Origin of the sequence: Streptomyces sp. NPDC007157, from assembly GCF_040634235.1 — a bacterium.
GTDB lineage: Bacteria > Actinomycetota > Actinomycetes > Streptomycetales > Streptomycetaceae > Streptomyces.
In genome coordinates this window covers 572,417-628,183 of record NZ_JBEYFE010000001.1, presented here as the reverse complement: position 1 = coordinate 628,183, position 55,767 = coordinate 572,417, and the positions used below count along the sequence as shown (strand labels likewise).

The window sequence follows — 55,767 nt, the reverse complement described above, 5'->3', positions numbered from 1 at the left end:
GGCGGAGCCGCCTTCTCGATCCGCACGACAAGAGGCAGTACGAACTGGGGTGCTTCGTCCCGGCTGTTGGCCGAGACCTGGAAAGGAGCGCTCACCGCACCAACCTTAAGGGGTGCGGGGCACACTCGATCTGCGGCTCCGTCGCGCGGGCGCGAACGGCCCCCACGCGCCGGCACCCCGCACACCACCGTGACCCACCACCCCGATCCCGGATGAAAATACCCCCATGCACCGTGATCTTGAACTGGCCCGCGTAGGCCGCCGCTACGGCATACGCGGCTCCTGGGTGTTACGAGGCGTCGACCTCACCATCACCCCCGGCACCCTCACCCGCGTGGAAGGAGCGAACGGCACCGGCAAGTCCACCCTGCTGCGCATCGTCGCCGGCATAGACACCCCCACCGAGGGCCGTGTCACCGGCCGCCCCCGCACCGCGTACGTGCCCGAGCGCTTCCCCTCGGCCCTCCCCTTCACCCCCTCCGGCTACCTCACCCATCTCGGCACCGTCCACGGCCTCTCCCGCAGGTCGGCCGCCGCCCGCGCAGCGGACTGGCTGGAGCGGTTCGGCGCCGCGGCCTACGCGGCCACGCCCATGGCCCAGCTCTCCAAGGGCACCAGCCAGAAGGTCGCCGTCGCCCAGGCGCTGCTCGCCGACCCCCAGCTGCTCGTCCTCGACGAGGCCTGGACCGGCCTGGACGCCGAGGCCCGCGCGGAGCTGGAGCGGGCCGTCGCCGAGCGGACGGCGGCCAGGGGTGCCGTCGTGTTCGTCGATCACGATCCACGGCGCCTCGCGGGCGTGCCCGACGCGACCTACCAGGTCGTCGACGGCACCCTCAGGCCCTCGGCCGCACCGGTGACCTCACCGGTCGGCCCGCACACCGTCGTCACCGTCCGGGGCCCCGCCGGCGGCCGTCTCCCCGCCGCAGCGACCCGCACGGCTGCTTCCGCCGAGGAACCGGCCCCCGGCACCTACCGTCTTACGGTTCCCGCGTCCCACTCGGACGTGCTGCTGCGTGTCCTTCTCACGGCCCACCCGCCGTGGCACGTGGTCGCCGTCAGCCCCCCGGACGTCCCGCCGGACGAGAAAGCCCGACCATGACCGCACTCCTGCGCTACCAGACCGCACTCCTCCTGCGCTCCCAGCGCTGGCTGCCACCGGTGATCCTGTACGCCGTGTTCCTGGGCGTGGGTGTGCAGAGCGGTCAGCCGGTGCTGGACTCTCTCGGCTACACGGCCGCCGCGCTGCTGCCGGTGGCCGCCTGGCTGGTACGGATCTGTGTCACGGGCGAACCGCCGGCCGCCCGCGCCTGTGTCACGGCGGCGCGGGGCCCGGCCAGGACCCATCTGGCCGCCCTGCTCACCGCCCTCGCCGCCGCCGCGCTGCTCGGCACGGCGGCGACCCTGATCGTGACGGTGATCAGCCGGCACGCCACCGACGACCACCGGCTCGCCGTACCACCCCTACAGGCCGGGGCCGCCGGTCTGCTCGCGACCCTCGCCTGCGCGCTGCTCGGCAGTGCCGTCGGCGCACTCACCAACCGGCCGCTGCTGCGCTCGCCGGGCCGGGCGGTGCCCACGATGCTGCTCGCCGCGCTGCTCTCGGTGGTGGTCGCGGGCTCCCCGGCGCACGCCGCGGTCAGCGGTCTGGTCTCGGGCTCGGAGTCCGGCCGGGTCCCGGTGTCACCCCTGCCCCTGGCCGCGGCGGCCCTGCTCACCGCCGCGGCCTTCACCGTGGCCTGCGTCCTCAACGGCCGCCGCTCATCCTGAGCAGGCGGTCCGCTGCGCCTCCTGCCACTCGCACCGGGGGCACATCGTGATGCCCTTGTACGACTCCGGGTACTCGGTCGGCTCCCGGCACAGCACACACTCGGCGTACGGCGGACCGTCCGCCGTCGGCGGCTTCGTGGTCTCGGAGATCGTGCAGTAGCCCTCGTCGCTCATGTCTCCAGCGTAGGACGGTCAGCGATGACCGGGTGTCTCGCCGATCAGCTCGGACACCTTCACGAACCGGAAGCCCCGCTTGCGCAGCTCCGGTACCACGCTGCGGACCACCCGCTCGGTGGTCGGGGCCGCGCTGCGCGTGCAGTGCATGACGACCACGGAGCCGGGCTTCACCCCGTCCAGCACCTGCTTGGTCACGGCGTCGGCGTCGGTCGCGAACGCGTCGCCGCTGACCACGTCCCACTGCACCGCGGTGACCCCGAGCGAGCCGACCGCGCGCAGCGCCTGCTGGTCGTAACAGCCGCCGGGGAAGCGGAAGTACGGCATCGGATGCGGCACGCCCGCCCTGAGCAGCGCGGCGTAGGCGCGCTCCACGTCCGGCTTCATGTTCGCGGCGGAGACGGTCGGCAGGCCGTAGCAGTCGCTGGTGAACGCGTAGTGGCTGTAGGAGTGGTTGGCGACCTCGAACTGCGGGTCGTGGCCCAGGGAGCGGGCCTGGTCCGGGTACTCGTCGGCCCAGCGGCCGGTCATGAAGACCGTGGCCGGCACCTTCAGCCGGCGCAGGGTCGCGATCAGCGCGGGGTTGTCGAAGTGCTCGCCGGCGGCCGCGCGGGGCCCCTGGTCGGCGGTCATGTCGGCGTCGAAGGTCAGGGCGACGGTCTTGCCCAGGGTGCGCGGACCGTTGGAGAAGACGGGGGTCAGGCCGCCCGGGCCCGCGGGGAGCGTGGGCGGCTTGGCGGCGGGGGCGGGCCTGGCGGGGGCCGGGTGTCCGGCGTGGGGGGCCTGGGCGGTGCCGCAGGCGGCGAGCGCGGCGCCCAGGGCGACGCAGGCGGCGGTCATACCGGCGAGACGGCGAACTGATCGGGTCACCCTATGAACGTAGGTCGTATTGTCCGTTTTTTCTGGGTGGCGCGGCGCCGGGCCCGCCGGGGTCACCCGGGCGGCGGCTGTCCCGTCACGGTGCTCTCAGCAGCCGCTCCCGGGCCTCCGCCACGTCGAAGTCGGCCTTCGGGTACCGCGGGTCGAGCTCCTCCAGGTGCTCCAGGAGGAGACGGCCGATCGCCCAGTTGCGGTACCACTTGTGGTCGGCCGGGACCCGGTACCAGGGCGCGGCGGGGGTCGAACACCGCTCCAGGGCGATCTCGTACGCCTGCTGGAAGGCGGGCCACAGGGCCCGGTCCTCGATGTCGTCGGGGCTGAACTTCCAGTGCTTGTCGGGGTTGTCGAGGCGGGCCAGGAGGCGGCGCTTCTGCTCGCCGTAGGAGAGGTGCAGGAAGCACTTGACGACGGTCGTGCCGGCGTCGGTCAGTTCCTGCTCGAACGCGTTGATCCGGCCGTAGCGGGATTCGATCTCCGTGGACGGGGCGAGGCCGTGGACGCGGGCGACCAGGACGTCCTCGTAGTGCGAGCGGTCGAAGATGCCGACCTCGCCCTGCCGGGGGAGCACCCGGCGCACCCGCCACAGGAAGTCGTGGCGGCGTTCCTCCTCGGTCGGGGCCTTGAAGGCGTGGACCCGGCAGCCGGCCGGGTCGAGGTGGCCGATGACGTGTCTGACCGTGCCGCCCTTGCCGCTGGTGTCCATGCCCTGGAGCACCAGCAGGACCCGGCGCCGGTCGCCGGCGGTGCCCGCCGCCCACAGCCGTTCCTGGAGGTCGGCCAGGCGCTCGCTCAGCTCGGCCGTCGCGGTGCGCGCGGCCGCCTTGCCGTCGGGTCCCGCGGGGCGGGCGTCGGCCGACCGGGCGTCCAGGCCGGGGCGCTCGCCCACCGGGAGCCGGAGCAGGTCACGCAGAGCGGGGTCGCTGTCGTCCGTACGCTTCGGGTGCTTCCTCGGCACGGGCACGCCTTTCGCTGGGGTCCGGATGTCCCGGTTCGGCGGGGTCCGAGAGTTCGGCGAGCCCGGCGAGATCGGGGGGAACGTACGGTGCGCTGCCGTTCGGGATGGGCTGCTGGGCCCGCTCCAGGAAGCGCAGCAGCTCCACCGGGAAGGGCAGCACCAGGGTGGAGTTCTTCTCGGCCGCCACCGCCACGATCGTCTGGAGCAGCCGCAGTTGCAGGGCTGTCGGGGTTTTCTCCATCTGCTGGGCCGCCTCGGCCAGCTTCTTCGAGGCCTGGAACTCGGCGTCGGCGTTGATGATCCGGGCCCGGCGCTCCCGGTCGGCCTCGGCCTGACGGGCCATCGAGCGCTTCATCGTGTCCGGCAGTGACACGTCCTTGATCTCGACCCGGTCCACCTGAACGCCCCAGCCCACGGCCGGACTGTCGATCATCAGCTCCAGGCCCTGGTTGAGCTGCTCCCGGTTGGAGAGCAGGTCGTCCAGGTCGCTCTTGCCGATGATGGACCGCAGCGAGGTCTGGGCCATCTGCGAGACGGCGAACTTGTAGTCCTCGACCTTGACCAGCGCGCTCACCGCGTCGACCACCCGGAAGTAGACGACCGCGTCCACGCGCACGGTGACGTTGTCGCGGGTGATGCCCTCCTGGGCGGGGACCGGCAGCGTGACGATCTGCATGTTGACCTTGTGCAGCCGGTCCGCGAACGGGATCACCAGATTGAATCCGGGCTGTCGTACGCCACCGGTGACCCGGCCGAGCCGGAACAGCACACCCTGTTCGTACTGCTTGACGACCCGCGCTCCCGCGGCGAGATACAGCGCACCGACGCAGAGCGCCGCCACCACCGCGACCAGCAGCTCCTGAACCATCACGACCCCCAGCCAGAGAGGTCCGGTATGTCTGATGCTGCAACGATATGCCCGGCGGGCCGTTCGGGGCCACGGTCGTCGCCGGGAGCGGGTCCGGGCCGGGATGCCGAGGGGCGTCGGCATCCCGGCCCGGGAGCGGCCGTCGGTTCAGACGGCCGTGACCCGGGTGGTCCCGGCCGAGACGGCCGTGACCTTCACCGGTTCGGTGCCGGCGTCGCTGTGCCGCTCGGCCCAGCCCTCCAGCGCGGTCCGGCAGGCGTGGTCGAGATGGTGCAGCCCGGACAGGTCCACCCGGATCGGGCGGTCCTGGGGCAGCGCCTCCAGACTGTCGAGGATCCTGGGCAGCCGCAGGAAGGTCGCGTTGCCCGACAGGTGCGCGTCGATCGGGCCCGCGCCCTTGTCGATGACCTCCAGCTTGATGTGCGAGGCCTCCCACGCGGTCTTGACGATCGACAGGGCCAGTCCGATGAGCACGCCCTCGAACATGCTGACCGCGACGATCGACACCGCGGTGACGACCAGGATCAGTGCCTCGCCCCGGTGCTCGCGCCACAGGACGGCCAGCGCCCGTACGGGGATGAGCTTGGCGCCCGAGTAGACCAGGATTCCGGCGAGCGCCGGGATCGGTATGTGGCCGAGGACTCCCGGCAGCAGCGCGGCGAACAGCAGCAGCCAGACGCCGTGCAGCACCCGGGACGCCTTCGTCCGGGCGCCCGCCTGCACATTGGCCGCGCTGCGCACGATCACCGCGGTCATCGGCAGCGCGCCGAGCACCCCGCAGAGCGCGTTGCCCACACCCTGGGCGATCAGCTCCTGGTTGTACTTGGTGCGCGGACCGTTGTGCAGCCGGTCCACGGCCGCCGCGCTGAACAGCGACTCGGCGGACGCGATCAGCGTGAACGCCACGATCGTGCCGATCACGCCGAAGCCCGCCAGTTCGCCGAAGGCGCTCAGCGGCGGCGGCTGGACGGAGCCCAGCAGTCCGTGCACCTCGACGGTGGCGACCGGGAGGCTCAGCAGGAACGCGGCCAGGGTGGCCAGGCCGACGGCGGCCAGGGGGCCCGGAACCGTCCGCGCCTTCGCCGGGAGGTACTTCCACAGCACCAGGACCGCGACGGTGCCCGCGCCGAGGGCGAGCGAGGCCAGCGCCTCCCCGTCGCCGAGGGCGTCCGAGAACGCCCCGGGCAGTCCGGCTATCTTGCCGGGCCCCGACTCGGGGGCCTTGGCGGCGAGCGCCGGATACAGCTGACCGGCGATCAGGACCAGACCGATTCCGGCCAGCATGCCCTCGACCACCGAGACCGAGATGGCCCGGAAGTAGCGGCCCAGCCTCAGCGCACCCATGGCGATCTGGAGCACGCCGGTGACGAGCACGATCACGCCGAGCACCGGCAGCCCGAACTCCCGCACCGCCTCGAAGACGAGCACGGTCAGGCCGGCGGCCGGCCCCGACACCTGAAGGCTGCTGCCCCGCAGAATCCCGGTGACGAGACCGCCCACGATGCCGGTGACCAGGCCGAGTTCGGCCGGCACACCGGAGGCGACGGCCACGCCCACGCACAGCGGGAGCGCGACCAGGAAGACGACGAGAGAGGCGGTGAAGTCCTGCTTTATGTGGGGGAACTTGGTCATCGCGACGCTCACAGGGTCTCGAACGCGTCGGTGGCGGCGCGGTGTTCGCGCACGGCACCGGTATGGACCTCGTAGTACCAGCCGCGCAGGGTCAGTTCGCCCTGCGCCAGTTTCCTGTCGATGAACGGGTAGGAGCGCAGCCGCAGCAGCTGGGCGAGCACATGGCTCTGCACGCCCTCGGCGACGGCCGGATCCTCGACCGCCCCGGTCGGGCGCGGCTCGGCACGGGCCAGCCAGTCCCGTACGGCGGGTACGGCGTTCAGGTCGTCGCCGCGCACCAGCGCGCCGACGGCGCCGCAGTGCGAGTGCCCGCAGACGACGATGTCGCGGACGCCGAGCACCTCCACGGCGTATTCGATGGTGGCCGCCTCGCTGGTGGGGTGCTCCGAGGCGTACGGGGGGACGATGTTGCCCGCGGTGCGCAGCTCGAAGAGCTCGCCCGGGCGGGCGCCGGTGATCAGGGCCGGGACGACCCTGGAGTCGGAGCAGGTGATGAACAGCACCTGCGGGGACTGGCCTTCGGCGAGTTTGGCGAACTCCTCAGGGCGCTGTCCGAACGTACGGGCGTTGTCGATGAGGGGCTGCATGATGTGTGGACTCCTCCTGGCGCGCCGGAGTGGCGCGTCGGGCTTGCACGACGGTGGTGGGGGGTGACGAGCCGGGGCCGAACCCGTCGCTCAGCAGCGGAAGACCTGAAGCGCGGCCGGCGAGTGGGCTCTGGACGCTCTTGACGTGCGTTGATGGCGGGCCGCGGGGGCCGCCGAGGCGGGTATCGCCTCGGTGTGCCGGGCGGTGGGCGGACGGTCGTCGGCCCAGCCGGCGGTGGCGGTGCGATGGCGGTCGGCGCTCTGCGGCGGGCTGGGGGGCTCCCCGCAGAGGCCGTGGTCGCGGAGGGTGTGCGAGGCGTCGCGCACGAACTTCGTCGAGGGCTGCAGACCGGGCTGGGCCTTGGCCTCTACATGACTGGCTGTGTGCGCGGCTGCGAATGTCGCCGTGGGCGCGAAGAACTGGACGGCGAGCAGGGCGGCGGCCAGGAGCGAGAACACGGCCCGGGCCTTCGTACCACGGAACATGAGCCCCCCTCGCGGCAGTTCGCGTCCCTTGTGTGCACCAAGCACAAGTCAATGGTTGGTCAAGAAACACGTTAACCCTGCAAAGTCGTTTGCAGGGTTAACTCGGTGTTGCGAACCGAAGAGAGCGTGAAAAATGCCGGTGGGGTGGCTCGATCGAGCTCTTGACCCGGCGATTTTGGTCGAACAGGAGGGCCGAACAGGAGGGCCTATCCGGCGGCGATGAGCCCCTTGGCGTCCCGGGCCAGGGCGGTGAGCCGGGAAATCGCGCGGAAGTACTTCTTCCGGTAGCCGCCGTTCAGCATCTCCTCGCTGAACAGCCCGTCGAACGGCAGGCCGGAGGCCAGAACCGGGATCTCACGGTCGTAGAGCCGGTCCGCGAGGACCACCAGCCGCAGCGCGGTCGACTGGTCCGGCACCGGCCGCACATCGGTGAGGCAGACCGCCGTCACGCCGTCGGTCAGCGCGCCGTACCGGCTGGGGTGCACCTTGGCCAGGTGGTCCAGGAGCTGCGGGAAGTCGTCGAGCGAGGCGCCCTGGGTGGCGTACGCCGCCTTGGTCACCAGTTCCTCGGAGAACGGCGCCGGCGCCTCGGGCAGGCCGCGGTGGCGGTAGTCCTCGCCGTCGATGCGCAGGGCGCGGAAGTGGGCCGACAGGCCCTGGATCTCCCGCAGGAAGTCGGCGGCCGCGAACCGGCCCTCGCCGAGCTTGCCCGGCAGGGTGTTGGAGGTGGCGGCGAGCGCGACACCCGCGTCGACCAGGCGGCCCAGCAGCGTCGACACCAGGACCGTGTCGCCGGGGTCGTCCAGTTCGAACTCGTCGATGCAGAGCAGACGGTGACCGGACAGGGTCTGCACGGTCTGCTGGAAGCCGAGCGCGCCGACCAGGTTGGTCAGCTCCACGAAGGTGCCGAACGCCTTCAGCGCGGGCTCGGCCGGGGTGGCGTGCCAGAGCGAGGCGAGCAGGTGGGTCTTGCCGACGCCGTAGCCGCCGTCGAGGTAGACCCCGCGGGGTCCGGCCGGAACCTTCGGCGCCCTGGCCTTTCCGAAGCCGAAGAAGCCTCGCTTGCCGCCGGTCGCCGCGTGCGCTCCGCCGAGACCGGCCGCGAAGCCCTCGAGGACGCGTACGGCCTCGGTCTGGCTCGGCTGGTTCGGGTCCGGTATGTAGGTGGCGAAGCGGACCGAGTCGAAGCGGGGCGGCGGCACCATCTCGGCGACCAGCCGGTCCGCGGGGACGTGCGGCGAGCGGGCGCACAGCGACAGCGGGGCCGCGTCGGCTATGGGGCTGACCTCGGAAGCGGCGGGAGAAGACGACACGGTTGTCCATGGTAGTTGCCGTGCCACACTGCACGACATGCGACGCCTGTTCCCTGTGACCGAAGAGACAGCGGCCCCGGCCTCCGGCGGTCCGACCGAGGGGGAGTGGAGTCTCGCCGAGCTTGCGCTCGCCTACGGCTATCCCGCGGGGCGAGAGGTCTGGCTGCGGGCCAACATGGTGTCCACGCTCGACGGCGCCGCCCAGCACGACGGACGGTCGCAGTCCATCTCCAGCGCCGCCGACATGCGGATCTTCGGCACCCTGCGGGCGCTCGCGGACGTCGTGGTCGTCGGAGCGGAAACGGTACGGCAGGAGGGGTACCGGCCGGCCCGCGCACGGGCGGAGTTCGCCGGGGCCCGGGCGGCGGCGGGACAGGGCGCGGCCCCCGCGGTGGCCGTCGTCACCGCGAGTCTGGACCTCGACTTCTCGCTCCCGCTGTTCACCTCGCCCCTCGTCCCCACCCTGGTCCTCACCGGCGCGGCGGCCGCCCCCGACCGTGTCGCCGCCGCCGAGCAGGCCGGCGCCCGGGTGGTGGTCGCCGGTGACGGCGTCGGGGTCGACCCCGTCCGCGCGGTCGGCGCCCTCGCCGGACTCGGCCACACCCGGCTGCTCACCGAGGGCGGACCCCGGCTGCTCGGGCAGTTCATCGCCGCCGGTGTCCTCGACGAGCTGTGCCTGACGACGTCCCCGATGCTCACGGCGGGGGCGGCGCAGCGCATTTCCGGGGGCCCCGGTGTCACCGTGCCCAGACGTTTCGAACTAGTGTCCTTGCTGGAGGAGGCCGGATTCCTGTTCAGCCGCTATCAGCGGTCCTGAATTCGGCGGAATCTACCGTTCCGCTTAGCTTCCGGCGGGCACACTGAATCCGGCAGTACCCGTGCGATCACGGGGCAGGATGGTTTCCGCAGGGCTGGCTAGGCCCCAGGGAGGACAGAGGGTCCGAGCGGCCCTCTCAGGAGAAGAGGCGCCTGGTGTTCACAAGCGTTCTGATGATCGAGAAGGCCCTGACGTCCGCCGACGTGGAGTTCGTCACCACCTTGCACGGGGACGAGCAGGTCTCCTTCCATGTGCTGCTCCAGCCGCGCGGCGACCAGGCCGACCGCCTGCTGCGCGCCATCGACGACATCGCGCTCGGCGAACTGGACGAAGCCGCGCGCGAGCGGGAGACGCCGGAGGGGGACGCGGCGAAGGGACCGGCCGAACAGGCACTGGACGTGTCCCTGGTGGCCCTGCGGGCGGCGGGGAGCACGGCGGACGGGCGGATGGTCGAGGACCACCCGCTGGACGCGCTCAAGAAGGTGGTGGAAGAGGTCGGTGCGGACGAGGTGATCGTGCTGACCGATCCGCACTACGTGGAGGAGTTCTTCCACCGGGACTGGGCGTCCCGGGCGCGGCACAAGGTGGGGGTGCCGGTGCTGAAGCTGTTCTCGCACAGCAAGGCCTAGGCGCCGCGCGGGTGCGGTGCGTCGGCGGGTGCCGGTGCGTTGCGGCTGGTCGCGCCCACGCGGCGGTGGCCGCACATCGAGACGGCCCCGCGCCCCTGAAGGGGCGCTGACGCCCATGCCCGTTGCGCGGCACCCGGTGCCCGAGCGCATAGGCTAAGGCTGCTTTCGCACGTACCGTCTCTGGGGAGAAACACATGGCACCCGGCCTTCCTTCCGCCATGGAGCGACCGCACTTCATCGGGATCGGCGGCGCCGGGATGTCGGGGATCGCCAAGATCCTCGCCCAGCGTGGGGCCGAGGTGGCCGGAAGCGACGCCAAGGAGTCGGCCACCGTCGAGGCGCTGCGGGCGCTGGGCGTCACCGTGCACATCGGGCACGCGGCCGGGCACCTGGCCGACGACGCCAGCTGTGTCGTCGTGTCGTCGGCGATCCGCCAGGACAACCCCGAGCTGGCGCGCGCGGCCGAACTGGGCATCCCCGTGGTGCACCGCTCGGACGCCCTCGCCGCCCTGATGGACGGCGCGCGGCCGATCGCCGTCGCGGGCACCCACGGCAAGACCACGACCACCTCGATGCTGGCCGTCTCGCTGACCGAGCTGGGCCGTGAGCCGTCGTACGCCATCGGCGGCGACCTGGACGCCCCCGGCTCCAACGCCCTGCACGGTGAGGGTGAGATCTTCGTCGCCGAGGCGGACGAGTCGGACCGCAGCTTCCACAAGTACGCGCCCGAGGTCGCCATCGTCCTCAACGTGGAGCTCGACCACCACGCCAACTACGCCTCGATGGAAGAGATCTACGAGTCCTTCGAGACCTTCGCGGGCCGGATCGTGTCCGGTGGCACGCTGGTGGTCAACGCCGATCACGAGGGCGCGCGCGAGCTGACCCGACGGCTGGCCGGCAAGGTCCGGACGGTGACCTACGGCGACGCCGCCGATGCCGATGTGCGGGTGCTGTCCGTCGTCCCCCAGGGGCTGAAGAGCGAGGTCACCGTCGCGCTGGACGGCACCGAACTGACCTTCACGGTCTCCGTGCCCGGCCGCCACTACGCGCACAACGCCGTCGCCGCGCTCGCCGCGGGCGTGGCCCTCGGGGTCCCGGCCGCCGAGCTGGCGCCCGCGCTCGCCGCGTACACGGGCGTCAAGCGCCGCCTCCAGCTCAAGGGCGAGGCGGCCGGCGTCCAGGTGATCGACTCCTACGCCCACCACCCCACCGAGATGACCGCCGACCTGGAGGCCATGCGCGCCGCCGCCGGGGACGCCCGGATCCTGGTCGTCTTCCAGCCGCACCTGTTCTCCCGTACCCAGGAGCTGGGCAAGGAGATGGGCGACGCGCTGGCCCTCGCGGACGCTTCGGTGGTCCTGGACATCTACCCGGCCCGCGAGGACCCGATCCCCGGTGTCACCAGCGAGCTGATCATCGAGGCGGCACGGGTCGCGGGCGCCGACGTCACCGCCGTCCACGACAAGGATGAGGTCCCCGCCGTGGTCGCGGGAATGACGAAGCCCGGTGATCTGGTTCTCACCATGGGCGCGGGAGATGTGACCGACCTGGGCCCGAAGATCCTGGAACGCCTGGCGAAGTAAGGGGCTGAGAGTCATGTCGTACGACGTCGACAAGCCGGACGAGCAGTGGCGGTCGGAGCTGACGCCGGCCGAGTACGCCGTGCTGCGTCAGGCGGCGACCGAACCGGCCTTCACCGGTGAGTACACCGACACCAAGACCAAGGGCGTGTACTCCTGTCGCGCCTGCGGTGCGGAGCTGTTCACCTCCACCACGAAGTTCGAGTCCCACTGCGGGTGGCCGTCCTTCTACGACCCGAAGGACACCGACGCGGTCGAGCTGATCGAGGACCGTACGCACGGGATGGTGCGCACCGAGGTGCGCTGTGCGCGGTGCGGCTCGCACCTCGGGCACGTCTTCGAGGGCGAGGGGTATGCGACCCCGACCGACCAGCGGTACTGCATCAACTCGATCTCGCTGCGGTTGGCTCCGGACGAGACCTGAGGACTTGAGCGCAGGTCGAGTGGGGTCGGCTCTGGCCAGGGCCGACCCCGTCGCTGTTTCCGGTGCCGGCCCCGTGCGGGATGTCCTGACGTCGGGAGGATCCCTGGGCCGGTCGTGTTGTCAGTCCCCTCTGCCATCATCCCGCCATGTTGTACGACGCCTTGGTGGCCGAATCCCGTAGGAACGACTCGCTCGACGACGTGCGGGCCGCCGCGCTCGACCGGGTCCGCTGGCTCGTCGACCTCCTGGAACGTCAGCGGGCCGAGTTCCGGCGATCCATGGGGCACGAGCACCGGCGATCCAGGGCGGTGGGCGCGGCGACCCAGGCCGAGATCGACGGGCGGCTCGCGGCCTGCGCGGACGAGGAGGGCAGGGCCGCGGTCCTCTGCCTCATGCTGGCCGCCTGCTTCGACGACGTGAGCCTGTGGCAGTACGACGCCGAGATCGGGCCCCTGGTCTCGCGGGTGCGCGGTTGGCAGCCCGACGAGGTCGCGGTGCTGTTGCTCCGCGCCACCGAGCACGACATGGGCTTTCTGTTCGCCGATTCGCTGGAGCCGGCGCTGAACGCCGCCGACCAGCTCGACGCCGACGGCCGCCGTGCGGTCCTGCCCTGGTTGCGGCACGCACACACGGTGCTCATGGACATCACTGTCGAGGCGCGCCTGCGCGCGTCGCTCGCCCAACGCCTGCGCGCGCTGCTCGCGAGCGTGGACGAGGCGCACATCCCCGACGGACTGATCCCCGCCGACGCTCCCTGGGCCGCCTCGCTGAGCGACCGTGCGAAGACCTCTCCAATGCGGGAACTGGCGGGGTTCGTACGGCACTTGGCGAGCCTGTCGGGGCCGCGTCCCACGCAGAGGTGGCGGCGGACGTGCCTCGAACTCGCGGACGCGGCGTCGGCGCGGGACCTCGTGTCCGACGTCCTGCGGGCGCTGGCCGAGGGCGATCCGCTGTGCAGCAGGGGAAGCGGCGGGCACACCGCCTGGATCCCCGGCGATCACCACTACCACTACGTCGTCCACCAGAACGACGGTGACCTGGCGCGCGGCGTCGTCTGGGCGGCCGCGCTGACCGGCGGACCGGCCGCGGTGCGGCACCTCGGCGCGCTCGCTCTGCGGGCCGGCGGCCTCGAAGCCCTTGTGTTCGAGGACCTCAAGCTCGCGGGGGCGGCGATCAACGCGCTGGCCGAGACCGGCGATCCGGCCTCTGTGGAGGCCCTGTGGCGGCTGCGGTCCCGGATCAGGCACCGGGCGCTGCGCAAGCAGCTCGACACCGCGCTGGTGACGGCAGCCGGGAGGCAGGGCATCACGCCGGAGCAGCTCGTCGAGCGCGGCGTGCCGGACCACGGCCTGGCGCCGGACGGTTCGCTGGAACGGGAGTTGGGCGGACACCGGGTACGGGTGGCGATCGAGGAAGCGGCGACCGTGCGGCTCACCTTCACGCGCCCCGACGGGGGGACGTCCCGCACGGCTCCGGCGGCGGTGAAGGACGGCTTCCCGGACGAGCTGCGGGAGTTGAAGGCACTGGCCAAGGAGGTGCGGGGGACGCTGTCGGGGGAGCGGGTCCGCGTCGAGGCGTTGATGTCGGCCGGGCGCGAGTGGCCGTACGCCGAGTGGTGCCGCCACTACCGTGACCATCCGGTCACCGGGGCTCTCGTCCGTGGCCTGATCTGGGAGTTCCAGGGCGCGGACGGCACGTGGCGTGCGGTGGCACCGATGGCCGAGCCACCCGGCCGGCCCGAGCGCGTCCGGTTGTGGCATCCGATCCGGGTGCCGACGGACGACATCAGGGCGTGGCGGGAGCGGCTCGTCGCCGAACGGCTGCGGCAGCCGTTCAAACAGGCCTTCCGGGAGATCTACCTGCTCACCCCGGCGGAGGAGGAGACCGGTGTCTACTCCAACCGGTTCGCCGCCCACATCGTCCACTACCGGCAGCTTTACGCGCTGTTCAAGGAGCGCGGCTGGCAGGCCAACTTCCTCGGCCGGCACGACGGCGGCTACGACGGGAAGGCGCGGGCCGAGTTCGGCGACGGCCAGTGGCGGGCCTGCTTCCACCACGAGCCCGCCGCGGACGACGACGGCAGCGACTACGCGCCCGAGCACGCCGCGACGGACCAGGTCCGCTTCGAGCGGCGGGACGGCCGGCGCTGGCGGGAGGTTCCGCTGGCGGAGGTGCCCCCGCTGGTGTTCAGCGAGGCGATGCGGGACGTCGATCTGTTCGTGGGCGTGACCTCGATCGCCGCCGATCCCGACTGGACCGACCGGGGCGGGGACCGCTATGCCGGGTACTGGCGGACGGCCACGTTCGGAGCGCTGACGGCGAGCGCCGAGGTCCGCCGCGACGCCCTGGAGCGGATCCTGCCGCGCCTGAAGATCGCCGGCCGGTGCTCGCTCGACGGCCGCTTCCTGATCGTCCGCGGCGAGCTGCGCACGTACAGGATCCACCTGGGCTCGGGCAACATCCTGATGGAACCGGACGACAGCTACCTGTGCATCGTCCCGTCGCGAGGCAAGGGCGACGGCAAGGTCTTCCTGCCGTTCGAGGACGACCGGCTGTCGCTGATCCTCAGCAAGGCGTTGCTGCTCGCCGCCGACAGCAAGATCACCGACGCGTCCATCCTCATACAGATCGAGCGAGGTGCCTGATGGCCACCGTGACGTTCCGGGACGAGACCGCGACGGGCCGACCGCTCACCGAGTGGGAGGCCGCCGGGCTGCCCGAACGGATGACCGTACGCGAGCTGATCAGGCTCCGGGTCCGCGGGGAGGTCGCCCGGCACAACGCCCGCCCGAGCAACTGCTTCAACGGCCTCGTCCGCCCCGACGACGCCGAGACGGAGCTGAACGGCTACCGGCTCCGCGAACCCCGCCGCATCGACTGGGAGCGCCAGGCCGAGATCGCCGAGCGCGCCTTCCTCGCCAACGGGTTCTTCGTGCTGGCCGGCGATCGCCAGGTCGAGGACCTCGACGAAGTCGTGGATCTCAGCGCCGTTCCCGACCTGGTCTTCATCAAGCTCGTCGCCCTCGTCGGCGGCTGAGAGACCGGCACCTTCGGTCGCACGGGCTCGGCCGTCCGGCGTCGGCCGGTCACAGCGGCTCGGCCGTCCGGCGTCGGGAGGCGAGGACCACCAGGCCGCCGATGACGGCGAGGGCCGTCAGGACGACGGCGAACACGGTGGTGCCGTCGGTCAGCCCGACGGCGTCGCTGAGGTAGCCGGCCGAGACCGGCAGCAGGCCCGCCGGGACGTAACCGCCCACGTTGAGCGCCGCGTTGGCCTCGGCGAGCCGCTGGGCCGGGACGCTGTGGTTGAGCAGGGAGAGCCCGCCGAGCTGTCCCATGCCCTGGCCGGCGCCGGCCAGCAGCGCGGCGGCGATCAGCACGGCGACCGCCGAGGTGTGCACGGCGGTGGCGAGCGCGACCATGCTGAGCGTGGTGCTGACGGCTCCGGCGGTGAGGACGGTCCGCCGGGACAGCCTCTGCACCGCGAACTGCACCCCGGTGGCGGCCAGGAACATCGCGAACGCCATGGCCCCGGCGACGATCCGGCTGGTGGTGCCGAGCAGGCCGGACAGCAGCGAGGGGCCGAGTGAGAGCACGAAGGACGTCGCGGTGATGCCGGGCGCGAACACCGCGATGCCGAGGGCGAGTTGCAGACCGTTGCCGCGCGGGACGCCGGGTACCCGCAACCACGCGCCCTTGGGGGGAGCGGCCGGGCGGCGCACCGGCATGCGCAGCACGGCGAGGATCGCGGTGGCGAGCAGCGCCGTCTCCACCACGAAGACGGTGACGGTGGGACCGGGCAGGGTCTCGGACAGGACGCCCGCGAGGAGCGGTCCGAGGCCGGCCCCGAAGACCATCGCACAGGAGGCGAGCAGGGCCGCGAGCCGCCTGCGTTCCCGGCCGGCCACGTCCGTCACGGCCGCCATGCCCGCGGAGACCACCGCGCCGACGGCGATCCCGGTGAACAGCCGGGCCACGATCAGCGCGGCCACGCCGGACGCGGTCGCGAAGACGACACAGGCGGCCAGCGCCAGCCCGAGGGCGGGCAGCAGGACCGTCTTGCGGCCGAGCCGGTCGGAGACCACGCCGGAGACGAGCAGCGACCCGAGCAGGCCGACGATGTAGCAGGCGAAGATCACGGTCAGGGTCCCCTTGGAGAACCCGATCTCACGCTGCCACACCACGTACAGCGGCGTCGCCGCGTTGGACAGGACGAAGACCGCCGTCACCGGCCAGGCGGCCAGCCATATCCACCAGGTGGGAGCGGGGGAGGCGGCCGGCCCCGAAGGCTCCCCGGTAGCGGCCTTCCGCTCACCTCCCGCCTTCGCGGGTGCGGTTCGACTCTCCGACATGACAGGCACCCCTTGCTGCAGTACGAGTTTTCTCGAACATAGCATGCAGTACGATTGGAGTCGTACAAAGGATTCGGGTCACGAGGAGTCGCCCATGCCTTCCACGGCGCGTCCGGCGTCCGTACGGGTGCCGGAGTTCAAGGTGCTGCCACAGCCCGCGGACCTGCCCGAGCCGCTGCCCGAGCCCGCGGTGGCGGAGCTGCGCCTGGAGACGGTGCTCGGGGCGCTGAGCGACCCGCTGCGGCTGCGGATCGTGCAGAAGCTGCTGCTGGATTCGGAGCGGTACGACCACACCTGCGGGTGGTTCGGCTTCGACCGCCCCAAGTCCTCGCTGACCCACCACTTCAAGGCCCTGCGCGAGGCCGGGGTCACCCGGCAGCGCCAGTACGGCCTGGAGCGCCGCAGTCACGTCCGCGTCGACGACCTGAACGCGCGCTTCCCCGGCCTGCTGGACCTGGTCGCGGCCTGGACGCCGGCCGAGGGCTGACAGGAGGCCGTGCAGCGCGTGGTGGCTGGTGCCCCCTGGGGCGCTGTTTGAGATTCTGTGAGGGTGTCGGGTGTCGCGCGATGGTTCCAGTCCCACAGGGGACCCGCGTCCGCCGACGGCCCGAGGACAGCGGACGGGCTCGTCGCGGGCGCCGACCCTTCCGCGCCCTTCAGGGCGCTGCGGACGGTCGCGGCCGGCATCGGCACCACCCTCGACGAGTCCACGACCTGCACGGAACTGTCCCGGGCGGCGGTACGGCTGACCGGCGGCGGCGCTGCCGTGATACGGCGGGTGGGCGAGACCGTCTCCGGCTACGAGTCGATCACCGGCGACGCCGACATGCTGCCGGACGTCCGCTGGGCCACCGCGGTCGCCCGGGACGCGGGCTCCCCGGCAGCCGACCACTGGACGGACCCCTGGCTGTCCCGCCCGGCCGGCAGCCGCACCCGTCCGGCCGTGTGCGTGCCCCTGACCAGTGGCTCCGACCAGTACGGCGTCCTGGTCTGCGCCCGCGAGGGGATCGACTTCGTCCGGGAGGAGGCCGAACTGCTCGCCTTCCTGGCCGAACGCGCGGCCTCCCACATCCGGCACGCCCGCGAGTACGAGCACGTCAACCGCACCGCCGGTGACCTGCAGCGCGCCCTGCTGTCCGAGCCGGGCCGACCGCACCCCAACCTGGACGTGTCGATCCGCTACCTCCCGGCGGGCGGCCGGGTGCTGGTCGGCGGAGACTGGTGCGAGACGGTACGGCTGCACTTCGGCCGCACCCTGCTCGTCGTCGGCGACGTGATGGGCCACGGCCTGGAGGCCGCCGTCGACATGAGCGCCTACCGGTCCTCGCTCCGCTACATCGCCTCCTCCGAGCTGCCCCCGCACCGGGTGCTGCGCCAGATGGACGCCATCGCCGACCACGAAGCGGACCGAAGGCCCGCCACCTGTCTGCTGGTGCGCGTCGACCCGAGCCGCCATCAGGTCACCCTGGCCAGCGCCGGCCACCTCCCGCCCGCCCTCATCACCGGCGATGGCCGTACCTCCCTGCTGCCGGTCCCGGTGGGCCCGCCGCTCGGCACGGGCTTCGGAGGCTACGAATCGGCCACCCACCGGTTCGACCCCGACCACGCCCTCGTCCTCTTCACCGACGGCCTGGTGGAACACCGCGGCGAGGACATCGACCGCTCCCTGAACCGCCTCGTGGACCTGCACTTCAGCCCTGCCGTCGGCGTGGACGCCCTCCTGGAGTCCATCCTCACCCGCCTCGACGCCCGCAACGCCGAGGACGACGTCGCGGTCATGGCGGCCCGCCCGCATCCCCGGCAGGGCGGGTTCACCTTCGACCCCGAGGAGGAGAGGGCACCGGGCCTGTGACGGTGGGCCCGGAGACGACGCAGGACCGCTCCGCGGCAGGTGCCGCCCGGGATCCGGGATCCGGTTGTCGACGCCGGACGGGGACGCCGAGCCGGTGCGGGGGGGGGGGGGGGGGGGCCCCCCCCCCCCCCCCCCCCCCCCCCCCCCCCCGCGGCCCCCCCCCCCGGGAGCGTGTAGAACGGCTGGCCGCCGGGGGGGCGCCCCCGGGGGGGGGGGGGGGGGGGGGGGGGCCCCCCGCCCCCCCCCCCCGCACCGGGCCACCGTGGGCTACCCGGTCAGCGTCAGTGTGAACACGGTCGAGCCGTCCGGGCCGTCGCCCAGCCCGATGGTGCCGCCGTGTGCCTCCACCAGGGCCCGGGCCACCGACAGGCCGAGGCCGCTGCCGCCGCGGTCGCGGCTGCGGGCCTTGTCGACGCGGTAGAAGCGGTCGAAGACCCGGGCCCGGTCGGCGGACGGGACACCGGGGCCACGGTCGGCGACGCTCACCGTCGCCGAGCCGGGCGCCGTGGTGACCGTCACCGCGACCGGCGTGCCGGTGGGCGTGTGGACGGCCGCGTTGGTGAGGAGGTTGTCCAGCACCTGGCGGATGCGGACCGGGTCCAGGCGCAGCGGGACCGGGTCCCTACCGACGGAAACCGTCAGCGGATGGTCGTCGTGTGCCGCCCGGAACGCGTCCGCGGCCTCCCGCACCAGCTCCGCCAGGTCGGCGTCCTCCAGCCGCAGCGGGGCCTCCACCTCGGCCGCGTCCAGCCGGGCCAGGAGCAGCAGGTCGTCGAGGAGGATGCCCATCCGGGCCGCCTCGGCGCGCAGCCGGGCCAGGTGCTTGTCGCGTTCCTTGGGGGCGTTGGCGGCCGCGTACTGGAAGAGGTCGGCGTAGCCGCGCACCGACATCAGCGGGGTGCGCAGCTCGTGCGAGGCGTCCGCGACGAACCGGCGCAGCCGCTGCTCGGCCTCCGCGCGGACGGCGAGCGAGCGGTCGATGTGTTCGAGCATGGTGTTGAACGCGGTGCGCAGCTCCTCGACCTCGGGGCCACCGCCCCGCTTGGCCGCGCGCAGCGGCAGCCGGGCCGCCGACTCCGTCAGATTGTGCGAGGCGATGCCATGGGCGGTGTGCGCCATGTCGCTCAGCGGCTCGAGACCGTGCCGCAGCAGCCGGCGGCCGAACACCACAAGGGCCAGCAGCGCCAGCCCGAACGCCACCACCTGGACCGTGACCAGCTGTCGTACCGTGTCGTCGATGCTGTCCATCGGCGCGCCGCTGACCAGCACCACCCCCGGCTCCACCTCGCAGCCGCGCAGCCGGTACTCGCCCTCCCCGGTCAGGTCCCGGGTGCTCAGCACCTCGGTGCCCGCGGCGATCTGCGCCTTCGCCACCGACGTGAGGTCGCCGATGTCCGCGGGCAGATCGCCCCGCTCCTCCGGCTTGCGCAGCACCGGCGAGCCGTGCGAGATGTCGTACACGGCGTAGTACCAGCGGTAGTACTTCTTGCCCTGCAGGGTGCCGTTCTGCTCGATGCTCTTGGACTGGGCGGTCTGGGCGAGCCCCAGCTGGTCGTCCAGCTGCGCCGACAGGTAGTCCCGCATGTACGTGGTCAGGGCCGTGCCGACGACCGCGAACACCACCAGGGCCAGCGCCCCCAGCCCCAGCGCCAGCCGGGTGCCCAGACGCATGTTCCGGTACCGGCGCCTGCCCCGGTACCAGCGGCGCAACCGGCCGGTCACTCCGCCGCCTGCTGCCGTATGACGTACCCGAAACCGCGCACGGTGTGGATCAGCGGTTCCCCGCCGGCCTCGTCCAGCTTGCGGCGCAGCCGGCTGACCACCAGCTCCACCACGTTCGAGCGGCCGCCGAAGCCGTACTCCCAGACATGGTCCAGGATCTGCGCCTTGGTGAGCACGGTCGGCGACTTGCGCATCAGATAGCGCAGCACCTCGAACTCGGTCGGGGTCAGCGAGAACAGCCGCTCGCCGCGCCGGACCTCACGGGTGTCCTCGTCCATCGTCAGGTCGGCGACCTGGAGGACCGAGCGCTGGAAGCCGGGTCCCGCGCTGCGCCGCAGCACCGTGCGCAGCCGGGCCATCAGCTCCTCCACCGCGAACGGCTTGACCAGGTAGTCGTCCCCGCCCCGGGTCAGCCCCGCGACCCGGTCGGCGACCCCGTCGCGGGCCGTGAGGAACACCACCGGCACCATCGTCCCGGAGTGCCGCAGCCGGTCCAGGACACCGAAGCCGTCCACGTCCGGCAGCATCAGGTCGAGCACGACGATGTCCGGCCGGAACTCGGCGGCCCGGGCCAGCGCGTCCTCACCGGAGTACGCGGTGACCGCCTCCCAGCCCTCGTACCGTGCGACCGTCGCGACCAGGTCGGCGATCGGCGGGTCGTCGTCCACGACGAGGAGTCGTACTTTTTCCACCCGCTCATACTGCGCTACCCGGTGGCGGACGCCAGACCCGCGCCCACACCGAGAACACATCGATAACCAGTTGAAAGTCGTCCGACAGGAAAACGACAGCAGTCACGGGTGAAGCTCGACTCCCAGGACCCGATCAAGGAGCTGCCGACCCGTGACGACCGTCCAATCACCCCCTGCGCCCCCCACGGCGATACGCCCCGGGGTGGTGGCCCGCACGGGCCTGTTCGCCGTACTCGCCGTGAACGCGGCCGTGGTCGCCTACTTCTTCGCCCAGGCGGGCTTCGCCTCCAACGCCCTGATCGTCATCGGCCGTTTCCTCGGCCTGTACGGCGCCCTCGTCATGGCCTTCCAGCTGGTGCTGGTCGCCCGGCTGCCCTGGCTGGACCGCCGGATCGGCATGGACCGGCTCACCTCCTGGCATCGCTGGACCGGCTTCGCCCTGCTGTGGACGCTGCTCGGGCACGCCGTCTTCATCAGCTTCGGCTACGCCGACGGCGCCGGCGTCGGCCCGGTCGGCGAGATCGTCGACCTAGCCGAGACGACCGAGGGTGTGCTCCGCGCCGTCGTCGCGCTCGGCATCGTCCTCGTGGTCGGCGCCGTCTCGGCCCGCTACGCCCGCCGTCGGCTCGCCTACGAGACCTGGCACTTCATCCACCTGTACACCTACGTGGCCGTGGTGCTCGCCTTCAGCCACCAGGTCGCGGTCGGTACGACGTTCACGGCGTCGTCCGCCGCCACGGCGTACTGGTACGCCCTGTGGGGCGTCGCGCTCGGCTCGGTGGCCCTGAGCCGGCTGGTCCTGCCGCTGTGGCGCAACCACCGCCACCAGTTCCGTGTCTCCGCCGTCGTCCCCGAGTCGGACAACGTGGTCTCCGTCCACGTCACCGGTCGCGACCTCGACCAACTCGGCGCGCGAGCAGGCCAGTTCTTCCTGTGGCGGTTCCTCACGAAGGACCGCTGGTGGCAGGCGAACCCCTTCTCCCTCTCCGCCGCGCCCGACGGCCGCACCCTGCGCCTGACCGCCAAGGCCGTCGGCGACGGCAGCGCCGCCCTGCGCCACCTGAAGGTCGGCACCCGGGTCTTCGCCGAGGGACCCTACGGCGCCTTCACCACCCTGCACCGCCGGAAGACCGAGTCCCTGCTGATCGCGGGCGGCGTCGGTGTCACCCCCATCCGCGCTCTCCTGGAGGACCTCGAAGGCCACGCGGTCGTCATCTACCGCGTCGCCGGCGACCGGGACGCCGTCCTCTACGACGAACTGCGCGACCTCGCCGTCGCCAAGGGCGCCGAACTGCACCTGGTCACCGGCCCGCCGGTCCCCGACAGGCTGGCGCCGCGCGAGCTGGTCCAACTGGTGCCGGACATCGCCGACCGGGACGTCTTCCTGTGCGGGCCGCCGCCGATGATGAACGCGGTGCTGCGCAGCCTGGGAGACCTGGGCGTGCCCAAGCCGCAGATCCACTTCGAGCGTTTCAGCCTGGCGGGATGAGAGAGACACCGTGAAGCGAGCCATACCTGTCGTCGCCCTGAGCATCGCGGGCCTGATCCCCCTCTGGCGCTACGAGCCGTCCGTCGGCGGTACGACGACCTCCGCCACCGAGCCCGTCACGACCCCGTCCACCTCGGGGACCGCCGCTTCGGGCACGGTCGTCCAGGGCACGACCGTCAACACCGAGAAGGGTCCCGTCCAGGTCCAGGTGACCTTCGACGGCGACAGGATCACCGCGGTGAAGATGCTCCAGCAGCCCGACCACCCGCAGACGTCGGCGGCCGTGCCGGTGCTGATCTCGGAGACGCTGAAGGCGCAGAGCGCGGACATCGACACGGTCTCCGGCGCGACGGTCACCAGCGACGGCTACCGGGAGTCCCTGCAGGCCGCGATCGACGCGAAGGGCTGATCATGCACCGGGTCGAACACGTCATGGGGTTCCCCGTGTCGCTGCGGACCGACGACGAGGGGGACTTCGGCCAGGCCGCGGACGCCGCCTTCGCCTGGCTGCGCGAGGTCGACGAGCGGTTCAGCCCGTTCAGGCCGGACAGCGAGGTCTCCCGGCTCGACCGGGGCGAACTCTCCGAGACCGAGGTGAGCCCGGACCTCGCCGAGGTGCTCGCGCTGTGCGAGGAGTACCGGCTGGCCACCGGGGGCGCGTTCGACGTACGGCTGCCGGGGCGGGGCCTCGACCCGTGCGCGGTGGTCAAGGGCTGGTCGGTGCAGCGGGCGGCGGACCTGCTGTCGGCGGCCGGAGCACGGCGGTTCGTGCTGAACGCCGGCGGTGACGTGGTGGCGTCCGGCGGGCCCTGGCGGGTCGGGATACGGCACCCCGAGCACCCCGATCAACTGTGCAACGTCCTTGAGATCACGGACGGGGCGGTCGCGACCTCCGGGCGGTACGAGCGCGGTGACCACATCCTCGACGGACGTACCGGCCGCCCGGCCACCGGGCTGCTCAGCGTCACCGTCGTCGCCCCGACCCTGACGGAGGCCGACGCCGTGGCCACCGCCGCCTTCGCGATGGGCGTGCAGGGCGCCGAGTGGGCGGCGCGACGGCCGGGCTGCGAGGTGTTCGTGGTGGACGCGGAGCACGCCGTGCTCCGGACGGCGGGGCTGCCGGTCGCCGCGTGAACCCAGGGACGTGAGAGAGGCGGGCCGCCGGGAGCGGCCCGCCTCTCGGCCGGGTGTGCGATCAGTTCACGTCGGACGCGTCCAGGCGGTACAGACCGCTGTAGGCGCTCACCGCGCTGCCGTGCTTCTCCACCCAGGTCGCGATCTCGGAGTCGGTGCCCTGGCCGCCGCCGCTGCTGACCACGAGGTAGTGCAGCTTGCCCGACTTCACCAGGCTCTTGAGCTTGGCGAGGGTCATCGCGTCGTCGCTGCCGGACCAGCCGCCCATGGAGATGACGGGCTGACCGGACTCCAGGATGATCGAGGAGGCCGTCTGGTCGGTGGCCACCGCGACCAGCCAAGTGGCCCCGTCCTGGTGCTTCTTGAGGTACGTGATCATCGCCGAGCCGACCTGGGTGTCACCGCCCGTGCCTCCGCCGGTCCGACCGGACTGTGACTGACTGCCGGAGCCGGTGCTCGTGCTTCCGGTCCCGGTGCTTCCCGTCCCGGTCGGCGGCTGCCCCATGGACTGCCCGCCGGAACTGCCGGAACCGCTCGGGGCGGTGCCACTCCTGGTCCCGCTCGGCGCGCTGCCGCTCGGCCGCTGGCCGCCGCCCATACCGCCCATACCGCCACCGGTGTTGGGGCCGGCCGTCGGGTTGGTGCCGTTGGTGCTCGCGGTCGTGGCCGCGGAGACGGAGTAGGCGGCCGGACCGGCCAGCAGGGCGACGATCGCCGCCACCGCCGCGAAGCCCATCAGCCTCCGCCGTCGCGTGAACCGACCGACCAGCAGCCCGGTCACCGCCAGCGCACCGCCCAGCGCGGCCACCACCTCGGCGACCGTGTACAGCGTGCCGGAGCCGGACACCCGCTGGAGCAGGACGACCGCCCATACCGTGCTGACGCCGACGGCCACCGGGAGCACCCAACCCCACTTGGCCGCCGAGCCGTCGCGGAAGGCCCGGTACAGCATGACCCCGCCCGCGCCGGTCACGGCCGCGATCCCGGGGGCCATCGCGGTGACGTAGTACGGGTGGAAGGTGCCCTCGGCGAGGGAGAAGGTCAAGAAGTGCAGGACGAACCAGCCGCCCCACAGCATCAGCGCGGCCCGCCCGGCGTCGGTGCGCGGCGCCCGGCCGCGCAGCACCAGCGCGCCGGCCAGGGCGATCGCGGCGAACGGGACCAGCCAGGAGATCTGGCCGCCCATGATGTCGTTGAACATCCGGTACAGACCCGAACTGCCCCCGAAACTCGCCCCGTTGCCCTGCGAGCCCACCGACGAACCCGCCCCGAAGATCCGGCCGAAGCCGTTGTAGCCGATGACCAGGTCCCAGACCGTGTTGTCGGTGGAGCCGCCGATGTAGGGCCGGTCGGCGGCCGGGATCAGGTCGACGATCACCATCCACCAGGCGCTGCTCACGATCAACGCGACCGTGCCGACCGCGAGGTTGCGGACGCGCCGGCCCAACGAGACGTTCGCGGCCCACAGATAGACCAGGAAGAACGCCGGCAGCACCACGTACGCCTGCATCATCTTGGTGTTGAACGCGAAGCCGATCGCGACCGCCGACCACACCAGGGGCAGCAACCTGCCGGTGCGCACGGCCTTCAGCAGCGCGGCCGCGCCGAGCAGCATCAGGAAGACCAGGATCGGGTCGGGGTTGGTGTCGCGGTCGATGGCGACGGTGATGGGCGTCAGGGTCAGCACCAGCGCGGCGATCGTGGCCGCCACGACCCCGAAGTCCCGCTTGACCAGCCGGTACAGTAGGGCGACCGAGCCGACTCCGACGGCGACCATCGGCAGCGCCAACTGCCAGGTTCCGTAGCCGAGAACACGGGCGGACAGGCCCATCACCCACAGGGCGAAGGGGGGTTTGTCGACGGTGATGAAGCTGCCGGCGTCCAGGGCGCCGAAGAAGAACGCCTTCCAGCTCCTGGTGCCGGAGTAGACGGCCGCGTTGTAGAAGGTGTTGCCGGTGACGGAGGAGAGGTTCCAGGCGTACAGGGCGGTGGCCAGGAGCAGGATCGCCCACAGGGCCGGGCGGGCCCAGCGGGGGTCCTCGGGCGCGCCCGCGAACAGCCTTCTGGCGCGGGAGACCGGCGGGGCGGCGGACCGGTGCCGGCCGTCCTGGACCGGGGCGGGCGACGGGGCGAGGGTCGTCATGACGCGTACTCCAGGGGCTCGGTGACGGCGTCCGCCCCGGTGGGCAGGACCGCGACGTGCTGCGGGACGGTGGTACGACGGGGCACGGCGGGGACGCGCACCACCGCCGACTCCCGGTGCAGCCGGCTGCCGACGGCGAGGTCGCTGTGCCCGGACAGCAGCGGGGCGACCAGCGGCAGGAAGCCTTCGAGCCCGGTCGACAGACGGGCCTCGTTGTGGACCGGCACCACGATCCCTACCGACCGGCGCCGGACGCCTCCCGCGTTCGTTTCGTTCATGACCATGACGATCGGGGTGCTGTCTGGGGCGGCCGTGAGGCTTCACTGAGCGAGCAATGAGAATCAGGGAACTCACAGGTTCCGCACAGCGGATGCCGGTCGGGCGCCCAGGAAGCGGCCGGGAGCGGGGTGGCAGGTCACAGACTGAAGACGACCAGTCAGCCGCCAAAGTGCTGAAACACTTGCGGTCTAGACTCTCCCCGCAACGGCCTGCACCACGGCGACCGTGGTCGAAAACTGGGCAGTCTCAGCCAAACCCGAAGGGCATTCGGCGTTTTGATACGGATAGATTCAGTCAGCAAGCGGTACCCGGACGGTACGGTCGCCGTCGACCGACTCTCCCTGGAGATACCGGATCGCTCGATCACCGTCTTCGTCGGCCCCTCGGGCTGCGGCAAGACGACGACCCTGCGGATGATCAACCGAATGGTCGAGCCCAGTGAGGGCCGTATTCTCCTGGACGGCGCCGACATCCACGCGCAGCCGGTCAACACCCTGCGCCGGTCGATGGGTTACGTCATCCAGAACGCCGGTCTCTTCCAGCACCGCACGATCATCGACAACATCGCCACCGTGCCCCGGCTGCTCGGCTGGAGCAAGCAGAAGGCGCGTGCCCGGGCGGGCGAGCTGATGGAGCGGGTGGGCCTGGACTCGGCCCTCGCCAAGCGCTACCCGTACCAGCTCTCCGGCGGTCAGCAGCAGCGCGTCGGCGTGGCCCGGGCGCTCGCCGCCGACCCGCCCGTGCTGCTGATGGACGAGCCGTTCTCCGCCGTGGACCCCGTGGTCCGCAAGGGCCTCCAGGACGAACTCCTGCGAATCCAGGGTGAGTTGGGCAAGACCATCGTCTTCGTCACCCACGACATCGACGAGGCGATCAAGCTCGGCACGATGGTCGCCGTGATGCGCACGGGCGGGCACCTCGCCCAGTACGCGCCGCCCGCCGAACTGCTCACCGACCCGGCCGACGCCTTCGTCGAGGACTTCCTCGGCGCCGACCGGGGTATCCGCCGGCTGTCCTTCTTCCCCTCGGCGGACCTCGCGTTGCAGACCGCCCCGATCGTCCCCGTCGACGCCGACGCCACCAAGCTCGGCGCCCGCACCTCGACGGACGCCCCCTATCTCCTCGTGACGGACCTGGACGGCAGGCCGCTCGGCTGGGGCGAGCCGCGTGAGCTGACGGCCGGCTCGATCGACACGGAGCGGCTGCTGCCGTACGGGCGGCCGTTCGTGCCCGGCCGGGACTCGCTGCGTGCCGCCCTCGACGGCTCCGTGCTCTCGCCGACCGGCTGGGCGGTGGCCGTGGACGGCGAGGGACGCGCGGTCGGCGTCGTCTCCCAGCAGGTCATCGGTGCCGCGATCCGCACCGCCCACGCCGAGGGCCGCGACGACACGAAGGTCGGGGGATGAGCGGCTTCTTCGACATCCCCAGCGACCTCCAGAACACCTACTTCGGGCTGATCGGCCTGCATCTGCGCGAGGCCCTCGTCCCGGTGCTGGCCGGCCTGCTGGTGTCCCTCCCGATCGCCCAGCTCTGTGTGCGCTTCCGCTGGCTGTACCCGCCCGTCCTGGGCGTGACCACGATCCTGTACGCCATTCCCTCGCTGGCCTTCTTCGTGGTCCTCATCGACTACACCGGCCAGACCGAGACGACGGTGATGATCCCGCTCGCGGTGTACAGCCTGGTGGTCCTGGTGCCGGCGATCGTGGACGGCGTCCGCTCGGTCCCGGCCGAGACCCTCGCCGCCGCCACCGCCATGGGCCTCGGCCCCGTACGCCGTTACTTCCAGGTGCAGTTGCCGATCGCCGTCCCCGCGATCATCGCCGGCCTGCGGGTGGCCACCGTCTCCAGCATCTCGCTGGTCAGCGTCGGCATGCTGATCGGCAACCAGGGAGCCCTCGGCAACCTGCTCAACGACGCCAACACCTACCACCGCCCCGAGCTGGCGGTGAACTCCGTGGTGACGACGGCCGTGCTGGCGATCCTGGCGGACGCCCTCCTCGTCCTCCTGCGCCGTGCGCTGACGCCCTGGATGCCGAAGGAGAGCACCCGGTGAACGTCCTCAACTTCGTCCACGCCTTCTTCAGCGACAGCGCGCACTGGCACGGGTACGACGGCATCCCCACCCGCCTGTGGGAGCACGTCCAGTACTCGCTGAAGGCGCTCGCCTACGCGGCCGTCATCGGCCTGCCCGTCGGCCTGATCACCGGCCACTACGGCCGCGGCGGCAACACCCTCGCCCTGATCGCCACGGCCGGCCGGGCCCTGCCCAGCTTCGGCCTGCTGGTCCTGATGTTCATCTGGCTGGGCTTCGGCCTGCTGCCGGTGATGATCCCGCTGGTGATCCTCGCCGTACCGCCGATCCTGGTCACGACGTACGAGGCGATGCGCTCGGTCGACCCGTCCCCGGTGGACGCGGCACGCGGCATGGGCATGCCGGAGGCACGGGTCCTCTTCCAGGTCGAACTCCCGGTCGCCCTCCCGCTGATCCTCAGCGGTCTGCGCTCGGCGGCCATCCAGATCGTCTCGACGGCGACGATCGCGGCGTACGTCAGCCTGGGCGGCCTGGGCCGCTACATCATCGACGGCCTCTACCAGAAGAACTACGAGAAGGTCGTGGGCGGCGCCACCCTGGTGGCGGCCATGGCCCTGGCGACGCTGGGCATCTTCTGGGCGATACAGCGACTGACGGTCTCTCCCGGAGTACGGAGGAGTTAGCGCCCCGAAAGGGGCGCGGGACTGTACCGAATATGCGGCTGCCGCCGCGTGGGCGCGACCGGCCCCACGCGGCGGCCCCGCAGTTCCCCATCCGCGGCGCGACCCCTCACGCCGCACTACCCCTCACGCCGCGCCAGCGCCAGTTCCAGCACGACCAGCAGCGCGTCCCGCACCGAACCCCGTTCACGCGCGTCGAAGACGACCACCGGAGTCCCCTCGGCGACGTCCAGCGCCCACCGCACCTCGTCCAGCGTGTGCTCGACATGCCCGTCGAACGCGTTGATGGCGATGGCGAACGGAATCCCGCGGTGCTCGAAGTAGTCGACCGCGGCGTAGCAGTCGTCCAGGCGACGCGTGTCAACGATCACCAGCCCGCCGAGCGCGCCCTCGACGATGTCGTCCCACATGAAGCCGAACCGTTCCTGCCCGGGCGTGCCGAACAGATACAGCTTCAGCGTCGGGTCGATGGTGATGCAGCCGAAGTCCATCGCCACGGTCGTGGTCGTCTTGCGCGGGGTGAGCGTCAGGTCGTCCACGCCCGCCGCGACCTCGGTGATCGACGCCTCGGTGGTCAGTGGCTCGATCTCCGAGATCGAGCCGACGGCGGTGGTCTTGCCCACGCCGAAACCGCCCGCGATGACCATCTTCACCGGCAGCGGCGGCCGTACGGCCGTACGCCCGGTCCCCCGGGTCAGCGAGTCAGTCGGTGTCACGGAGTACCCCTCGGGAGTCTGGGATGGCCCGCAGGCCGTCGATAACCCTGCGCAGGACGGACGAGTCGTGGGTGGCTTCGAAGTCGGGCACGTGCACGGTCAGCTGCCCGGCCTCACGCAGGTCTTCGGCGAGCACCCGGACCACGTTCAGGTGCAGTCGCAGCCGTGCCGCCAGTTCCGCGAGCGACTGCGGAATCCGGCACGCGGCGATGATGTCGTGCTGCTCGAAGGAGAGCCGGACGAGCGCGTCGAGCCCAGCGGTGGTGGCCACCACCTGGGTCTCGACGGGCATCGCCGGTCCGGAGGCGCTGTCCGCCACCCGGCCGGCGGTGACCAGGAACGGCCGTACGGCGGGGGCGGGGCCGACCGGGTCCGGGCCCGGGGGCGGGAAGCCGTCCGCCATGGCTGTGTCTTCCTCTCTCGACCGGCTCCGCCGGTCAGCGCGTCTGTGGGACGCCGACGCTGTTCTTCAGCTCCAGAACCAGCTGCGGGCTGAGCGCGGCACCGGCCCGGTTGGCGAACAGGGTCATCTCGTAGGCGATGTTGCCCAGCTTGGCCTCGTTGTCGGCGACGACGCCGAGCACGGCGCCGCTGCCGATCGCGGAGACGATGACATGGCCGCCCTCCAGGTCGATGATGACCTTGTTGAGGCCGCCCAGGCCGTAGTTGCCGGAGGCGCCGGCGGCCAGGCTGGTGATGCCGGAGACGATCGCGGCGAGGCGTTCGGAGTGCGCGCGCTCACGCAGTTCCGACACCGCGATCAGCAGGCCGTCGGAGGACACGGCGATCGCGTCCACCACGCCGGCTGTCTCGGTCGCGAAGCGGTTCAGCAGCCAGGTGAAGTCGGCTGCGGCCGCCTGCAGGTCGGTCGGCGTGGCGGCGCCGCCCGTCGGGGTGTCACCTGTCGACGTGCTCACTGCTCGGCTCCTTCCGGAAGGTGGATCTGGTGGTGCGGCGGGTTGGTCTCGGGGTGCGGCGCGGGCCGCTCGTGGCTTCCGGTGTCGCTCTCGCGCCGGGCGCGCTCCACCGCCGCCTCGAACTCCTCCAGCGCGTCCCGCTCGGCGTCGGCGTCGCGGTTGCGCGGTGTCCGGGCGAGGGCCTGGGCGGCGCCGACGGTGGTACGGAGGGTCGCGCCGCGTACCCGGCGGCGCAACGGGCGCGATCCGTCGGCGGAGTCGGCCGGGGGCTCGCCGGCGCGGGCGGCCGGGATCAGCGGGGCCGGCGCGGCCTCCGCCTCGCGGCGCGGTACCCGGCGGGGGAGCGGGCTCTCGGGCTCGGCGGCGGCCGGGATCGAGGCGGCCGGGGTCGGGCCGGTCGGCTCGGTCGGTGCCGCCGGAGCCGCCGGTGCGGTCGGCGCCGCCGGTGTCGTCGGTGTCGTCGGTGTCGTCGGTTCCACGGCGAGCGGGGTGGCGGGGGTGCCGGCCAACGCGCTCATCGTCAGCAACAGCCGGGAGGGCAGCGTCACTTCGGCGGTGACACCGCCGCCCGGGGTCCGGGTCAGCTCGACGCCGATCTCCCAGCGCCGGGCCAGCGCACCCACCACGAACAGGCCGAGCACCTTGGTCGGCACCAGGTCGAGGCGCTCACGGCGGATCAGCCGGGCGTTCTCCTCGGACAGCCGCTCGGCGCTCATGCCCAGGCCGTGGTCGGTGACAACGATGTGCGCGCCGTCGTCGCCGGTGCGGACGGTCACCTCGACCGGGCTGCCCTCCGGCGAGAACGACACCGCGTTCTCCAGGAGTTCGGCCACCATCAGCGTGAGGTCGCCGATGATGTCCGGCTCGATCATGACGTCCGTGCCGGCGTACAGCCGTACCCGCTGGTAGCCCTCGATCTGGCCGAGCGCGGCCCGGACCACGTTGGATATCGGGGTGGGCCCGGAGGCCAGCACGGTCTCGCGGATGCCGGCCAGCAGCATCAGGCTGTCGGCGTTGCGGCGCAGGCGGACGGCGATGTGGTCGATGGAGTAGAGGCGTTCCAGCAGGGCCGGGTCGGTCTCGGCGCGCTCCACCGCGTCGATGAAGGCCAGCTGGCGGGTGGTCAGGTTGCTGACCCGGCGGCCGACGTTGCCGAACATCTCGGCGGTGTTGCGGCGGCTGAGCACCTGACGTTCGAGCAGGGCCGCGGCCGTGGTCTGCACCTGGTTGAAGGCATCGGCCAGGTCGCCGATCTCGTCGCGGGCGGTGACCGGCATGTCCCGCAGCCGGGGCGGGCCGGCGTCCTCGGCGTCGTCGTCGGCGACCCGGGCGAGTTCGCGGCCCGCCACCTCGGCGACCTCCTGCGCGACCCCGGTCAGGGCCTGCACCGGGCGGATCACCGAGCGGCGCACCAGGGCGGCGAGGGTGATCCACAGGACGAAGCCGAGCAGGGTGCCGTTCAGCAGGTAGATGGCGCGCCACTTGGCCGAGTCGGCGGTGGCGTCGGCCCGGTCGGCGATCTGGCCGATGAGCGAGGCGGTGATGTTCAGCCGGGCGGTGGCCTGGTCGAGGTAGTCCGGGTAGTCGGTCAGCGCGTCCGTGACCGCCTTGCGGATGTCGTCCTGGCTGCCGGCCTGCAGTCTGCTCGGGTCGATCTGCAGCTCGGCGTAGGACTGCGCGATCTCGCCCTGGGCCTTGGTGTGCTCGACGGAGGCGAGCTGGGCCGCCTGCCCCTCGGTGGCGAACCGCGTGAAGCGGTCGGCCTGGTGCTGGTACAGGTCGTAGGCGCCGACCGCGTTGGTGAACTCGATCAGCGCGTTGGTGTCCCCGGTGGTGGCCGCGAGCACGTTGGTCTCGAAGGCGCCGTGGGCGGCGTCCGCGCGCAGCAGCGAGTCCAGCAGGTTGCCGGTGAAGGTGGCGGCGAGGTCGGCGTTGCGGTCCAGACCGAGGCCGTCGATCAGGTCCTTGGCCGCGTTGCTGTACGCCGGGTCGATGTTGTCCGCCGGCAGGTACGACTGCTCGACGGACTCCCGCAGGCTGGACAGGCCCTCGACCTGCCGCAGGGCGTCCGCCTCGGTGTCCGGCAGCCGGTCGCCGAAGGTGTCACGGACCGTCCGGAGCTGGGCGGTCACCGCTTCCTGGGCCGCGTGGTAGGCGCCTTGCGAGGGGGTGCTGTACCCGGACTCGTACCGGGCGGAGAGCAGGATCGCCTGCTGGTGCTCCGCCTCGACCTTGTCCACCAGGCGTGCCACCTGGGTGCTGTCCCGGACCAGCTGCGCCGCGTCCTCCGCGCTGGTGGACTGCTGCACCAGATCGGTGAAGACATAGGCGAGCAGTACGGCGATGACGGCGAGCGGCACACCGACCAGCAGGTTCAGCTTGCGCCGGAAGGGCCAACGGTCGGCGAAACCCCGTATCCCGCCCCGCGTCGGGGCGGGCCGGACGGACGCGTCCACCTGGTTCGTGGACACCGGGCCTCCTTCATGAAGGTGTCTCGACTGTGGGGGGCGTCTTCACCCCGAGCTTGCGGAACGACACCGAGTAGCGGGCCCCGTGCACCGCTGTGACCGATATCAACTGCCGTGAGACTACAGCGTTCTTGAAGCGCGATTCCGCTTGCTCTTTATCAAGAATCCGTTACAAAGAGACCGCTCTCCGTCCACAACTGGCCACGGATTGAAGCCAATCGGTGACCCGGAGACACTTGACTGACCGAGAACCGGCTGGATTGGATCGTGTGGAGTGGTTCGCAACAGCCTCACGTGGATCGCGACACCCCCACCCTTCTGCCCACAGCTCCCGGAACGGCAACCGTGACTTCCAACACCCTTCCCAGCAGGTCAATCCGGACATACCGAGGCGTGGCGACCGTCGCGCTCGCCGCGACGACGGCCCTGCTGGCGGGCTGTTCCTCTTCCGACGACGGCAAGTCCGACCCGCTGTCGGACAGCAAGGCGAGCGGGGACACCGTCGTCGTCGGCTCCAACAACTTCGCCGAGAGCACCCTGATCGCCGACATCTACGGCGAAGCACTCAAGGCCAAGGGCATCAAGGTCACTTACAAGCCGAACATCGGCAGTCGTGAGACCACCTACGGTCTGCTCAAGAACGGCTCCATCTCGGTCCTGCCCGAGTACAACGGTGCCCTGCTCGCCTACCTCGACCCCAAGGCCACCCCGAAGACCGTCGAGGAGACCACCAAGGCCGTCGAGGCCAAGCTCGACTCCAAGCTGACGCTGCTGGACCCGGCGGACGCCCAGGACAAGGACACGGTGACGGTCAACGCGGCGACCGCCGCCAAGTACAAGCTGACCGAGAAGTCCTCCATCGCCGACCTCAAGGACATTGCCAAGGACCTGGTCATCGGCGCCTCGCCGGAGTTCCAGACCCGCCAGCAGGGCCTGGTCGGGCTGAAGTCCGTGTACGGCCTGGAGTTCAAGTCCTTCAAGGCGCTGGACGCGGGCGGCGCGCTCACCGAGGCGGCCCTGACGAAGAACGCGGTGCAGGCCGGCGACATCTTCAGCACGGACCCGACCATCTCCAAGGAGAAGTTCGTCGTCCTCCAGGACCCGAAGAACCTCTTCGGCTTCGAGAACGTCCAGCCCCTGGTCTACAAGAGCGCCCTGAACCAGACGGCCACCGACGCCCTCAACGCGGTCTCCGCCAAGCTCGACACCGCGACCCTGCTGGATCTGGACACCCAGGTGCAGTCGGACAACAAGGACCCGCTGGACGTGGCCCAGGCCTGGCTGAAGAAGGTCGGCCTCAGCAGCTGACCCGACCCGCGCCCGACCTGCCTTGGACAGCATCACCGACGTAGCGAGACAGGTGCCTTCACGGCCCTGTGTCGTGCTCGACGGCAACGGCCTCGGCCTGCCCGGACTCGTCCGGCTCGCCGACGCCGTCGCCGACCCGGTCGTACCGCCCGAGGCGCTGGACCGGGTGCGCCACGCCCACGAGACCGCCGACCGCCTGGCCGGACAGGGCCGTTGGTACGGCCGGGGCACCGGCGTCGGCGCCCACCGCTCGGTCGCGGTCGACCCGGCGGACGCGACCGGTCACACCCTGCGTCTGCTGCGCAGCCACGCCGGCGGCGCCGGCCCCCTGCTCCCGCCCCGCCGGGCCCGCGCGCTGCTGGCGGTCCGGGCGAACCAGCTCCTGGCCGGCGGCTCCGGCATCCACCCGTCCTTCGTCACGGCCCTGACCGAGGCCCTGCGTCTCGGCGTCCACCCCGCGATCAACGAGTACGGCGCGGTGGGCACCGGCGACCTGACGGCGCTCGCCCAGACCGGTCTGACCCTGATCGGCGAACGCCCCTGGCTCACCACGTCCCCCGACGCCGAGCTGCCCGCCCCGGTCACCCTCCACCCCGGCGACTCGCTCGCCCTCCTGAGCAGCAACGCCCTCGCGCTCGGCCGGGCCGCCCTGGCCTGCCACGACCTGGACGTGCTGCTGAGGGCCACACACGCGGTGGCCGCGCTTTCCCTGGCCGCCGTCTCCGGATCCCCGGAGGCCTACGCGCCCGAGGTGCACGCCCTGCGCCCCTACCCCGGCCCGGCCCGGGCGGCGGCGGAGGTACGACGCCTCCTCGCGATACCCGACCGCCCCCTCACCGCCGGCCGCCGTATCCAGGACCCCTACGCCTTCCGCGCCTTCCCCCAGGCCCACGGCGCGGCCCTGGAAGCCGCCGACGCCCTCCGCCACATCATCGAGACGGAGATCAACTGCCCCACGGAGAACCCCGTGCTGGCCCCCGACGGCCACGTCTACCACCACGGCGGCTTCTTCGTGACGCCCCTCGCCCTGGCCCTGGACGGCCTCGACCTCGCCCTCCTCCAGACCGCCCAGCTCTCCGCGGCCCGCCTCCAGGCCCTGAGCCGGGCCGACCTCACCGGCCTCCCCGCGTTCCTGGCCGCGGGCCCGGCGAGCAGCTCCGGCACGATGATCCTGGAGTACACGGCCAACTCGGCCCTGGCGGAGATCCGTTCGTCCGCGGCCCCGGCATCGGCGGGACATGCCGTGCTCTCCCACGGCCTGGAGGAGGCGGCGACCTTCGCGGGCCAGGCGGCGAAACAGACGGAGCGGGCGGCGGAGGCGTACGGGGTGGTCCTGGCCTGCGAACTCGTCGTCGCGGTAAGGGCGTTGCGGCTCGGCCCGGTGGAGCCGACGGTGCCTGCCTACCGGGTGGCGGCGGCGGCGTTGCCGGCGGACCTGGCGGACCGTGCGCTGACGGGGGACGTGACGGCGGCCATGGAGACACTGCCCCTACTGGCCGACCTGTGAGATAGGTGAGCCCCGCCACCTGAAGGGCGCGGGGCTGTGTCGACATGCGTCCGAGCCGCTCAGGCGGGCAGGGCCGGTTCCCACCGCACCCAGGAGCGGCTCACCCCACACGTGGTGACGTCCGGCACCCCAGCCACCGGCAGGTCTCGGATCTGGGGGCCCGGATCATCCCGGCGTCGAGCGAACCGGCCGCCGTGTCCGGCGCCGAGGAGTGCGGAACTCGCCGGTCAGAGGTCGAACTCGTGCGGCGGCAGGTCGAGCGTGAAGCACGCCTCGCGGACCACGGCCTGCTCGGTCTTGTCGAAGTCGCCGTCCGCGCCGCCGATCACGATGCCGATCTGGATGACGGCACGCGCCTCGGCCGGCTTCTTCTTCGCCTTGGCGACCTCCTGGAGCACGCTCACCTTGCCGAAGGCGAAGTCGGCGGTCAGCTTGTTCAGGTTCTCCTCGAAACGCCGGCGCAGGTCGTCCGCCGGGAAGTTCTGCAGCACCTCGTTGGTGGCGATGAGCTGGGCGACCCGCTGGCGCTCCGCCGGGTCGATGGTGCCGTCGGCAGCCGCCACGAGCGCGCACATCGCCATGCTCGCGTCGCGGAACGCACCGCTCTTCAAGTCGTTCTTCTTCGCCACGAGCTGGGTCTGCATCTGCGTCGCGGAGTCCTTGATGCGGTCCCACAGAGCCATGCGCACTCACTCCTCGGTCGGTATGTGCTTGCCAAGAGTCTTGCTTGTCCAAGAATTTACTTCTACAACAACGTAGAAACTGACGCGGAGGCCGAGAAGTTCCCGCGTCCTAGACTGGTCCCTTCGACTTGGCGGGCAGGAGGACGACGACGGTGGCGACAGGGCCCGGAACAGGTGTCGAGGACCCCACCGCGGACGTGCTCGCGGACGCCGCCGCGGCCTTCGGGCTGCTCGCCTCGCCCGCCCGGCTGCACATCGTCTGGGCGCTGGCGCAGGGCGAGAGCGACGTCACGGGCCTCGCCGAGCGGGTGGGCGGCGCACTGCCGGCCGTCAGCCAGCACCTCACCAAGCTGAAGCTCGCCGGTTTGGTCCGCTCCCGCCGGGAGGGCCGCCGCCAGGTGTACCTGGTGGACGACCCGGACGTGGTCGACGTCGTACGTCTCCTCGTCGGCCGCCTCACCGCCCGCACCACCGGCGCCGAACTCCCGGCCCCCCGCCGCCTCCGTGGTCTCTGAGGGCGAGGCCGCCACCGCGCTGCAGGTGCTGCGCCGGCTGGACACGGGACCGCGCGGGCTGACCGAGGCCGAGGCCGCGGCCCGGCTCGCCCACGCCGGCGAGAACACCCCGCCCCTTCCCCACACGGCTTCCTGGCCGCTGCGCTGCGTCCGCGCCCTGCGCGACCCCTTCACCGCCGTCCTGCTCACCCTCGGCCTGGTCTCCGCTCTCGTCGCCTCCTGGGGCACGGCCGTGGTGATCCTCGCCCTGGTCGCGGTCAGCTGCGGGCTGCGCGCCGCCGGCGAACACCGCGCCGACCGCTCTCTGGCCGCACTGCGCGAACTCGTCGCCGGCACCGCCACCGTGCTGCGCCGTACCGGGGAGGAGGGGGCACCGCGGACCCGGGAGGTCCCGGTCGCCGATCTGGTACCGGGCGACGTCGTACGGCTCGGCCCCGGCGACCTGGTCCCGGCCGACGTACGACTGCTGCGCGCCCGTGGCCTGACCGTGCACCAGGCCGTGCTCACCGGCGAGTCGGCGCCCGTCGCCAAGGCCGCCGTCGAGATCCCCGACGCGGACCACCCGGCCGACGCGGGGCCCTTCCAGGAGCCGTACCTCTGTTTCCAGGGCAGCGGGGTCGTCTCGGGCAGTGCCACGGCGGTGGTCGTGGCGACGGGGGAGCGGACCCGGTTCGCCGCGGCGCAGGGCGCGGCGGGCGGGCGGCGGGCGGCGAGCGCCTTCGACCGGTCCGTGCACGGCATCTCCTGGGTGCTGATCCGGTTCATGCTGCTCACCCCGCCGCTGGTCCTCATGGCCAACGCCGCACTGCGCGGCCGGGGCCTGGAGACGCTGCCCTTCGCGGTCGCGGTCGCCGTCGGGCTCACCCCCGAGATGCTCCCGGTGATCGTCACCACCTGCCTGGCCCGGGCCGCCGCCCTGCTCGCCCGCACCCACCAGGTCGTCGTACGACGGCTGCCCGCGCTGCACGACCTCGGCGCGGTCGACGTCCTCTGCCTCGACAAGACCGGCACCCTCACCGAGGACCGGCCCGTCGTCGAACGCGCCCTCGGCCCCGACGGGCACGACGACCCGGACGTGCTGCGCTGGGCGGCCGTCGGCGCCTGGTGGACCCTCCAGCTCGCCGAACTGCCCGCCGCCGACGCCCTGGACGAGGCCCTGCTCACGGCGGCCGGATCGGTGGGGGAGGAGTACGACGGCATCGGCGCCGTCCCCTTCGACCCCGGCCGGCGCACCGCCGACGTCGTCGTCGCGGGCGGCCTGGGCACCCATGTCCTGGTCACCAAGGGCGCCGCCGAGGACGTACTGGCCCGCTGCGGCCTCGACCCCGCCGAACACGAACGCCTGCTCGCCCTCGCCGCCCGCGAGGCCGGCGCCGGGCTGCGCGTCCTCGCCGTCGCCACCGCAGAAGGACCCGCCCGCACCCGCCCCCGCACGGCCGCCGACGAACACGGCCTCACCTTCCGGGGCCTGGTCACCTTCCGGGACGCCCTCGCTCCCGGCGCCGCCGAGGCGCTGCGCCGCCTCACCGGCCTCGGTGTCACCGTCCGCGTCCTCACCGGCGACCACCCCGCCACGGCCGCCCGTGCCTGCCGGGACCTCGGCCTGGCCGCGGGGCGGGTGGCCGTAGCCGGTGATCCTCTCGACCTCGACGCCGACGTCGTCGCCCGCTGCACCCCCGAGGACAAGGCCCGTATCGTCAGCGGGCTGCGCGCCGCCGGGCACACCGTCGGCTTCCTCGGCGACGGCGTCAACGACATCCCCGCCCTGCGCGCGGCCGACGTCGGGATCGCGCCCCGCACCGCCGTGGACCTCGCCCGCGAGACCGCGGACGTGGTGCTCGCCGAGAAGGACCTCGGCGCGATCGGGCACGCCGTCACCGCCGGCCGGCACAGCAGTGCCAACATCGCCTCCTATCTGCGGGTCACCCTCTCCTCCAACCTCGGCAACGTCGTCGCGATGCTCTGCGCCGGCCTGCTGCTGCCCTTCCTGCCGATGCTCCCGGCCCAGGTGCTCGCCCAGAACCTGTGCTTCGACGCCGCTCAGCTCGCCTTTGCCCACGACCGCCCCGGTCCGGCGGCCCTGCGCCGCCCGACCGTGCTGCGGCCGCGTGCCTTCCTGCGGTTCATCACCGGCTTCGGCGTGCTCAACGCGATCGCCGACCTCGCCACCTTCGGCGTCCTGGCGCTCGCCCTGCGCGGTCCCGACGCCCTCGACGACCAGGCGGTCTTCCACTCCGCCTGGTTCACCGAGAACCTGCTCACCCAGGCTCTGGCGATGTACCTGCTGCGCGGCGGCACCCGGCCCGGACCCATCGGCCGGGCCGCCGCCGCGCTCGCCGCCGTCGGCCTGCTGCTCCCGCCCAGTCCCCTGGGCGCGGCCCTGGGCATGACCGGGCTGCCGCCCGCCTACCCGCTGCTGCTCGCCGCCGTCCTCGGGCTGTACGCGCCGGCGCTGAGGGCGGTACGGGCACGCCACGACCGGCGCCGGCCGTAGCGATTTGCGCGGCCGGGCCGGGGGACCGTCTTCGCATCAGGGTTGTACAGTTGCGCAATGTGGCAATCGTCGCTGCTCGGCCGGGGCGCGGGAAGCGCCCTTCGTCGGCACGGAACAACGTGAGAAAGGGAGGGGGCGGTCATGCTTCGTAATGGACTCGAACCCTGGCACCTGCTGGTCGTCGCGATCGTCTTCATCGTGCTCTTCGGCTCCCGGAAGCTGCCCGACACCGCCCGGGCCCTGGGCAAGTCGATGCGCATCCTCAAGAGCGAGGCGAAGGCGATGAAGACGGACGACACGGCGGAGCCGGTGGAGCCGACGTCGGTGCGGATGGCGGCGGAGCCGGCCGCGGCCCCCGCGCAGCCGGAGCCCGGGAAGCCCGCCGAGGAGACCGTCACCGCGAGCTGACGAACGCCCCCGGCCCCTCACCTCCGCCGGGCAGGCCCTAGTCCTCGTCCCCCTCGAAGAAGTCCCCGATCTCGTCCACCACCTCGGCCGCCACCATTCCGCCGACCACGCCCAGCGCGAGACCCGCCGCACCGGCGGCGACCGCCGTACCGAGGCCCGGTCCGGAGCGGTGGTGGCCGTCGTGCTGCCCGCCGTGGCCGTACGCCGCGTGGGTGCCGTAGGCCTCCCGGTGCGCGATCAGCTGGCGGATCCAGCCGTCGACCTCGCTGTTCCAGTCCAGCACGTGAGCGTCCTGGTGGCGCACCGTGAAACGGGTCAGCGCGTCGTGCCCGGAGGAGAACGGCCCGCCGCGCTTGTCCGCCTCCAGGACGACCTCCAGACCGGCGGGGGAGGCGCCCCAAGTCACCTGTTCAGGCGAACAACGCGCCGGGCAGGGGCACGGCGCAGAAGAGGCGGACCGAAACCCGTCGGTCCGCCTCCCTCACCGCTTCAGACCGCTTCCGCCCCGTCTCCGAACCCCTGCGCGGCAGCCCGCGCGGCCTTACGCCGCTTGCGCCGGCTGACACGAGGTTCCTGGTCCGGCAGCCAGCCGAAGGCGATGCAGCTGCCCACGGCCCCGAGTAGCAGGCCGACCATGAAACCGCCGAGGTTCGAGGTGAGCCAGGTCCCCAGGGAGAGCAGGATGCCGAGGATGGAGTAGAAGAGGCGCTGGGCCGGGTTGAAGACGATGAGCAGGCCGCAGACGACCATCAGGGTCGGCAGCAGATAGCCCGCCAGCCCCTGCATGCCGATGTGCAGGATGACCGGCAGGGGCGCCTTCATGGTCACCAGGATCTCGGCACCGGCCAGCACGAGCAGCACACCGCCCGCGAACGGCCGCTGCCCCCGCCACCGCCGGAATCTCTCTGTCCGGGTCCCCGGGTCGGTCATCAGTCGCAACCGTCGCCGCTGAAGGACATGTGCAGGTTGGGCAGCTTGAAGACGGCCGCGGTGGCCGCGTAGTTGTGCTGGTAGAGGTGCTCGATGACGACGCCGTCGGCCTGCTGGCCGTAGACGCCCTTCGGGCCCTGCACACCGGCCTTGTCGAAGGTGCTGGCGTCGCGGCCGATCTCGATGTTGTTGAACGTGGCGTCGCCCTTGATGTCGTCGGAGTCGATCGCCAGGTTCGACACGGACACCGGCTTGGAGCCGCCGCCGGCCTTGAGGAGGAGCTGGATGCCGCCGAGGTCGACGCTCTGGCACATGTTGGTGATCGTGCCGTTCTTCACCACCGACGTGACGACCAGCTCCTGGCCGCCGGTGTCACCGGCGTTGGGGCTGTCCGGAATCATGTTGTCGAGGCCGCCGAACTGCTCGAAGCCGGTGCCGTCGAGCCGGTCGGCGGTGACCACGAACGGCATGCCGGAGATGGCGAACTGCACGCCCAGCACACCCTGTGCGGTGAAGACCGCGAGACCGGCGGCGGCCAGGGTGGCCGGCACCGCCATCACCGCGGCACGGCGCGCGCGGACCCGTCCCCGTCTCTGTTCCCCTCCGGTGGCCCCGGCGGTGTCTGGTGTGTCGGAAGGAGAACCGCTTCCCGGGTTCTCGGGTGTGTTGTCGGCGGACGGAACGTCCGGGGACGAGGCCATGTCTGCTCCCATGCATGAAGACGCGGGTTGGGCTTCAGTGGCACGTTGTCCTGGCGCGGACAGCGGCTGCCGCGCACGCCTCCTCACAACTCCCGGCGGGCGCAAGGGCTTTCTCGTTACGCAGCAGTAGCCATGCCGCAAGTTACCGGCGGTTACTTTAATGGGTCAAGGCAGTTGTGAAAAAAGGGTGTTGAATATGCGTCAATTGTGTTTCGACCTCGCATTCCCTTGATCGATTTCTCAACTCCCTTGATCGGCCTTGACGTTGACGGTTGATCAGGTCTACAACTCTCTCTGGTTTCCTTCGGATCCGTGGCGCCGGATCCGCCGAGCGGCATCGGCCGTTTCCCGGCCTTCTCGATCACCGCTCCGCTCTCGGCGTAGGCACAGTCGCTTCCCCCAGGGGCCGTGCCCGAACGCCCGCAACCGGCCCGGCCGAAGGCCCAACCCCCCCAGGCTTTCGGCCGGTGTCCGGCTCGGCTGCCGTTGTCGGTCCGTCACGTACGGAGAAGGCGTCACGGACCGGCAACGGCCGGCGGCGCACACGCGCCTGCCCTGAACCCCCACCTCTCCTCACCTCACGCAAGTCTCCCCAAGGAAAGAGGCACCCGCATGCGTACGCGATCCCTCCTCGCCCTCGCCGGTACCGTCGCCGCCCTCTCGGTCGCCGCCACCGTTCCCGCCTCCGCCGACGGCGCGGTGCTCACCACCGGCAGCGCCGGCGGCACCGCCGTCGCCGTCGGTGACGTGCTCAGCGCGCCGCTGGCCACCGGCACCAGTGCCACCCTCTACTCCAGCGCCACCGGCACCAGTGGCGTGAAGTGCACGTCCTCGGTCTTCACCGCCACGGTCACGGACAACCCGGCCGCCCCCGGCACCGCAACCGAGTCGGTCAGCGGGCACACCTTCGACTCCAGCAGCTGCACCAGCAACGTCCTCGGTGTCACCGGCGTCACCAGCATCACCGTCGACAACCTGCCCTACACCACCACGGTCGCCTCGGACGGCACCCTGACGGTCACCCCGGCGAGCGGCTCCACGATCCAGACCACCGTCAAGCTGAAGACCCTGCTGGGCAGCATCACCTGCGTCTACCAGGCGCCGAGCCTGACCGGTACGTCCAGCAACACCGACAACAGCATCAACTTCACCAACCAGGCGTTCACGAAGACCTCCGGCTCCTCGCTCTGCTTCGCGGCCGGTTACTTCACCGCCAAGTACGCCCCGGTCACCGACAACGGTGCCACCGTCTTCGTCAACTGACCCTCGTACCCGGGCGGTCAGCGTCGACGCAGACGCAACGCCAGGGCGGCGCCCCCGGTGAGCACCAGCACCGCGGCGGCGCCGCCCGCCAGTAGTGGCGCCGACGGGCCCGAGCCCGAGGTCGTGTCGGAGGCCACGGGAGTGCTGTCGGCGGCGGCGGTTCCGGTCTTTGGGGAGACCGGGGCCGCCGCCGTCCGCCGTGTCGGGGCGGCAACGCTCTTCGAGGCACTGGGAGTCGGGCTCTTGGAGGCGCTCGGGGTCGGCGTGGCACTCGGCCGCGGGCGCGCGCTCGCCGTCGCCCCGGCGTTCTTCTTCGCCGTGAACACCACGTCGGAACACGAGTAATAGGTGTCCGTCGTGCTGCTGTTCTGCCAGATCGTATACAGCATCTGACGGCCGGTCCGGTCGGCCGGCAGGGTCGCCGTGAAGTGGTACGCCCCGTTCGTCAGCGCCGGGTCCTTGAACTCGGCGAAGGGCTGCGCGGGCAGCTCGGACCACGTCAGCGGCTTCGCGGGGTCGTACCCCTGCTTCGTCAGATACAGCTTGAACGTGCCGGCGTGCGCGATCGTCGAGGCGTACGTCATCGTCATCCGGGCGCCCGGGGTCAACCGGGTCGCGGGCCAGTCCGTGCGCGCCAGGTCGAGCCCCTTGTACGCCGGCAGGTTGCCGCTGCACAACCTGCCGTCCGGAATCACCTGCCGGTCACGGCCGTTGACCCCCGCCACCCGCAGGTTGTCCCACGCCACGAAGTTCTGCCCGCTCGCCGCGATCGCCGCCCTGCAGGCCGCCGTCGACGCGCTGCCGCCGCTGGGGGAGCAGGCGTAGACCCGGCTGACGGGGTCGGTGGGCGCGCCGTGCGCCTGGGCGGAACCCGCCGCCCACGACAGGAGCAGCAGCGGAGCCGCGACGGCGGCTCCCGTCAGACGGGCGGTCGTCCGGGTCATCGGGACGTCTCCTCGGCAGGCGCGGGTACGAAGTCTGCTGAGATGAGTACGGGATTCGGGCGCGCACTGTTCAGCGCGGTTGATCACAGGGCGGGGCGGTGTGCGGGCCGCCGACCGGGTCGTCCGTTTTGCGGACTGCGCAGGCGTCATTGAGAACCGACCGCGCGGCTCGTATCGTTGTGATCACCGATGTGTGCCCGGCCACCCGTATCGCCTCCGGAAACCGGCACGGACACGAGGGAGCGGCGCGTTCTGATCTCGTGCGTTTGTGCAGCCTGGCCGCCGATCGCGGGGCCGCGCCCACCACTTGCGCGCGTCAGTCACCAGGTCCGCACAGTCGCCTCCCGTTGCCGCACGGTGAGCTATCGTGTGCACGGGGTAAAAAACAAACCGCATGCCCCGTCGGTTTGGAGCCGTGAGGAGTGTTGAGTCGATGGCGAGGCAGTTACGCGCGGAGCAGACCCGCGCCACGATCATCACGGCCGCCGCCGACCTCTTCGACCGGCGTGGCTACGAATCCACCAGTCTGAGTGAGATCGTCGAACACGCCAAGGTCACCAAGGGGGCGCTGTACTTCCACTTCGCCGCCAAGGAGGACCTGGCGCACGCCATCATGGAGCTCCAGTCCCGCACCTCCAGCCAGTTGGTGAAGGAGTTGGACAGCCGTGGCTACTCCTCGCTGGAGGCCCTGATGCGCACCACGTTCGCGATCGCCCGGCTCTCCGTCGACGGCCCGATCCCGCGCGCCGGACTGCGGCTCGCCACCGCGGACGTCAGCGTGCGGCCGCCGCTGAGACATCCGTTCACGGAGGGCCTGGAGTTCGCCACGCGCAAACTCCACGGCGCGGTCAAGGAGTCCGACGTCCACCCGGACATCGACATCGGCGCGGTGGCCCACTCCCTGGTCTGCTTCTTCGTCGGTACCCGGGTGGCCGGCCGCAACCTGGAGCCGGTGGGACGACTGCCGCGCAGGGTCGCGGAGATGTGGTACCTGATGATCCGCGGCCTGGTCCCGGTGCACCGGCGCGCCCGTTACATGACCCTCGCCACCCAGCTGGAGCGCGAGATCAGAACGGCGTGACCGGCGGCGTCGGTTCGGCGGAGCCGGGCATCGCGCGCGATAGCGTGGCGCCCATGTCCGACTCCGCCGCCGCACCCGTGATCCTCGGCACCACCGGCCCGTTCCCGCACGGCGTGCTGTCCGAACGGCACCCCGCGATCATCCGTCAGGTGCGGGACGCCTTCCCGTACGGCCCCGCACAGCACCGCGCCCTCGACGCACTGCTGAGCAACTGCACCGAAGGCGTCATCGAACCCCTGCCGGACGGCGACCGGTGGCGCGGCTGGGGCCTGGACGGCTACCTCGGGCACTCCTGGTTCGACGTGCCGTGGCTGTGGTCCGAGAGCTACTTCTACCGTCGACTCCTGGACGCCGTCGGCTACTTCGGACCCGGCCCCTGGCAGGGCATCGACCCCTTCCGCCCCTCCAAGCTCGCCGAACTGGACGCCAAGGAGACCGACGAGGAGCTGGCGGCGCTCGACGCCCTCGGTGACGACCCGGACCGCGCGCTGCTGTCCGGCTCCCTCTGGGGCAACCGTGCCGACCTGGGCTTTCGCCTCTCCGCCGAGTCGGGCGAGGCCGTCTCCGCCCTGGTCGCCGACGACAGCGCAGACCTGTGGCGGCTGCTCCGGGGCGGCACCCTGTGCCTCGTCGCCGACAACGCGGGCCGTGAACTCGTCCCCGACCTGCTGCTGATCGCCCACCTCCTGGACACCGGCCGCATCACGGACGCGGTCCTGCACATCAAGCCCTACCCCTACTACGTCTCCGACGCCACGACCGCCGACGTGCTCGACGCCCTGCGCAGGCTCACCGCCGCACCCGGTGCGGCGGCCGAGTACGGACGCACCCTCTGGTCGGCGATGTCGGACGGCCGGCTCGCCGTACGCGCCCACCCCTTCTCCTGCGCCCCGCTGCCGTACGCCGAGATGCCCGGTGACCTGCGCGCCGAGTTCGCCTCCGCCGACCTCACGATCTTCAAGGGCGACCTCAACTACCGCCGCCTGGTGGGTGATCGGCTCTGGCCGCCGACCACCCCGTTCGCCGAGGTCACCGCCTGGTTCCCGGGTCCGGTGGCGGCGTTGCGCACCCTCAAGTCCGATGTGATCACCGGCCTGGCCGCGGACACCGAGGCGGCCCTGGACGCGGCCGAGGGACAACGCTGGCGCACGGCCGGCACGCACGCCCTCATCCAGGTCAACCCAAGGACGTCGGCGGCGACTTGAGCCCGTTGGCGAGGGTGGGGGCCAGCCGTCCGGCGGGCCGGTGCCGGGCGACCGCGTGCTAGACCGCCTGCCAGACCGTCAGGTCCGCCATCAGGAAGCTGCTTCCGCTGTCCGGCAGGGCGTCCGACTTCACCTGGACCACGAGCAGGCCGATGTCGCCGTCGCGGTTCCTGGCGCAGATCTCGCTGCCGGCCGCCACCGCTGCCAGCGGGAGACGGTGACTGGTGGCGTCGCCGAGCAGTTGCCGGCACACCTCCAGGGAGCCCCTCGGCTCTCCGACCACGTTCGTGAGCACGCCGGTCCGGCTCTCCAGTGAGCAGGCGTCCTTGGCGCAGACGAAGCGGATGTCGCCCTTGCGGTCCTTGCGCTCGGCCGGCACATCGATGCTGACGGAGTTCTTCTCGTCGAGGAACTCGCCGGGATACGGGTGGGCGACGGGGTGCGGCGACGGTGACGCGCTCGGGGACGACGACGCCCGTGCCCTACTGCCAGAGGAGGCGGGGTCGTCCTTGCCCGACACCGTCGAACCGGATGTGCCGGACGAGGACCGGGCCTCCATCTGCTGGCGGAGCCAGGTGTCCGTGTCCCTGACGATCAACACCAGGGCCGTCATCGTCAGCACGACCGACGTCACGGCGGCGACCGCTATCAGTGCCCGGCGACGGAGGCTCATCGGCTGCCCCGCCGGCGGCGTCGGCAGCGGCCGCGTGCCGGGCGGGACGGGTAGTGCCCACGTGGGGTCGGCGGCCGGCTCCGGAACCGTGACCTCCGGGCCGATCAGCTCCTGCCACACGGCCGGCCCCGCGCCGGCGTCGGCGTCCGGGCCCAGCCGCCCCCGGCACCACTCGACGATCTCCGCCAGGGTGGCCCGCCGCTCCGGATCGGCGTCCAGACAGCGGGCGATCAGCGGGCGCAACTCCTCCGGCAGCAGGGTGAGATCGGGCTCGGAGTGCACGATCCGGTACAGCACGTTGACCGCCGCGCCGTCCCCGTACAGCGGCTCGCCCAGCGCTGCGAACGCCGCCGTCTGACCGAGTGCGAAGACATCGGTCGCCTGGGTGACCTCGCCCCCGGACGCCTGCTCGGGAGCCATGAACGAGGGCGTGCCGATGGCGGTGCCGGTGGCGGTGTGGAAGGTGGCGTCGGCGGCCAGCGAGATACCGAAGTCGATCACGCGCGGTCCGTCCGAGGCCAGCAGCACGTTCGACGGCTTCAGGTCCCGGTGCACGATGCCCGCGCCATGGATGGCCTGGAGCGCCTCGGCCACCCCCGCCATCAGCCACAGCACCGCCGGCAGCGGCAGCGGCCCGCGCCGCGCGACGACGTCCGAGAGGGCGGGCCCGGGCACGTACAGCGTGGCCAGCCAGGGGGGTACGCCGTCCGCGTCGGCGTCGATGAGTTCGGCGGTGTAGGCGCCCCGGACCCGGCGGGCCGACGTGATCTCCCTGCGGAACCGGCGCCGGAAGTCCGGGTCGTCGGCCAGTTCCGGCCGCACCACCTTGATCGCCACCGGCCGGCCGCCGCGGGTGTGCGACAGATAGACCCGGCCCATGCCGCCCGCGCCGAGCCGTGCGGCGAGTCGGTAACCGGCGACCGTCGGCGGATCGTCCGCCCGCAGTGGTTGGAACACCCCGGTCGTGTTGTTCATCGGCCCCCGCCCCCTGATCCGTTGATCCGGTGAATGGACCAACAGCGGCAGCCTAAAGGATGCCCTGTGAAACCTTCGGGGGAGGACATCCGTCCGGAGCGGGCGGCGAAACGACCGGCGGAAAAACAAAGGGCAAGGAGTTCTTCCGCTCCTTGCCACTCTCAACGTATAGCGCACCGGGGGCCTTGCGGCAAGGCCCGGTCGGTGTTGCAGAATCCCGGGCCGAAGCCGGAAGCGGCGGAAATCGGTGATCCGCGCCGTGTGTATGCCTTTCTCTTCCCATGGGGGATTTCGATGTTCGATGTGATCATTGCCGGCGGCGGGCCGACGGGACTGATGCTGGCGGGCGAACTGCGGCTGCACGGTGTGCGGGTGCTCGTACTGGAGAAGGAGGCGGTGCCCACCGGCCAGTCCCGCGCGCTCGGCCTGCACGCCCGCAGTGTCGAGACAATGGACCAGCGCGGACTGCTGGAGCGGTTTCTCGCGCTCGGCCAGAAGTTCGCGGCCCCCGGTTTCTTCGCCGGCATTCCCGCGCCGTGGCCCGACCGGCTGGACACCGCGCATTCCTATGTCCTCGGCATTCCGCAGACCACCACCGAGCGCCTGCTGGCCGAGCACGCCGGTGAACTCGGCGCCGAGATCCGGCGCGGCTGTGAACTGGTCGGGCTGAGCCAGGACGAGGACGGGGTGACCGTCGAACTCGCCGATACGGGCACCCCCGCGGGCGGGGAAGGCACGCGGCTGCGCTCGCGCTATCTCGTCGGCTGCGACGGCGGCCGCAGCACGGTGCGCAGGCTGCTCGGCGTCGGCTTCCCCGGCGAACCGGCCCGGAGCGAGACCTGGCTGGCCGAACTGGAGGTGGCCCTGCCACCGGAGGAACTGGCCGCCGTGGTCGCCGAAGTCCGCAGGACCAGCGCGCGGTTCGGCGTCATGCCCCGGGAGAACGGCGTGCACCGCGTCATCGTGCCCGCGGCGAAGGTCGCCGAGGACCGCAGGGTCCCGCCGACCCTTGAGGAGTTCGGGCAGCGGCTGCGGGAGTTCGCCGGCACCGACCTCGGGGTGCACTCCCCGCGCTGGATCTCCCGCTTCGGCGACGCCACCCGGCTGGCCGAGCGCTACCGGGACGGCCGGGTGCTGCTGGCCGGTGACGCGGCGCACATCCACCCGCCGACCGGCGGCCAGGGGCTCAACCTCGGTGTCCAGGACGCGTTCAACCTCGGCTGGAAGCTGGCCGCCGAGGTGCGCGGCTGGGCGCCGGAGGGGCTGCTGGACACCTACCACGGCGAACGGCACCCGGTGGCCGCCGCCGTGCTCGACAACACCCGTGCGCAGACCGAACTGCTGTCCGCCGAACCGGGTGCGCGGGCCGTGCGCCGGCTGGTGATGGAACTGATGGGCTTCGAAGAGGTGAACCGGTACCTGATCGAGAAGATCGCCGCGATCTCGGTCCGCTACGACTTCGGCGAGGGGCACGAACTCCTCGGCCGGCGCCTCCGGGACATCCGGCTGAAGCGGGGGCGCCTCTACTCGCTGATGCACGGCGGCCGGGGGCTGCTGCTCGACCGGACCGGCAGGCTCTCGGTCGCGGGCTGGGCGGACCGGGTCGACCACGTCGTCGACGCCGGCGAGGAACTGGACGTACCCGCCGTGCTGCTGCGGCCGGACGGCCATGTGGCGTGGGCCGGCGAGGACCCGCGGGAACTGATCGACGCGCTGCCCAGGTGGTTCGGCGCCGCCGCCGGTTGAGTACCCCGACAGGGTGCCCGGGCGGGGCCGGGGCTGGCCGCCGACGCCACAAAGGCCGTCCGAAGTTCCCGGATTACGCCCCGGTTCACGCGATGGTGTGATCATGTGTCCCCCGGTGGATGGCCGTTGGTGCCCACGGGTAGGGCCCCGGCCATGACGCAGCCGTTCGAACTCCCGCACTTCTACATGCCGTATCCCGCGCGGCTCAATCCGCACCTGGAGGAGGCCCGCGCCCATTCCACCGAGTGGGCCCGCGGGATGGGCATGCTGGAGGGTTCCGGGATCTGGACCCAGGCCGACCTGGAGGCACACGACTACGGCCTGCTGTGCAGCTACACCCACCCCGACTGCGACGGCCCCGCCCTGTCGCTGATCACCGACTGGTACGTGTGGGTGTTCTTCTTCGACGACCACTTCCTCGACATGTACAAGCGCACCCAGGACCGCGCCGCCGGCAAGGCCCATCTCGACCGGCTTCCGCTCTTCATGCCGCTCGACCCCGCGACGCCCGTGCCGGAGCCGCAGAACCCGGTCGAGGCGGGCCTCGCCGACCTGTGGGCGCGCACGGTGCCGTCGATGTCGGTCGACTGGCGCCGCCGCTTCTCGGTCGCCACCGAGCATCTGCTGAACGAGTCGATGTGGGAGCTGGCCAACATCAACGAGGGGCGGATCGCCAACCCCGTCGAGTACATCGAGATGCGCCGCAAGGTCGGCGGCGCCCCCTGGTCGGCGGGGCTCGTCGAGTACGCGACGGCCGAGGTGCCCGCGGCCGCCGCCGGGACGCGGCCGCTGCGGGTGCTGATGGAGACCTTCGCCGACGCCGTCCACCTGCGCAACGACCTGTTCTCCTACCAGCGCGAGGTGGAGGACGAGGGCGAGAACAGCAACGGCGTGCTGGTCCTGGAGACCTTCTTCGACTGCACCACCCAGGAGGCCGCCGACACGGTCAACGACATCCTCACCTCCCGGCTCCACCAGTTCGAGCACACCGCCCTCACCGAAGTGCCCGCCCTCGCCGTCGAGAGGGGCCTCACCCCGGACCAGGCCGCCGCGATCGCCGCCTACACCAAGGGTCTGCAGGACTGGCAGTCCGGCGGCCACGAGTGGCACATGCGCTCCAGCCGCTACATGAACCAGGGCGCCACCCGGTCCTCCCCCTGGCAGCACCTCACCGGGCCCGGCACCTCCGCCGCCGACGTCGGCGCCCTGCTCGCCTCGGCCGCCGCGGAACGTTTGCGGGCCTACTCCCATGTGCCGTTCCAGCAGGTCGGCCCCTCCCTCCTGCCCGACTTCCACATGCCCTACGAGGTCGAACTCAGCCCGCACCTCGACGCCGCCCGCCCCCGGCTCACCGCCTGGATGCACGGCACCGGCATGCTCGCCGAGGGTGTCTGGGACGAGGACAAGCTGGCCGCCTCCGACCTGGTGCTCTGCTCCGCCGGCCTCGACCCGGACGCCACCCCCGAGGAGCTCGACCTCAGCGCCTGCTGGCTGGCCTGGGGCACCTACGCCGACGACTACTACCCGCTGGTCTTCGGCACCCGGCGGGACCTGGCCGGCGCCCGGCTCGCGACGGCCCGCCTCTCCGCCTGCATGCCCCTCGCCGACGAGCCCGTCCCGGTGCCGGCCACCGGCATGGAGCGCGGCCTGATCGACCTGTGGGCCCGCACGACCGCCGGGACGAGCCCCGAGGACCGGCTCGCTCTCAGGCAGTCCGTCGACAGCATGACCGAGAGCTGGCTCTGGGAGATGTCCAACCAGCTCCAGCACCGCATTCCCGACCCCGTCGACTTCCTGGAGATGCGCCGGGCGACCTTCGGCTCCGACCTCACGCTGAGTCTGGCCCGCCGCGGCCGGGGCCCCGCGATCCCCGCGGAGGTCTACCGCAGCGGCCCGGTCCGCTCCCTGGAGAACGCCGCCATCGACTACGGCATGCTCATCAACGACGTCTTCTCGTACCAGAAGGAGATCCAGTACGAGGGCGAGTTCCACAACGCGATCCTGGTCGTCCAGAACTTCTTCGGCGTCGACTACCCGACCGCGCTCCGCGTCGTGCACGACCTGATGACCCAGCGGATGCAGCAGTTCGAGCACGTCGTCGGCAATGAACTCCCGGTCGTGTACGACGACTTCGAGCTGTCGGCCGAGGCCCGTGAGGCCATGGACGGCTATGTCCGCGACCTGCAGAACTGGATGGCGGGAATCCTGAACTGGCACCAACGGGTCGACCGCTACAAGGCGCACCACCTCGCCCGCCGGGCCCACGGCTTCCTGCCCGACCGTCCCCCGCTCGCCCCGGCACTCCCCGCCGGCTGACGACGCGCGGCGACACCTGCGCCGGCCCGGGCCTCCTTCGGGAGGTCAGCGCCGGCCGGGCACTTGTCCGGCACGGTCGCCGTCCCCGGCACCTCACCCCGGCTCGTCCACCGGATGGAACTGGTGTACGGCGGAACACCCGTAGGGGCGGCGGCGGACCGGGCGGCGAGCCTTCTCGACGAGGTCCGAGGTCCGAGGAGCAGGTGGGGCTTGAGGCTTCCCGCGCCTGACCCCGGGGCAGTCTCACTCGTTCGTGTCTCGTCGCGCCCGCGTGCGCCGGGTAGAGCTGCGGCTGGAGGCGAACCATGGAACAGACCGCTTTGCGTCCCAAGCCCATCCCCGGTCAGGAGCGCCGGGACGGCTCCGAACCCGGGCCGGCCCGGCACCCGCACGCCGCACGCCGGCGCCGCCGACGGGTCAGGTCCCTGCTGTTCGGCCTGGCCGTCGGCACGGTCCTGGTGCTCACCGGGGTCGGTCTCGGCACCGCCGGCGCCACGGTGATCGGCATGAGCAGACTGGCGGAGCTCCGGCAGCAGGCCCCGCCGACCACACCGAGCCCCGCACCGTCGGCGACCGCCACCCCCTCGCCGACGGCGGCCGCGACGCTGGGAGTGGAGGCCGTGGACGCCGAGAAGGTGGGCGCGCTGGTCGTGGGCGTCCACATCCCCGGCCCGGGCTACACGGCGGGCCTGGTGCGCGGTGACGTGCTCCTCCAGCTCGGCGACAGGAGGATCGACAGCGCCGCGGACCTGGCACGCGCGGTGGCCGAGGCCCACCCGGGGAAGGAGGCCAGGCTCACGGTGCGGCATGAGAGCGGGGGGTATCAGCAGCTGACGGTCGTTACCGGAGTCGTGACCTGATCGGCCATGGGCGCGAGGCCGTAGACATGTGCGGCTCCGCCGCGTGGGCGCGACCAGCCACACGGAGCCGTACCCGGCCGCGGACCCGAGACACACAACGGAGCTTCCGTGCAAACCGGCTCGCGCGGCCCCTCCTCTCCGGGCAGGATGCATGCCGGGGCCCACACAGGCCCCTCACCCGCGCAAGGAGGCCCTGGATGACCGGCACCACCCCCGCCGCGCCCTTCACCGCCGGCGACTACAAGTCCCGCATGACGCGCGCGGCGCACACCGCGGCCGACGCCGGACTCGCCGGCCTCCTGATCGCCCCCGGCCCCGACATGGTGTGGCTCACCGGCTACACCCCCACCGCGGTCACCGAACGGCTCACCCTCCTCGTCCTGACCCCCGGCGAGGACCCCGTGCTGGTCGTCCCCACCCTGGAGGCCCCCGACGCCGAGAAGGCCGACGGCGCGGCCGTCCTGACCCTGCGGGACTGGACCGACGGCACCGACCCCTACACCGTCACCGCCGGCCTGCTCGCCAAGGACGGCCGCTTCGGTATCAGCGACAACGCCTGGGCCATGCACCTGCTGGGCCTGCAGAAGACACTCCCCGACACCTCCTACGCCTCCCTCACCGACGCGCTGCCCATGCTCCGCGCCGTGAAGGACGCGGCCGAACTCGAACTCCTCGCCGCCGCCGGAGCGGCTGCCGACGCGACGTTCGAGGAGATCCGCAAGGTTCCCTTCGCCGGCCGCCGCGAGTCCGACGTCGGCCACGACCTCGCCGACCTGCTGCGCCGCTTCGGTCACGAGCAGGTCGACTTCACCATCGTCGGCTCCGGCCCCAACGGCGCCAACCCGCACCACGAGGTCGGCGACCGCGTCATCCAGGACGGCGACATGGTCGTCCTCGACTTCGGCGGCCTCAAGGACGGCTACGGCTCCGACACCACCCGAACGGTGCACGTGGGCCCGCCGTCCGCCGAGGAACGCGAGGTGCACGACATCGTGCGCGCGGCCCAGGAGGCCGGCTTCCGGGCCGTACACCCCGGTGCCGCCTGTCAGGAGGTCGACCGGGCCGCCCGCGCGGTCATCACCGACGCCGGGTACGGCGAGTTCTTCATCCACCGCACCGGCCACGGCATCGGCGTCACCACGCACGAGCCGCCGTACATGATCGAGGGCGAGGAGCAGCCGCTGGTGCCCGGGATGTGCTTCTCCGTGGAGCCCGGCATCTACCTGCCCGGCCGCTTCGGGGTGCGGATCGAGGACATCGTCACGGTGACCGAGGAGGGCGGGCGTCGTTTCAACAACACCACCCGCGAGATGGTCATAGTGGGCTGACCGACCGACCCGGCCCCGGCGCACCTTCTCGCCCCTACCCCACCCCGAACGGCAACGGCGCGATCCATGACCCAGGCACCGACACCCACCGCGGACACCGTCCGCCGACTGGTCCGTTCGCTGCTCAAGGAGAGCGCGACCGGAACCCCGGGCCCCGACATCCGGCCCGTGGCGGCGGGCGGTGAGCACTCCACCTGGTGGGTCGGCACCCGGTACGTGCTGCGCCTCGCGCCCGACCGTGAGGCCGCCGCACGCCAGCGCCGCGAACTGCGCCTGCGTGACCTGGTGCGTCCGCACCTGCCCGTCGCCGTCCCGGCCGGCGTGGCGCACGGCGAGTGGGCGCCGGGGCTGACCTACACGCTGGACACCGCGATCCCCGGCGGTACGGCCGAGGAGCACGACGTCTCCGCGGTCGGCGAGGCCGATCTGGCCGGGCTGCTCACCGGGCTGCGCGAGGTGCCGGTACGGCAGGCCGAGACGCTCGGCGTGCCGCGTACCCCACCCCGATCCCTGGAGGCGCTGCGCCGGATGGCCGTGCCCGCCGCCGAACGCCTCGCCATCGCCGACGAGTTCGACCCCGCACCCCTGCTGCACTTCACCCCGCCGGGCGCCGCGCAGCTTGCCGCCCAGCCCGGTACGGCCGTGCTGGCCCACCACGACCTCAAGGGCGAGCACCTGGTGGTCAGCGCCGACGGCAGGGTGCGCGGCGTCCTCGACTGGTCCGACGCGGCGGTGGGCGACCCCGCCGAGGACATCGCCGGGCTCGCCCTCGCGGTCGGCTCCGGCGCGGCCGTCCGCGCGGCCACCCTCGCCGGCTACGGCGTCCGCCCCTGCCTGCGCGGCCTGTGGCTCGCCCGCTGCGACACCGTCATCCGCCTCACCGACCGCCTCGAAGGCCGCGACGACAGCCCCCTGCCCCTGCTGCGCACCCAGCTCCGGCGCGCCTGGGAGGCGATCCTCCTGGAGCGCGTGTCGGACCTCCGGGAGGACGACACGGACGCGGAGCCGTAGGGCACGCGCGCGTGCCCGCCACAGGCGTGCCCCATCCGGCCCGTGGGCGCGCCATAGGCGTGCCCCGGCGTGCGGGCACCCCGTACGCCGGTACGCGCGTGCTCACGCTTGGGTCAGCACCACGCAGGACTCGCCCGGCACCCGCAGCAGCCCGTTCGTGTCCGGTGCCGTCACGGTCTCCCACGCGGCCAGGACCTCGACCCGGGCGGTGCCCAGCGGGATCGCGGCCGGCTCCTTGCCCAGGTTCACGGCGACCCGCACGTCACCGCGCCGGAACGCCAGCCAGCGGGCCTCCTCGTCGTAGGCCACCTTGGTGTCGGCGAGGTCGGGGTCGATGAGGTCCGGCTGTTCGTGGCGCAGGGCGATCAGCCGGCGGTACCAGGCCAGCACGCGCGCGTGCGGCTCGCGTTCCGGCTCCGACCAGTCCAGGCAGGACCGGTCCCGGGTCGCCGGGTCCTGCGGATCGGGTACGTCCTCCTCGGCCCACCCGTGCGCCGCGAACTCCCGCCGCCTGCCGCGTCGTACGGCCTCCGCCAGATCCGGGTCCGTGTGGTCGGTGAAGAACTGCCAGGGGGTGCCCGCCGCCCACTCCTCGCCCATGAACAGCATCGGTGTGAAGGGCGCCGTGAGCGTCAGCGTGGCCGCGCAGGCCAGCAGGCCGGGCGACAGGGTGGCCGAAAGCCGGTCGCCCTGGGCGCGGTTGCCGATCTGGTCGTGGGTCTGGGTGTAGCCGAGCAGCCGGTGCCCGGCCACCCGGGCCCGGTCCAGTGGCCGGCCGTGGTGGCGGCCCCGGAAGCTGGAGTACGTGCCGTCGTGGAAGTAACCGCCGGTGAGGGTCTTGGCGACGGCGGCGAGGGGGGCGCGCGCGAAGTCGGCGTAGTAGCCCTGGGACTCCCCGGTCAGCGCGGTGTGCAGGGCGTGGTGGAAGTCGTCGTTCCACTGCGCGTCCAGGCCGAGCCCGTGCTCCGCGCGTGCGGTGATGACCCGCGGGTCGTTCAGGTCGGACTCGCCCACCAGGAACAACGGCCGGCCCGACTCGGCCGCCAGGCCGGCGACGGCCGACGACAGCTCCTCCAGGAAGTGGCACGCGCGCGTGTCGCACAGCGCGTGCACCGCGTCCAGGCGCAGCCCGTCGATCCGGTAGTCGCGCAGCCAGGCCAGCGCACTGCCCACCAGGTACGCGCGCACCTCGTCGGAACCGGGCGCGTCCAGGTTGACCGCCGCGCCCCAGG

The 55,767-nt window shown here is 72.1% G+C and carries 52 protein-coding genes and 2 pseudogenes (2 of these 54 only partly in view); 29 read left to right on the top strand and 25 right to left on the bottom strand.

What is annotated here, in order from left to right:
- Positions 1–95 carry the 5' portion of a peptidyl-tRNA hydrolase gene (locus ABZ642_RS02810; protein ID WP_360475977.1) on the bottom strand. Its footprint begins 598 nt before the window's first position, so 95 of the gene's 693 nt are visible here — the first part of the coding sequence; the start codon lies at positions 93–95; its stop codon lies off the left edge, out of view.
- A gap of 131 nt (positions 96–226) precedes the next feature.
- Between ABZ642_RS02810 and ABZ642_RS02805 the strand changes: the two genes are divergently transcribed.
- Positions 227–1,099: an ATP-binding cassette domain-containing protein gene (locus ABZ642_RS02805; RefSeq protein ID WP_360475974.1), complete on the top strand. Its 873-nt coding sequence runs from the start codon at positions 227–229 to the stop codon at positions 1,097–1,099.
- Positions 1,096–1,767 carry an ABC transporter gene (locus ABZ642_RS02800; RefSeq protein ID WP_360475971.1) on the top strand — a complete coding sequence of 224 codons (672 nt, stop codon included), beginning with the start codon at positions 1,096–1,098 and terminating at the stop codon, positions 1,765–1,767. The genes ABZ642_RS02805 and ABZ642_RS02800 overlap by 4 nt, the downstream gene beginning before the upstream one ends.
- Here the strand turns inward: ABZ642_RS02800 and ABZ642_RS02795 are convergent.
- The 8 genes from ABZ642_RS02795 to zapE form a co-directional block, all read right to left on the bottom strand.
- Positions 1,759–1,941 (bottom strand): hypothetical protein, encoded by a 183-nt coding sequence (locus tag ABZ642_RS02795; RefSeq protein ID WP_360475968.1) that lies wholly within the window; start codon positions 1,939–1,941, stop codon positions 1,759–1,761. The two genes, ABZ642_RS02800 and ABZ642_RS02795, sit on opposite strands and share 9 nt — an antisense overlap.
- Positions 1,942–1,959: 18 nt before the next feature.
- Positions 1,960–2,781, bottom strand: coding sequence for a polysaccharide deacetylase family protein (locus ABZ642_RS02790; protein ID WP_360476086.1), 822 nt, complete (start codon positions 2,779–2,781; stop codon positions 1,960–1,962).
- A gap of 115 nt (positions 2,782–2,896) precedes the next feature.
- Positions 2,897–3,775, bottom strand: coding sequence for a PPK2 family polyphosphate kinase (locus ABZ642_RS02785; protein ID WP_360475965.1), 879 nt, complete (start codon positions 3,773–3,775; stop codon positions 2,897–2,899).
- Entirely contained in the window at positions 3,723–4,643 is a 921-nt protein-coding gene (locus ABZ642_RS02780; protein ID WP_360475962.1) for a slipin family protein, read from the bottom strand. Before ABZ642_RS02780 ends, ABZ642_RS02785 begins: the two co-directional genes overlap by 53 nt.
- A 147-nt stretch (positions 4,644–4,790) precedes the next feature.
- Positions 4,791–6,275, bottom strand: a complete 1,485-nt coding sequence (locus ABZ642_RS02775; RefSeq protein WP_360475959.1) for a SulP family inorganic anion transporter — start codon at positions 6,273–6,275, stop codon at positions 4,791–4,793.
- Positions 6,276–6,283: 8 nt separating this feature from the next.
- A complete protein-coding gene (locus ABZ642_RS02770) occupies positions 6,284–6,862 on the bottom strand; it encodes a carbonic anhydrase (protein ID WP_360475956.1) in 579 nt (192 codons plus the stop codon).
- A gap of 90 nt (positions 6,863–6,952) precedes the next feature.
- Positions 6,953–7,348, bottom strand: coding sequence for a hypothetical protein (locus ABZ642_RS02765; protein WP_360475953.1), 396 nt, complete (start codon positions 7,346–7,348; stop codon positions 6,953–6,955).
- Positions 7,349–7,554: 206 nt separating this feature from the next.
- Positions 7,555–8,661 (bottom strand): cell division protein ZapE, encoded by a 1,107-nt coding sequence (gene zapE / locus ABZ642_RS02760; protein ID WP_360475950.1) that lies wholly within the window; start codon positions 8,659–8,661, stop codon positions 7,555–7,557.
- 37 nt (positions 8,662–8,698) lie between these two features.
- Here zapE and ABZ642_RS02755 point away from each other — a divergent pair, with 37 nt between their 5' ends.
- From ABZ642_RS02755 to ABZ642_RS02730, 6 genes are all read left to right on the top strand, one after another.
- The gene (locus ABZ642_RS02755) at positions 8,699–9,478 is read left to right on the top strand and encodes a pyrimidine reductase family protein (protein WP_360475947.1); all 780 of its coding nucleotides are present in this window, start codon (positions 8,699–8,701) and stop codon (positions 9,476–9,478) included.
- A gap of 173 nt (positions 9,479–9,651) precedes the next feature.
- On the top strand, positions 9,652–10,107 hold the full coding sequence (locus tag ABZ642_RS02750; protein WP_360476083.1) for an indole-3-glycerol phosphate synthase: 456 nt from the start codon (positions 9,652–9,654) through the stop codon (positions 10,105–10,107).
- A 194-nt stretch (positions 10,108–10,301) separates the two neighbouring features.
- Entirely contained in the window at positions 10,302–11,690 is a 1,389-nt protein-coding gene (murC, locus tag ABZ642_RS02745; RefSeq protein ID WP_360475944.1) for a UDP-N-acetylmuramate--L-alanine ligase, read from the top strand.
- Between the two features lie 13 nt (positions 11,691–11,703).
- Entirely contained in the window at positions 11,704–12,111 is a 408-nt protein-coding gene (gene msrB / locus ABZ642_RS02740; RefSeq protein ID WP_360475941.1) for a peptide-methionine (R)-S-oxide reductase MsrB, read from the top strand.
- Between the two features lie 146 nt (positions 12,112–12,257).
- A complete protein-coding gene (locus tag ABZ642_RS02735; protein ID WP_360475938.1) occupies positions 12,258–14,756 on the top strand; it encodes a DUF4132 domain-containing protein in 2,499 nt (832 codons plus the stop codon).
- On the top strand, positions 14,756–15,148 hold the full coding sequence (locus ABZ642_RS02730; protein WP_360475935.1) for a hypothetical protein: 393 nt from the start codon (positions 14,756–14,758) through the stop codon (positions 15,146–15,148). The genes ABZ642_RS02735 and ABZ642_RS02730 overlap by 1 nt, the downstream gene beginning before the upstream one ends.
- A gap of 49 nt (positions 15,149–15,197) precedes the next feature.
- Here ABZ642_RS02730 and ABZ642_RS02725 read toward each other — a convergent pair whose 3' ends face one another.
- Positions 15,198–16,463: an MFS transporter gene (locus ABZ642_RS02725; protein WP_360475932.1), complete on the bottom strand. Its 1,266-nt coding sequence runs from the start codon at positions 16,461–16,463 to the stop codon at positions 15,198–15,200.
- 94 nt (positions 16,464–16,557) lie between these two features.
- On the opposite strand from ABZ642_RS02725, the gene ABZ642_RS02720 reads away from it, so the two are divergent.
- Positions 16,558–16,950, top strand: a complete 393-nt coding sequence (locus tag ABZ642_RS02720; RefSeq protein ID WP_360475928.1) for an ArsR family transcriptional regulator — start codon at positions 16,558–16,560, stop codon at positions 16,948–16,950.
- 63 nt (positions 16,951–17,013) lie between these two features.
- Entirely contained in the window at positions 17,014–18,315 is a 1,302-nt protein-coding gene (locus ABZ642_RS02715) for a SpoIIE family protein phosphatase (protein ID WP_360475925.1), read from the top strand.
- A gap of 267 nt (positions 18,316–18,582) precedes the next feature.
- Here the strand turns inward: ABZ642_RS02715 and ABZ642_RS02710 are convergent, their stop codons facing one another.
- Positions 18,583–19,986 (bottom strand): HAMP domain-containing sensor histidine kinase, encoded by a 1,404-nt coding sequence (locus tag ABZ642_RS02710; protein WP_360475922.1) that lies wholly within the window; start codon positions 19,984–19,986, stop codon positions 18,583–18,585.
- A 47-nt stretch (positions 19,987–20,033) separates the two neighbouring features.
- Positions 20,034–20,789: a response regulator transcription factor gene (locus ABZ642_RS02705; protein ID WP_360475919.1), complete on the bottom strand. Its 756-nt coding sequence runs from the start codon at positions 20,787–20,789 to the stop codon at positions 20,034–20,036.
- A gap of 91 nt (positions 20,790–20,880) precedes the next feature.
- On the opposite strand from ABZ642_RS02705, the gene ABZ642_RS02700 reads away from it, so the two are divergent.
- The 3 genes from ABZ642_RS02700 to ABZ642_RS02690 are packed head-to-tail and all read left to right on the top strand — an operon-like array spanning position 20,881 to position 23,352.
- A complete protein-coding gene (locus tag ABZ642_RS02700) occupies positions 20,881–22,218 on the top strand; it encodes a ferredoxin reductase family protein (protein WP_360475916.1) in 1,338 nt (445 codons plus the stop codon).
- 10 nt (positions 22,219–22,228) lie between these two features.
- A complete protein-coding gene (locus ABZ642_RS02695) occupies positions 22,229–22,627 on the top strand; it encodes an FMN-binding protein (RefSeq protein ID WP_360475913.1) in 399 nt (132 codons plus the stop codon).
- 2 nt (positions 22,628–22,629) lie between these two features.
- Positions 22,630–23,352 (top strand): FAD:protein FMN transferase, encoded by a 723-nt coding sequence (locus tag ABZ642_RS02690; RefSeq protein WP_360475910.1) that lies wholly within the window; start codon positions 22,630–22,632, stop codon positions 23,350–23,352.
- A gap of 61 nt (positions 23,353–23,413) precedes the next feature.
- Here ABZ642_RS02690 and ABZ642_RS02685 read toward each other — a convergent pair whose 3' ends face one another.
- A complete protein-coding gene (locus tag ABZ642_RS02685) occupies positions 23,414–25,495 on the bottom strand; it encodes a glycosyltransferase family 39 protein (protein ID WP_360475907.1) in 2,082 nt (693 codons plus the stop codon).
- Between the two features lie 95 nt (positions 25,496–25,590).
- Positions 25,591–25,698 (bottom strand): annotated as a pseudogene (locus ABZ642_RS02680) (glycosyltransferase family 2 protein); the annotation flags it as partial.
- Between the two features lie 351 nt (positions 25,699–26,049).
- Here ABZ642_RS02680 and ABZ642_RS02675 point away from each other — a divergent pair.
- Genes ABZ642_RS02675 through ABZ642_RS02665 form a run of 3 tightly spaced genes read left to right on the top strand, consistent with a single transcriptional unit; the run spans position 26,050 to position 28,489 of the window.
- Positions 26,050–27,180: an ABC transporter ATP-binding protein gene (locus tag ABZ642_RS02675; RefSeq protein WP_360475904.1), complete on the top strand. Its 1,131-nt coding sequence runs from the start codon at positions 26,050–26,052 to the stop codon at positions 27,178–27,180.
- Positions 27,177–27,827 carry an ABC transporter permease subunit gene (locus ABZ642_RS02670; RefSeq protein ID WP_360475901.1) on the top strand — a complete coding sequence of 217 codons (651 nt, stop codon included), beginning with the start codon at positions 27,177–27,179 and terminating at the stop codon, positions 27,825–27,827. Before ABZ642_RS02675 ends, ABZ642_RS02670 begins: the two co-directional genes overlap by 4 nt.
- Positions 27,824–28,489, top strand: coding sequence for an ABC transporter permease (locus tag ABZ642_RS02665; protein ID WP_360475898.1), 666 nt, complete (start codon positions 27,824–27,826; stop codon positions 28,487–28,489). Before ABZ642_RS02670 ends, ABZ642_RS02665 begins: the two co-directional genes overlap by 4 nt.
- Before the next feature lie 116 nt (positions 28,490–28,605).
- Here ABZ642_RS02665 and ABZ642_RS02660 read toward each other — a convergent pair whose 3' ends face one another.
- From ABZ642_RS02660 to ABZ642_RS02645, 4 genes are read right to left on the bottom strand one after another with little or no spacing between them, the layout of a single operon-like run.
- Positions 28,606–29,202 carry an ATP/GTP-binding protein gene (locus tag ABZ642_RS02660; RefSeq protein WP_360475895.1) on the bottom strand — a complete coding sequence of 199 codons (597 nt, stop codon included), beginning with the start codon at positions 29,200–29,202 and terminating at the stop codon, positions 28,606–28,608.
- The gene (locus ABZ642_RS02655; protein WP_360475892.1) at positions 29,189–29,605 is read right to left on the bottom strand and encodes a DUF742 domain-containing protein; all 417 of its coding nucleotides are present in this window, start codon (positions 29,603–29,605) and stop codon (positions 29,189–29,191) included. The genes ABZ642_RS02660 and ABZ642_RS02655 overlap by 14 nt, the downstream gene beginning before the upstream one ends.
- 34 nt (positions 29,606–29,639) lie before the next feature.
- Positions 29,640–30,119: a roadblock/LC7 domain-containing protein gene (locus ABZ642_RS02650; RefSeq protein WP_351325995.1), complete on the bottom strand. Its 480-nt coding sequence runs from the start codon at positions 30,117–30,119 to the stop codon at positions 29,640–29,642.
- Positions 30,116–32,590, bottom strand: coding sequence for a sensor histidine kinase (locus ABZ642_RS02645; protein ID WP_360475887.1), 2,475 nt, complete (start codon positions 32,588–32,590; stop codon positions 30,116–30,118). Before ABZ642_RS02645 ends, ABZ642_RS02650 begins: the two co-directional genes overlap by 4 nt.
- Positions 32,591–32,932: 342 nt before the next feature.
- On the opposite strand from ABZ642_RS02645, the gene ABZ642_RS02640 reads away from it, so the two are divergent.
- Positions 32,933–33,895: an ABC transporter substrate-binding protein gene (locus ABZ642_RS02640; protein ID WP_360475885.1), complete on the top strand. Its 963-nt coding sequence runs from the start codon at positions 32,933–32,935 to the stop codon at positions 33,893–33,895.
- Between the two features lie 52 nt (positions 33,896–33,947).
- On the top strand, positions 33,948–35,402 hold the full coding sequence (locus ABZ642_RS02635) for an aromatic amino acid lyase (RefSeq protein WP_360475882.1): 1,455 nt from the start codon (positions 33,948–33,950) through the stop codon (positions 35,400–35,402).
- 227 nt (positions 35,403–35,629) lie between these two features.
- Here ABZ642_RS02635 and ABZ642_RS02630 read toward each other — a convergent pair whose 3' ends face one another.
- Positions 35,630–36,085, bottom strand: coding sequence for a TerB family tellurite resistance protein (locus ABZ642_RS02630; RefSeq protein WP_351729144.1), 456 nt, complete (start codon positions 36,083–36,085; stop codon positions 35,630–35,632).
- A 152-nt stretch (positions 36,086–36,237) separates the two neighbouring features.
- Between ABZ642_RS02630 and ABZ642_RS02625 the strand changes: the two genes are divergently transcribed.
- The 3 genes from ABZ642_RS02625 to tatA all read left to right on the top strand — a co-directional run bounded on the left by ABZ642_RS02625 (position 36,238) and on the right by tatA (position 39,502).
- Complete coding sequence (locus tag ABZ642_RS02625; RefSeq protein WP_360475878.1) at positions 36,238–36,600, top strand: metalloregulator ArsR/SmtB family transcription factor; 363 nt, start codon at positions 36,238–36,240, stop codon at positions 36,598–36,600.
- A complete protein-coding gene (mgtA, locus tag ABZ642_RS02620) occupies positions 36,590–39,094 on the top strand; it encodes a magnesium-translocating P-type ATPase (protein WP_360475875.1) in 2,505 nt (834 codons plus the stop codon). The genes ABZ642_RS02625 and mgtA overlap by 11 nt, the downstream gene beginning before the upstream one ends.
- 141 nt (positions 39,095–39,235) lie before the next feature.
- Positions 39,236–39,502: a Sec-independent protein translocase subunit TatA gene (gene tatA, locus ABZ642_RS02615; protein WP_360475872.1), complete on the top strand. Its 267-nt coding sequence runs from the start codon at positions 39,236–39,238 to the stop codon at positions 39,500–39,502.
- 37 nt (positions 39,503–39,539) lie between these two features.
- Here tatA and ABZ642_RS02610 read toward each other — a convergent pair.
- The 3 genes and pseudogenes from ABZ642_RS02610 to ABZ642_RS02600 form a co-directional block, all read right to left on the bottom strand.
- A pseudogene (locus ABZ642_RS02610) lies at positions 39,540–39,914 on the bottom strand (sporulation protein); the annotation flags it as partial.
- A gap of 77 nt (positions 39,915–39,991) precedes the next feature.
- Positions 39,992–40,432 carry a DUF6114 domain-containing protein gene (locus tag ABZ642_RS02605; RefSeq protein WP_360475869.1) on the bottom strand — a complete coding sequence of 147 codons (441 nt, stop codon included), beginning with the start codon at positions 40,430–40,432 and terminating at the stop codon, positions 39,992–39,994.
- Positions 40,432–41,133, bottom strand: a complete 702-nt coding sequence (locus ABZ642_RS02600; RefSeq protein WP_360475866.1) for a DUF6230 family protein — start codon at positions 41,131–41,133, stop codon at positions 40,432–40,434. The genes ABZ642_RS02605 and ABZ642_RS02600 overlap by 1 nt, the downstream gene beginning before the upstream one ends.
- 612 nt (positions 41,134–41,745) lie before the next feature.
- Here ABZ642_RS02600 and ABZ642_RS02595 point away from each other — a divergent pair.
- Positions 41,746–42,396 carry a Tat pathway signal sequence domain protein gene (locus ABZ642_RS02595; RefSeq protein WP_360475863.1) on the top strand — a complete coding sequence of 217 codons (651 nt, stop codon included), beginning with the start codon at positions 41,746–41,748 and terminating at the stop codon, positions 42,394–42,396.
- Between the two features lie 17 nt (positions 42,397–42,413).
- Here the strand turns inward: ABZ642_RS02595 and ABZ642_RS02590 are convergent, their stop codons facing one another.
- Positions 42,414–43,340 carry a lytic polysaccharide monooxygenase gene (locus ABZ642_RS02590; protein ID WP_360475860.1) on the bottom strand — a complete coding sequence of 309 codons (927 nt, stop codon included), beginning with the start codon at positions 43,338–43,340 and terminating at the stop codon, positions 42,414–42,416.
- Between the two features lie 433 nt (positions 43,341–43,773).
- On the opposite strand from ABZ642_RS02590, the gene ABZ642_RS02585 reads away from it, so the two are divergent.
- Both ABZ642_RS02585 and ABZ642_RS02580 read left to right on the top strand, forming a co-directional pair.
- Complete coding sequence (locus tag ABZ642_RS02585; RefSeq protein WP_360475857.1) at positions 43,774–44,421, top strand: ScbR family autoregulator-binding transcription factor; 648 nt, start codon at positions 43,774–43,776, stop codon at positions 44,419–44,421.
- A gap of 53 nt (positions 44,422–44,474) precedes the next feature.
- Complete coding sequence (locus ABZ642_RS02580; RefSeq protein ID WP_360475854.1) at positions 44,475–45,626, top strand: damage-control phosphatase ARMT1 family protein; 1,152 nt, start codon at positions 44,475–44,477, stop codon at positions 45,624–45,626.
- 58 nt (positions 45,627–45,684) lie between these two features.
- On the opposite strand, the gene ABZ642_RS02575 is transcribed toward ABZ642_RS02580, so the two are convergent.
- Entirely contained in the window at positions 45,685–47,274 is a 1,590-nt protein-coding gene (locus tag ABZ642_RS02575) for a serine/threonine-protein kinase (protein WP_360475851.1), read from the bottom strand.
- 294 nt (positions 47,275–47,568) lie between these two features.
- Between ABZ642_RS02575 and rox the strand changes: the two genes are divergently transcribed.
- The 5 genes from rox to ABZ642_RS02550 all read left to right on the top strand — a co-directional run bounded on the left by rox (position 47,569) and on the right by ABZ642_RS02550 (position 54,535).
- Entirely contained in the window at positions 47,569–49,020 is a 1,452-nt protein-coding gene (gene rox / locus ABZ642_RS02570; protein ID WP_360475849.1) for a rifampin monooxygenase, read from the top strand.
- A 153-nt stretch (positions 49,021–49,173) separates the two neighbouring features.
- The gene (cyc2, locus tag ABZ642_RS02565) at positions 49,174–51,336 is read left to right on the top strand and encodes a germacradienol/geosmin synthase Cyc2 (protein WP_360475846.1); all 2,163 of its coding nucleotides are present in this window, start codon (positions 49,174–49,176) and stop codon (positions 51,334–51,336) included.
- Positions 51,337–51,641: 305 nt separating this feature from the next.
- The gene (locus tag ABZ642_RS02560) at positions 51,642–52,196 is read left to right on the top strand and encodes a PDZ domain-containing protein (RefSeq protein WP_360475843.1); all 555 of its coding nucleotides are present in this window, start codon (positions 51,642–51,644) and stop codon (positions 52,194–52,196) included.
- Positions 52,197–52,393: 197 nt separating this feature from the next.
- Complete coding sequence (locus tag ABZ642_RS02555; RefSeq protein ID WP_360475840.1) at positions 52,394–53,524, top strand: aminopeptidase P family protein; 1,131 nt, start codon at positions 52,394–52,396, stop codon at positions 53,522–53,524.
- A gap of 66 nt (positions 53,525–53,590) precedes the next feature.
- Positions 53,591–54,535, top strand: a complete 945-nt coding sequence (locus tag ABZ642_RS02550) for an aminoglycoside phosphotransferase family protein (RefSeq protein WP_360475837.1) — start codon at positions 53,591–53,593, stop codon at positions 54,533–54,535.
- Between the two features lie 102 nt (positions 54,536–54,637).
- On the opposite strand, the gene treZ is transcribed toward ABZ642_RS02550, so the two are convergent.
- Positions 54,638–55,767, bottom strand: the 3' portion of a protein-coding gene (treZ, locus tag ABZ642_RS02545) for a malto-oligosyltrehalose trehalohydrolase (RefSeq protein ID WP_360475834.1). Its footprint extends 616 nt past the window's final position; only the last 1,130 of its 1,746 coding nucleotides appear in the window; the start codon falls outside the window, past its right edge; its stop codon occupies positions 54,638–54,640.

Bases quoted from the DNA above. Each gene is read 5' to 3' on its own strand.
- ABZ642_RS02805 (WP_360475974.1), top strand. From the start codon at position 227: ATGCACCGTGATCTTGAACTGGCCCGCGTAGGCCGCCGCTACGGCATA.
- ABZ642_RS02800 (WP_360475971.1), top strand. From the start codon at position 1,096: ATGACCGCACTCCTGCGCTACCAGACCGCACTCCTCCTGCGCTCCCAG.
- ABZ642_RS02795 (WP_360475968.1), bottom strand. From the start codon at position 1,941: ATGAGCGACGAGGGCTACTGCACGATCTCCGAGACCACGAAGCCGCCG.
- ABZ642_RS02790 (WP_360476086.1), bottom strand. From the start codon at position 2,781: ATGACCGCCGCCTGCGTCGCCCTGGGCGCCGCGCTCGCCGCCTGCGGC.
- ABZ642_RS02780 (WP_360475962.1), bottom strand. From the start codon at position 4,643: ATGGTTCAGGAGCTGCTGGTCGCGGTGGTGGCGGCGCTCTGCGTCGGT.
- ABZ642_RS02775 (WP_360475959.1), bottom strand. From the start codon at position 6,275: ATGACCAAGTTCCCCCACATAAAGCAGGACTTCACCGCCTCTCTCGTC.
- ABZ642_RS02770 (WP_360475956.1), bottom strand. From the start codon at position 6,862: ATGCAGCCCCTCATCGACAACGCCCGTACGTTCGGACAGCGCCCTGAG.
- ABZ642_RS02765 (WP_360475953.1), bottom strand. From the start codon at position 7,348: ATGTTCCGTGGTACGAAGGCCCGGGCCGTGTTCTCGCTCCTGGCCGCC.
- ABZ642_RS02755 (WP_360475947.1), top strand. From the start codon at position 8,699: ATGCGACGCCTGTTCCCTGTGACCGAAGAGACAGCGGCCCCGGCCTCC.
- ABZ642_RS02750 (WP_360476083.1), top strand. From the start codon at position 9,652: ATGATCGAGAAGGCCCTGACGTCCGCCGACGTGGAGTTCGTCACCACC.
- murC (WP_360475944.1), top strand. From the start codon at position 10,302: ATGGCACCCGGCCTTCCTTCCGCCATGGAGCGACCGCACTTCATCGGG.
- msrB (WP_360475941.1), top strand. From the start codon at position 11,704: ATGTCGTACGACGTCGACAAGCCGGACGAGCAGTGGCGGTCGGAGCTG.
- ABZ642_RS02735 (WP_360475938.1), top strand. From the start codon at position 12,258: ATGTTGTACGACGCCTTGGTGGCCGAATCCCGTAGGAACGACTCGCTC.
- ABZ642_RS02730 (WP_360475935.1), top strand. From the start codon at position 14,756: ATGGCCACCGTGACGTTCCGGGACGAGACCGCGACGGGCCGACCGCTC.
- ABZ642_RS02725 (WP_360475932.1), bottom strand. From the start codon at position 16,463: ATGTCGGAGAGTCGAACCGCACCCGCGAAGGCGGGAGGTGAGCGGAAG.
- ABZ642_RS02720 (WP_360475928.1), top strand. From the start codon at position 16,558: ATGCCTTCCACGGCGCGTCCGGCGTCCGTACGGGTGCCGGAGTTCAAG.
- ABZ642_RS02710 (WP_360475922.1), bottom strand. From the start codon at position 19,986: ATGCGTCTGGGCACCCGGCTGGCGCTGGGGCTGGGGGCGCTGGCCCTG.
- ABZ642_RS02705 (WP_360475919.1), bottom strand. From the start codon at position 20,789: ATGTGTTCTCGGTGTGGGCGCGGGTCTGGCGTCCGCCACCGGGTAGCG.
- ABZ642_RS02690 (WP_360475910.1), top strand. From the start codon at position 22,630: ATGCACCGGGTCGAACACGTCATGGGGTTCCCCGTGTCGCTGCGGACC.
- ABZ642_RS02685 (WP_360475907.1), bottom strand. From the start codon at position 25,495: ATGACGACCCTCGCCCCGTCGCCCGCCCCGGTCCAGGACGGCCGGCAC.
- ABZ642_RS02670 (WP_360475901.1), top strand. From the start codon at position 27,177: ATGAGCGGCTTCTTCGACATCCCCAGCGACCTCCAGAACACCTACTTC.
- ABZ642_RS02655 (WP_360475892.1), bottom strand. From the start codon at position 29,605: ATGGCGGACGGCTTCCCGCCCCCGGGCCCGGACCCGGTCGGCCCCGCC.
- ABZ642_RS02630 (WP_351729144.1), bottom strand. From the start codon at position 36,085: ATGGCTCTGTGGGACCGCATCAAGGACTCCGCGACGCAGATGCAGACC.
- tatA (WP_360475872.1), top strand. From the start codon at position 39,236: ATGCTTCGTAATGGACTCGAACCCTGGCACCTGCTGGTCGTCGCGATC.
- ABZ642_RS02605 (WP_360475869.1), bottom strand. From the start codon at position 40,432: ATGACCGACCCGGGGACCCGGACAGAGAGATTCCGGCGGTGGCGGGGG.
- ABZ642_RS02600 (WP_360475866.1), bottom strand. From the start codon at position 41,133: ATGGCCTCGTCCCCGGACGTTCCGTCCGCCGACAACACACCCGAGAAC.
- ABZ642_RS02595 (WP_360475863.1), top strand. From the start codon at position 41,746: ATGCGTACGCGATCCCTCCTCGCCCTCGCCGGTACCGTCGCCGCCCTC.
- ABZ642_RS02590 (WP_360475860.1), bottom strand. From the start codon at position 43,340: ATGACCCGGACGACCGCCCGTCTGACGGGAGCCGCCGTCGCGGCTCCG.
- ABZ642_RS02585 (WP_360475857.1), top strand. From the start codon at position 43,774: ATGGCGAGGCAGTTACGCGCGGAGCAGACCCGCGCCACGATCATCACG.
- ABZ642_RS02580 (WP_360475854.1), top strand. From the start codon at position 44,475: ATGTCCGACTCCGCCGCCGCACCCGTGATCCTCGGCACCACCGGCCCG.
- ABZ642_RS02575 (WP_360475851.1), bottom strand. From the start codon at position 47,274: ATGAACAACACGACCGGGGTGTTCCAACCACTGCGGGCGGACGATCCG.
- rox (WP_360475849.1), top strand. From the start codon at position 47,569: ATGTTCGATGTGATCATTGCCGGCGGCGGGCCGACGGGACTGATGCTG.
- cyc2 (WP_360475846.1), top strand. From the start codon at position 49,174: ATGACGCAGCCGTTCGAACTCCCGCACTTCTACATGCCGTATCCCGCG.
- ABZ642_RS02560 (WP_360475843.1), top strand. From the start codon at position 51,642: ATGGAACAGACCGCTTTGCGTCCCAAGCCCATCCCCGGTCAGGAGCGC.
- ABZ642_RS02555 (WP_360475840.1), top strand. From the start codon at position 52,394: ATGACCGGCACCACCCCCGCCGCGCCCTTCACCGCCGGCGACTACAAG.
- ABZ642_RS02550 (WP_360475837.1), top strand. From the start codon at position 53,591: ATGACCCAGGCACCGACACCCACCGCGGACACCGTCCGCCGACTGGTC.